The sequence below is a fragment of the Paracoccus hibiscisoli genome (assembly GCF_005048265.1).
GTDB lineage: Bacteria > Pseudomonadota > Alphaproteobacteria > Rhodobacterales > Rhodobacteraceae > Paracoccus > Paracoccus hibiscisoli.
This window is the reverse complement of record NZ_SUNH01000017.1, coordinates 54,809-109,973: the sequence shown is the minus strand read 5'-3', so window position 1 is coordinate 109,973 and position 55,165 is coordinate 54,809. Positions and strand designations below refer to the sequence as shown.

Annotated in this window: 53 protein-coding genes and 1 tRNA gene (2 of these 54 cut by a window edge); 36 read left to right on the top strand and 18 right to left on the bottom strand. The window is 69.8% G+C overall.

Translation table 11 applies throughout. The annotated features are described in order from the left end of the window. The 4 genes from FA740_RS13120 to FA740_RS13105 all read left to right on the top strand — a co-directional run. A protein-coding gene (locus tag FA740_RS13120) for a sensor histidine kinase (protein WP_169306301.1) crosses the window boundary here: on the top strand, positions 1-1,446 show its 3' portion. 420 nt of this gene lie to the left of the window's left edge; only the last 1,446 of its 1,866 coding nucleotides appear in the window; the start codon falls outside the window, past its left edge; it ends in the stop codon at positions 1,444-1,446. Next, complete coding sequence (locus FA740_RS13115; protein ID WP_136857225.1) at positions 1,443-2,798, top strand: sigma-54-dependent transcriptional regulator; 1,356 nt, start codon at positions 1,443-1,445, stop codon at positions 2,796-2,798. The genes FA740_RS13120 and FA740_RS13115 overlap by 4 nt, the downstream gene beginning before the upstream one ends. A gap of 193 nt (positions 2,799-2,991) precedes the next feature. After that, complete coding sequence (locus tag FA740_RS13110; RefSeq protein WP_136857224.1) at positions 2,992-3,966, top strand: TAXI family TRAP transporter solute-binding subunit; 975 nt, start codon at positions 2,992-2,994, stop codon at positions 3,964-3,966. Positions 3,967-4,077: 111 nt separating this feature from the next. Further along, a complete protein-coding gene (locus FA740_RS13105) occupies positions 4,078-6,261 on the top strand; it encodes a TRAP transporter permease (RefSeq protein WP_136857223.1) in 2,184 nt (727 codons plus the stop codon). Positions 6,262-6,291: 30 nt separating this feature from the next. Here the strand turns inward: FA740_RS13105 and nagA are convergent, their stop codons facing one another. From nagA to FA740_RS13090, 3 genes are all read right to left on the bottom strand, one after another. Then, on the bottom strand, positions 6,292-7,374 hold the full coding sequence (nagA, locus tag FA740_RS13100; protein ID WP_136857222.1) for an N-acetylglucosamine-6-phosphate deacetylase: 1,083 nt from the start codon (positions 7,372-7,374) through the stop codon (positions 6,292-6,294). Continuing rightward, positions 7,371-8,204, bottom strand: coding sequence for a glucosamine kinase nucleotide-binding domain-containing protein (locus tag FA740_RS13095; protein WP_136857221.1), 834 nt, complete (start codon positions 8,202-8,204; stop codon positions 7,371-7,373). The genes nagA and FA740_RS13095 overlap by 4 nt, the downstream gene beginning before the upstream one ends. 131 nt (positions 8,205-8,335) lie before the next feature. Further along, positions 8,336-8,420 (bottom strand) — tRNA-Leu (locus tag FA740_RS13090). Between the two features lie 198 nt (positions 8,421-8,618). On the opposite strand from FA740_RS13090, the gene FA740_RS13085 reads away from it, so the two are divergent. The 5 genes from FA740_RS13085 to gltB all read left to right on the top strand — a co-directional run bounded on the left by FA740_RS13085 (position 8,619) and on the right by gltB (position 17,391). Beyond that, a complete protein-coding gene (locus FA740_RS13085) occupies positions 8,619-9,602 on the top strand; it encodes a complex I NDUFA9 subunit family protein (protein ID WP_136857220.1) in 984 nt (327 codons plus the stop codon). Next, complete coding sequence (locus tag FA740_RS13080; protein WP_136857219.1) at positions 9,602-10,405, top strand: undecaprenyl-diphosphate phosphatase; 804 nt, start codon at positions 9,602-9,604, stop codon at positions 10,403-10,405. Before FA740_RS13085 ends, FA740_RS13080 begins: the two co-directional genes overlap by 1 nt. Before the next feature lie 149 nt (positions 10,406-10,554). Next, a complete protein-coding gene (locus FA740_RS13075; RefSeq protein WP_136857218.1) occupies positions 10,555-12,039 on the top strand; it encodes an NAD(P)-dependent oxidoreductase in 1,485 nt (494 codons plus the stop codon). 109 nt (positions 12,040-12,148) lie between these two features. Continuing rightward, a complete protein-coding gene (locus FA740_RS13070; RefSeq protein ID WP_136857217.1) occupies positions 12,149-12,856 on the top strand; it encodes a hypothetical protein in 708 nt (235 codons plus the stop codon). Further along, the gene (gene gltB, locus FA740_RS13065; RefSeq protein WP_136857216.1) at positions 12,853-17,391 is read left to right on the top strand and encodes a glutamate synthase large subunit; all 4,539 of its coding nucleotides are present in this window, start codon (positions 12,853-12,855) and stop codon (positions 17,389-17,391) included. The genes FA740_RS13070 and gltB overlap by 4 nt, the downstream gene beginning before the upstream one ends. 43 nt (positions 17,392-17,434) lie before the next feature. On the opposite strand, the gene FA740_RS13060 is transcribed toward gltB, so the two are convergent. Further along, a complete protein-coding gene (locus FA740_RS13060) occupies positions 17,435-17,770 on the bottom strand; it encodes an MliC family protein (RefSeq protein ID WP_169306300.1) in 336 nt (111 codons plus the stop codon). Between the two features lie 102 nt (positions 17,771-17,872). Here FA740_RS13060 and mtgA point away from each other — a divergent pair, with 102 nt between their 5' ends. The 3 genes from mtgA (at position 17,873) to queG (ending at position 20,445) form a co-directional block, all read left to right on the top strand. Then, entirely contained in the window at positions 17,873-18,607 is a 735-nt protein-coding gene (gene mtgA, locus FA740_RS13055) for a monofunctional biosynthetic peptidoglycan transglycosylase (RefSeq protein WP_136857214.1), read from the top strand. 64 nt (positions 18,608-18,671) lie between these two features. Next, positions 18,672-19,358 carry an FtsZ-binding protein FzlA gene (fzlA, locus tag FA740_RS13050; protein WP_136857213.1) on the top strand — a complete coding sequence of 229 codons (687 nt, stop codon included), beginning with the start codon at positions 18,672-18,674 and terminating at the stop codon, positions 19,356-19,358. 55 nt (positions 19,359-19,413) lie between these two features. Continuing rightward, positions 19,414-20,445, top strand: coding sequence for a tRNA epoxyqueuosine(34) reductase QueG (gene queG, locus FA740_RS13045; RefSeq protein ID WP_277355205.1), 1,032 nt, complete (start codon positions 19,414-19,416; stop codon positions 20,443-20,445). On the opposite strand, the gene FA740_RS13040 is transcribed toward queG, so the two are convergent. Together FA740_RS13040 and cobA are read right to left on the bottom strand one after the other, a co-directional pair. Next, on the bottom strand, positions 20,442-23,954 hold the full coding sequence (locus tag FA740_RS13040) for a calcium-binding protein (RefSeq protein ID WP_246053622.1): 3,513 nt from the start codon (positions 23,952-23,954) through the stop codon (positions 20,442-20,444). The genes queG and FA740_RS13040 overlap by 4 nt on opposite strands. A 162-nt stretch (positions 23,955-24,116) precedes the next feature. Next, positions 24,117-24,863, bottom strand: coding sequence for a uroporphyrinogen-III C-methyltransferase (gene cobA, locus FA740_RS13035; RefSeq protein ID WP_136857211.1), 747 nt, complete (start codon positions 24,861-24,863; stop codon positions 24,117-24,119). 148 nt (positions 24,864-25,011) lie between these two features. Here cobA and FA740_RS13030 point away from each other — a divergent pair, with 148 nt between their 5' ends. Beyond that, positions 25,012-26,388 (top strand): cryptochrome/photolyase family protein, encoded by a 1,377-nt coding sequence (locus FA740_RS13030; RefSeq protein ID WP_136857210.1) that lies wholly within the window; start codon positions 25,012-25,014, stop codon positions 26,386-26,388. Further along, positions 26,388-27,053 carry an SDR family NAD(P)-dependent oxidoreductase gene (locus FA740_RS13025; RefSeq protein ID WP_136857209.1) on the top strand — a complete coding sequence of 222 codons (666 nt, stop codon included), beginning with the start codon at positions 26,388-26,390 and terminating at the stop codon, positions 27,051-27,053. Before FA740_RS13030 ends, FA740_RS13025 begins: the two co-directional genes overlap by 1 nt. Here the strand turns inward: FA740_RS13025 and FA740_RS13020 are convergent, their stop codons facing one another. Both FA740_RS13020 and FA740_RS13015 read right to left on the bottom strand, forming a co-directional pair. Beyond that, positions 27,054-27,590 carry a glutathione peroxidase gene (locus FA740_RS13020; protein WP_136857208.1) on the bottom strand — a complete coding sequence of 179 codons (537 nt, stop codon included), beginning with the start codon at positions 27,588-27,590 and terminating at the stop codon, positions 27,054-27,056. It lies immediately after the preceding gene. A 24-nt stretch (positions 27,591-27,614) separates the two neighbouring features. Further along, positions 27,615-28,325, bottom strand: coding sequence for a tryptophan-rich sensory protein (locus FA740_RS13015; protein ID WP_136857207.1), 711 nt, complete (start codon positions 28,323-28,325; stop codon positions 27,615-27,617). Between the two features lie 163 nt (positions 28,326-28,488). Between FA740_RS13015 and FA740_RS13010 the strand changes: the two genes are divergently transcribed. Next, positions 28,489-29,508, top strand: coding sequence for a LacI family DNA-binding transcriptional regulator (locus FA740_RS13010; protein WP_136857240.1), 1,020 nt, complete (start codon positions 28,489-28,491; stop codon positions 29,506-29,508). Here the strand turns inward: FA740_RS13010 and FA740_RS13005 are convergent. Both FA740_RS13005 and mobA read right to left on the bottom strand, forming a co-directional pair. Continuing rightward, positions 29,505-30,344 (bottom strand): hypothetical protein, encoded by an 840-nt coding sequence (locus tag FA740_RS13005; RefSeq protein WP_136857206.1) that lies wholly within the window; start codon positions 30,342-30,344, stop codon positions 29,505-29,507. The two genes, FA740_RS13010 and FA740_RS13005, sit on opposite strands and share 4 nt — an antisense overlap. Further along, positions 30,331-30,942 carry a molybdenum cofactor guanylyltransferase MobA gene (gene mobA, locus FA740_RS13000; RefSeq protein ID WP_136857205.1) on the bottom strand — a complete coding sequence of 204 codons (612 nt, stop codon included), beginning with the start codon at positions 30,940-30,942 and terminating at the stop codon, positions 30,331-30,333. Before mobA ends, FA740_RS13005 begins: the two co-directional genes overlap by 14 nt. 161 nt (positions 30,943-31,103) lie before the next feature. Between mobA and FA740_RS12995 the strand changes: the two genes are divergently transcribed. Genes FA740_RS12995 through tolA form a run of 4 tightly spaced genes read left to right on the top strand, consistent with a single transcriptional unit; the run spans position 31,104 to position 33,500 of the window. Further along, on the top strand, positions 31,104-31,820 hold the full coding sequence (locus FA740_RS12995; protein WP_136857204.1) for a MotA/TolQ/ExbB proton channel family protein: 717 nt from the start codon (positions 31,104-31,106) through the stop codon (positions 31,818-31,820). Further along, a complete protein-coding gene (locus FA740_RS12990) occupies positions 31,817-32,215 on the top strand; it encodes an ExbD/TolR family protein (protein WP_136857203.1) in 399 nt (132 codons plus the stop codon). Before FA740_RS12995 ends, FA740_RS12990 begins: the two co-directional genes overlap by 4 nt. Next, a complete protein-coding gene (locus FA740_RS12985) occupies positions 32,215-32,595 on the top strand; it encodes a biopolymer transporter ExbD (protein WP_136857202.1) in 381 nt (126 codons plus the stop codon). The genes FA740_RS12990 and FA740_RS12985 overlap by 1 nt, the downstream gene beginning before the upstream one ends. Continuing rightward, entirely contained in the window at positions 32,592-33,500 is a 909-nt protein-coding gene (gene tolA, locus FA740_RS12980; RefSeq protein ID WP_136857201.1) for a cell envelope integrity protein TolA, read from the top strand. The genes FA740_RS12985 and tolA overlap by 4 nt, the downstream gene beginning before the upstream one ends. A 187-nt stretch (positions 33,501-33,687) precedes the next feature. Here the strand turns inward: tolA and FA740_RS12970 are convergent, their stop codons facing one another. From FA740_RS12970 to FA740_RS12955, 4 genes are read right to left on the bottom strand one after another with little or no spacing between them, the layout of a single operon-like run. Further along, the gene (locus FA740_RS12970) at positions 33,688-34,446 is read right to left on the bottom strand and encodes an iron ABC transporter ATP-binding protein (RefSeq protein WP_136857200.1); all 759 of its coding nucleotides are present in this window, start codon (positions 34,444-34,446) and stop codon (positions 33,688-33,690) included. Continuing rightward, on the bottom strand, positions 34,443-35,399 hold the full coding sequence (locus FA740_RS12965; protein WP_136857199.1) for an iron chelate uptake ABC transporter family permease subunit: 957 nt from the start codon (positions 35,397-35,399) through the stop codon (positions 34,443-34,445). Before FA740_RS12965 ends, FA740_RS12970 begins: the two co-directional genes overlap by 4 nt. Beyond that, positions 35,392-36,360, bottom strand: coding sequence for an ABC transporter permease (locus tag FA740_RS12960; RefSeq protein WP_136857198.1), 969 nt, complete (start codon positions 36,358-36,360; stop codon positions 35,392-35,394). Before FA740_RS12960 ends, FA740_RS12965 begins: the two co-directional genes overlap by 8 nt. Then, a complete protein-coding gene (locus tag FA740_RS12955) occupies positions 36,360-37,259 on the bottom strand; it encodes a siderophore ABC transporter substrate-binding protein (protein WP_136857197.1) in 900 nt (299 codons plus the stop codon). The genes FA740_RS12960 and FA740_RS12955 overlap by 1 nt, the downstream gene beginning before the upstream one ends. Positions 37,260-37,441: 182 nt before the next feature. On the opposite strand from FA740_RS12955, the gene FA740_RS12950 reads away from it, so the two are divergent. The 9 genes from FA740_RS12950 (at position 37,442) to FA740_RS12910 (ending at position 42,831) form a co-directional block, all read left to right on the top strand. After that, complete coding sequence (locus FA740_RS12950) at positions 37,442-37,729, top strand: DUF2218 domain-containing protein (protein ID WP_136857196.1); 288 nt, start codon at positions 37,442-37,444, stop codon at positions 37,727-37,729. A gap of 124 nt (positions 37,730-37,853) precedes the next feature. Then, complete coding sequence (locus FA740_RS12945; RefSeq protein WP_136857195.1) at positions 37,854-38,468, top strand: ribonuclease D; 615 nt, start codon at positions 37,854-37,856, stop codon at positions 38,466-38,468. Between the two features lie 30 nt (positions 38,469-38,498). Further along, positions 38,499-39,443 (top strand): KpsF/GutQ family sugar-phosphate isomerase, encoded by a 945-nt coding sequence (locus tag FA740_RS12940; protein ID WP_420873148.1) that lies wholly within the window; start codon positions 38,499-38,501, stop codon positions 39,441-39,443. Positions 39,444-39,446: 3 nt separating this feature from the next. Beyond that, positions 39,447-40,019 carry a hypothetical protein gene (locus FA740_RS12935; protein ID WP_136857193.1) on the top strand — a complete coding sequence of 191 codons (573 nt, stop codon included), beginning with the start codon at positions 39,447-39,449 and terminating at the stop codon, positions 40,017-40,019. 18 nt (positions 40,020-40,037) lie between these two features. Then, positions 40,038-40,514 (top strand): lipopolysaccharide transport periplasmic protein LptA, encoded by a 477-nt coding sequence (lptA, locus tag FA740_RS12930; protein ID WP_136857192.1) that lies wholly within the window; start codon positions 40,038-40,040, stop codon positions 40,512-40,514. Further along, positions 40,514-41,248 carry an LPS export ABC transporter ATP-binding protein gene (gene lptB, locus FA740_RS12925; protein ID WP_136857191.1) on the top strand — a complete coding sequence of 245 codons (735 nt, stop codon included), beginning with the start codon at positions 40,514-40,516 and terminating at the stop codon, positions 41,246-41,248. Before lptA ends, lptB begins: the two co-directional genes overlap by 1 nt. Positions 41,249-41,425: 177 nt before the next feature. Further along, entirely contained in the window at positions 41,426-42,004 is a 579-nt protein-coding gene (gene hpf, locus FA740_RS12920; protein ID WP_136857190.1) for a ribosome hibernation-promoting factor, HPF/YfiA family, read from the top strand. Positions 42,005-42,096: 92 nt separating this feature from the next. Beyond that, positions 42,097-42,561, top strand: a complete 465-nt coding sequence (locus FA740_RS12915) for a PTS sugar transporter subunit IIA (protein WP_136857189.1) — start codon at positions 42,097-42,099, stop codon at positions 42,559-42,561. A gap of 84 nt (positions 42,562-42,645) precedes the next feature. After that, positions 42,646-42,831: a hypothetical protein gene (locus tag FA740_RS12910; RefSeq protein WP_136857188.1), complete on the top strand. Its 186-nt coding sequence runs from the start codon at positions 42,646-42,648 to the stop codon at positions 42,829-42,831. 30 nt (positions 42,832-42,861) lie between these two features. Here the strand turns inward: FA740_RS12910 and FA740_RS12905 are convergent, their stop codons facing one another. Next, complete coding sequence (locus tag FA740_RS12905; RefSeq protein ID WP_420873149.1) at positions 42,862-43,728, bottom strand: branched-chain amino acid aminotransferase; 867 nt, start codon at positions 43,726-43,728, stop codon at positions 42,862-42,864. Between the two features lie 156 nt (positions 43,729-43,884). Between FA740_RS12905 and FA740_RS12900 the strand changes: the two genes are divergently transcribed. The 5 genes from FA740_RS12900 to FA740_RS12880 are packed head-to-tail and all read left to right on the top strand — an operon-like array spanning position 43,885 to position 50,663. Continuing rightward, on the top strand, positions 43,885-44,403 hold the full coding sequence (locus FA740_RS12900) for a MarR family winged helix-turn-helix transcriptional regulator (protein WP_169306298.1): 519 nt from the start codon (positions 43,885-43,887) through the stop codon (positions 44,401-44,403). Between the two features lie 7 nt (positions 44,404-44,410). Then, the gene (locus FA740_RS12895; RefSeq protein ID WP_136857186.1) at positions 44,411-45,109 is read left to right on the top strand and encodes a response regulator; all 699 of its coding nucleotides are present in this window, start codon (positions 44,411-44,413) and stop codon (positions 45,107-45,109) included. A 27-nt stretch (positions 45,110-45,136) separates the two neighbouring features. Beyond that, positions 45,137-45,943, top strand: a complete 807-nt coding sequence (locus FA740_RS12890; protein WP_136857185.1) for a uracil-DNA glycosylase — start codon at positions 45,137-45,139, stop codon at positions 45,941-45,943. A gap of 54 nt (positions 45,944-45,997) precedes the next feature. Beyond that, entirely contained in the window at positions 45,998-47,320 is a 1,323-nt protein-coding gene (locus FA740_RS12885; protein WP_136857184.1) for an efflux RND transporter periplasmic adaptor subunit, read from the top strand. Further along, positions 47,313-50,663 (top strand): efflux RND transporter permease subunit, encoded by a 3,351-nt coding sequence (locus FA740_RS12880; protein ID WP_136857183.1) that lies wholly within the window; start codon positions 47,313-47,315, stop codon positions 50,661-50,663. Before FA740_RS12885 ends, FA740_RS12880 begins: the two co-directional genes overlap by 8 nt. Here the strand turns inward: FA740_RS12880 and FA740_RS12875 are convergent. Then, on the bottom strand, positions 50,640-51,464 hold the full coding sequence (locus tag FA740_RS12875) for a protein-disulfide reductase DsbD domain-containing protein (protein WP_136857182.1): 825 nt from the start codon (positions 51,462-51,464) through the stop codon (positions 50,640-50,642). The two genes, FA740_RS12880 and FA740_RS12875, sit on opposite strands and share 24 nt — an antisense overlap. Positions 51,465-51,566: 102 nt before the next feature. On the opposite strand from FA740_RS12875, the gene FA740_RS12870 reads away from it, so the two are divergent. Next, positions 51,567-52,175, top strand: coding sequence for a YqgE/AlgH family protein (locus tag FA740_RS12870; protein WP_136857181.1), 609 nt, complete (start codon positions 51,567-51,569; stop codon positions 52,173-52,175). Between the two features lie 151 nt (positions 52,176-52,326). Here FA740_RS12870 and map read toward each other — a convergent pair whose 3' ends face one another. Continuing rightward, positions 52,327-53,124: a type I methionyl aminopeptidase gene (map, locus tag FA740_RS12865; RefSeq protein WP_136857180.1), complete on the bottom strand. Its 798-nt coding sequence runs from the start codon at positions 53,122-53,124 to the stop codon at positions 52,327-52,329. Between the two features lie 102 nt (positions 53,125-53,226). Here map and FA740_RS12860 point away from each other — a divergent pair, with 102 nt between their 5' ends. Continuing rightward, entirely contained in the window at positions 53,227-53,967 is a 741-nt protein-coding gene (locus FA740_RS12860; RefSeq protein WP_136857179.1) for a competence/damage-inducible protein A, read from the top strand. Next, a complete protein-coding gene (locus FA740_RS12855) occupies positions 53,964-54,683 on the top strand; it encodes a GNAT family N-acetyltransferase (protein WP_136857178.1) in 720 nt (239 codons plus the stop codon). Before FA740_RS12860 ends, FA740_RS12855 begins: the two co-directional genes overlap by 4 nt. A gap of 97 nt (positions 54,684-54,780) precedes the next feature. On the opposite strand, the gene FA740_RS12850 is transcribed toward FA740_RS12855, so the two are convergent. After that, on the bottom strand, positions 54,781-55,165 hold the 3' portion of the coding sequence (locus FA740_RS12850) for a tryptophan 2,3-dioxygenase (RefSeq protein WP_136857177.1). The gene runs 437 nt beyond the window's last position; only the last 385 of its 822 coding nucleotides appear in the window; the start codon falls outside the window, past its right edge; it ends in the stop codon at positions 54,781-54,783.

The following is a 55,165-nucleotide window of genomic DNA, read 5'->3' as shown; positions in this document are numbered from 1 at the left end:
TTCAGCTTTGTGGGCGAGCGGTTCGAATACCGGCCCTATTTCACCGACGCGCTGGCCGGGGGGCAGGGGCGGTTCTCGGCGCTTGGGACGACCTCGGGCAAGCGGGGGTATTATTTCGGGCGGGCGCTGCGGGACCGGGGGCAGATCGTCGGCGTGCTGGTGCTGAAGGTGGACATGGACGCCATCGAGGACAGCTGGCGCGCCGCCGAATACGAGATGATCGTGACCGACGGCGAGGGGATCGTGTTCCTGGCCAGCCGCCGCGACTGGCAGTTCCGGTCCATCGCGGCGCTGACGCCCGAGGCGCGGGCCCGCATCGCCGCCACCCGGCGCTATGACGATGAGCCGCTGATGATGCTGCCCCTGCGACCGGCGGGCGCGGCGGCGGGCCACGACATCCTGCGCCTGGAGTTGCCCGACGCGCGGCGCGAGTTCCTGACCGTCTCCGAGGCCATGCCCGAGGCCGATTGGACGGTGCATGTCCTGCTGGACACCGCGCCCGCGCGGCGTCAGGCGCTGATCGGGACGCTGGCGGCGCTAATGATCTTGGGCGTGGGGGTGGCGCTGCTGATGGCCTGGGCGCAGCGCCGCGCCCGCCTGCGCGAGCGCCTGTCGATCCAGGCCGAGGCGCAGGCCCAGCTGGAGGGGCGCGTCGCCGCCCGCACCGCCGAGCTGGCGCAGCTGAACGCCCGCCTTGGCGCCGAGGTTGACGAACGCCGCGCCACCGAGGCCGAGCTGCGCCGCACGCAGCGCCATCTGGTGCAATCGGCCAAGCTGGCCGCCCTGGGCCAGATGTCGGCGGCCCTGTCGCACGAACTGAACCAGCCCCTGGGCGCGGTGCGCAATTTTGCCGCCAATGCGGTGACCTATCTGGACCGCGACCGCGCGGGGGATGCGCGCCAGAACCTGACCCGCATCCTGTCGCTGACCGACCGCATGACCGAGATCGGCCGCACCCTGCGCAATTTCGCGCGCAAGCCCAATGCCCAGCTGTCGGATGTGGACCTGCATGACGTACTGCGCGACGCGCTGGAGGTGATCGCCTGGCGCATCGACCGCCAGCCCGTCGCGCTGGTCGTCGATCTGCCGCCGGGACCGCTGATGGTGCGGGCGGGGCCGGTGCGGTTCCAGCAGGTCGTGGTGAACCTGGTGGCCAATGCGCTGGACGCGCTGGACGGGCGGGCCGACGGCGCGATCCGCATCCAGGGGCGGCGCGCGGGCGGGCGCGTCCTGCTGACCGTCAGCGACAATGGTCCGGGCATCGCGCCGGGGCTGGAGGACCGCATCTTCGATCCGTTCTTCTCGACCAAGGGGGTGGGCAGCGGGCTGGGGCTGGGGCTGTCGATCTCGTTCAACATCATCAAGGATTTCGGAGGCGAATTGCGCATCCTTCCCTGCGACTGCGGTGCCGCCTTTCGCATCGACCTGCCCGAGATCGCGCCATGATCGCGGGCCGCATCCTGCTGGTCGATGACGAGCCCGACATGCGCCTGTCCACCGCCCAGGCCCTGGAGCTGGAGGGGTTCGAGGTCGAGGAGGCCCCCGATGCCCAATCCGCGCTGGACCGCGTTGGGTTCGGTTTCGGCGGCATCGTGGTGACCGACATCCGCATGCCGGGCATGGACGGCCTGACCCTGATGAGCCGCATCCGAGAGATCGACGTGGACATCCCCGTGATCCTGGTGACCGGGCATGGCGACATCCAGCTGGCCGTGCGCGCGATGCGTGAGGGGGCCTATGATTTCGTCGAAAAGCCATTCGACAGCGCGCAGCTGGCCGAGATCGCGTCCCGCGCGATGGATTACCGCCGGGTCGTGCTGGAGAACCGGGTGCTGCGCGCGGCGGCGGGGCAGGTGGACGACCTGGAGACCCGCCTGGTGGGGCGGTCGAACGTGATGATCGACCTGCGCCGCCGCTTGCGCACCATCGGCCCGACCGAGGCCGACGTGCTGATCGTGGGCCAGACCGGCACGGGAAAGGAGGTCGTGGCCCGCGCCCTGCACGATCTGTCGCCGCGCGCGGGGCGGCCCTTCATTGCCATCGACTGCGCGGCCCTGCCCGCGGCGCTGATCGAATCCGAGCTGTTCGGCCACGAGGCAGGCGCCTTTCCCGGCGCGCTGCGCCCGCGTTACGGCAAGTTCGAACATGCCCGCGGCGGCACCATCCTGCTGGACGAAATCGGCTCCATGCCCTTGGACGTGCAGGGCAAGCTGCTGCGCGTGGTTCAGGACCGGGTGATGTTCCCCCTGGGCGCGGATGAGGGGCGCGCGCTGGACGTGCGTTTCATCGCGACCTCGCGCCAGCCGCTGGAGGAGGAGGTCGCGGCGGGCCGGTTCCGGGCCGACCTGCTGTATCGGCTGAACGTGGTCACGCTGAGCATGCCGCCTCTGTCGGCGCGGCGCGAGGACATCCAGCTGCTGTTCATCAAGCTGGTGCAGGAGGCCGCCGCCCGCCATCGCCGCGCCGCCGTGGCCGTGCCCCCCGCCCTGCTGGCCGAGATCGCCGAGCGGTCCTGGCCCGGAAACGTCCGCGAATTGCGCAACGCCGCCGATCGCCACGCCCTGGGCATCGCCCTGCAACCGGCCGACGACCGCAGCCCCGAACAGCAGCGCCTGGCCCACCGCGTCGCGGCGTTCGAGCGGGACGTGATCGTGACGACCCTGGCCGCGCATGGCGGACGGCTGAAGCCGGTCTATGAATCACTTGGCCTGTCGCGCAAGTCGCTCTACGAAAAGATGCAGAAATACATGATCGACAAGACGCATTACGTCGATGCGGGCGACGACCCCGACCCGTGATGGGGGGATTTCCACCCATCCGATGACGCCGATGTTACCGAATCCACCCATCGCGATGGCCCGCGCGCCATTTTCCTGCCCGCGGCGTGCATGGCGGCATTGCGCGCAGGGCATGGCAGGTCCTATCTGGGGGCACTTTATCGGGCCGCGACGCGAAAGACGCGCGGCCCCGGAAAAATCTGGGAGGATTTTCATGCGTTTCCTGACCGTCGCCGCCACCGTCGCGGCCACCTTCAGCCTGTCGCCCGCCTTTGCCCAGGACGACCGCGCCGACTGGCCCAGCAGCCTGACCATCGGCACCGCCAGCCAGGGCGGCACCTATTTCATCTATGGCACCGGCCTGGCCGGGCTGATCAGCCAGAACCTGGGCCTGAACGCCTCGGGCGAGGTCACCGGCGGCCCGGTGCAGAACGCCACCCTGGTCGAGACCGGCGATCACCAGATCGGCCTGGTCACCATGGGCCCGGCCTACGAGGCCTGGACCGGTAACAGCGAACTGGCACCGGGCGTCGAGCACAAGGCCCTGCGCGCCCTGTTCCCGATGTACCAGACCCCGTTCGAGGCCGTGGCGCTGCAGTCGTCGGGCATCGCGGATGTCACCGACATGGCCGGCAAGCGCGTCTCGGTCGGTCCGGCGGGCGGCACCGCCGCCACCTACTGGCCGCGCTTCTTCGAGGTGCTGGGCGTCGAGGCGACGATCAGCTATGCCGGGGCCAATGATGCGACCAGCCAGGTCAAGGACGGCCTGATCGACGCCTTCGCCTTTGCGGCGGGCGTGCCGATCAGCGCCTTCGCGCAGATCGCGGCCGAGAACCCGGTCAACATCTTCGGCTTTACCGAGGAGCAGCGCGCCCAGATCCTTGAGGCGATGCCCGAGGTTGCGGCCTTCGAGGTGCCGGGCGGCATGTATCAGGGCTTTCCCGAGGGGCATGGCACGGTGGCCATGTGGAACTTTGCCATCACCCATGAGGACATGCCCGACAGCCTGGCTTATGAGATCACCAAGCTGGTGATGGAAGGCAACGAGGCGATGATGCAGATCCACGCCACCTCGGCCGAGACCCTGCCCGAGAACGCCGACAAGAACACCTTCCTGCCCTATCACCCGGGCGCGCTGCAGTATTTCGACGAGATCGGGATCGAGATCCCGGCCGAACTGCGCGGCTGAGCGCATTATCCGGGGGCTGCGGCCCCCGGACCCTTTTTTCCCCAGTTTCCCCCATGATCGGACCGACTGCCCGGACCCCGTCCGCGCGGTCCTTGCCGACGGAGAACCCTCATGTCAGTTGATGCTGCATCCGCGGCAGGGACCGGCCCCGTCATCGCGCAAGGCGTCGATGACGAGCCGATGGCCCCCAACCAGCGCGACGCGCGCGCCCGGACGGGCGTGCTGATCGCGGTCCTGTGCGCCGCCTATACCCTGTTCCACCTGTTCGTCATGGTCATCTATCCGCTGGAGACCTGGACCTATCGCATGATGCATGTCTGCGGTGGTCTGATCATCGGCTTTCTGACCTATTCCGCGCTGACGCAGCGCAGCAACGACGCCGATGCGGCCCCCGCGCGCCGCGGCATGGCTGAACTGGCGCTGCTGGGCGTGGCGGCGCTTGGCGTGGGCTATGGGCTGGCGGTCATCGCCTATGCCTGGGGCGCCTGGTGGCTGGCCGGGGTGGCCGCACCCCCCGCCTTCGGGTTCCGCACCTATGGCCTGCCGCTGGCCATCGGGACGGCTGCCGCGGTCATCGCGGGCTGGCTGTATTCGTCGCGCGACCGATCACGGATCTATCCGGGCGACCTGATCCTGTGCATGGCCTCGATCGCGGTGCTGGGATACATCCTGTTCGTCGTGGGCGCGCTGCGCATGCGGGCGGGCACGGGCATGGCCCAACCGGGCGACCTGTGGGCCGCCGTCACCGGCGTCATCCTGATCCTGGAGCTGACGCGCCGCCTGACCGGCCTTGCGCTGGTGATCATCGTCGGCGTCTTCATCGGCTACAGCTTTCTGGGGCCGTGGCTGCCGGGATTCCTGAACCATCGCGGCTATACGGCCACGCGCTTCTTCACCTACATCTTTACCGATCAGGGGGTGCTGGGCGACCCGATCGCGGTCAGTTCGACCTATATCATCCTGTTCATCGTCTTCGCCGCGTTCCTGCAAGCGTCCAAGGTCGGCGACTACTTCGTGAACTTCGCCTTTGCCTGTGCGGGACAGACGCGGGGCGGGCCTGCCAAGGTGGCGGTCTTTGCCAGCGGGTTGATGGGCATGATCAACGGCACATCGGCGGGCAACGTCGTGTCGACCGGGTCGCTGACCATCCCGCTGATGAAGAAGGTCGGCTATCCGGCCAAGACCTCGGCCGCGATCGAGGCCACGGCGTCGTCCGGCGGACAGATCCTGCCACCGATCATGGGCGCAGGCGCCTTCATCATGGCCGAGGTGACGGGCATCCCCTACACCGACATCGTCATCGCCGCGATCATCCCGGCGCTGCTGTATTTCGTGTCGGTCTATTTCATGGTCGACCTTCAGGCGCTCAAGCTGAACATGAAGGGCCTGCCGCGCTCCGAGCTGCCGCGCTTCAACGACCTGATCAAGCAGGTCTATCTGTTCCTGCCGATCATCATCCTGATCTACACGCTGTTCGCGGGCTATTCCGTGATCCGGGCGGGCGCGATGGGCATGGCTGCGGCGGCGATGGTCAGCTGGCTGACGCCCCACAAGATGGGTCCGCGCCAGATCTTCAAGGCGTTGGACATGGGCGCCAAGATGTCCATCCAGATGGTCGCGGTCTGTGCGGCAGCGGGCATCATCGTGGGCGTCATCGCGCTGACCGGGGTGGGGGCGCGGTTCTCGTCGCTGCTGCTGTCGATCGCGGATCAGAACCAGTATCTGGCGATGTTCTTCGCGATGTGCATCTCGATCATCCTGGGGATGGGCATGCCCACCACCGCAGCCTATGCGGTCGCCGCCGCCGTGGTGGCGCCGGGGCTGATCGCCCTGGGGGTGCCGGTGCTGGTCGCGCATTTCTTCGTCTTCTACTATGCGGTGATGTCGGCCATCACGCCGCCGGTGGCGCTGGCCGCCTATGCGGGCGCGGCCCTGTCGGGATCGGACCCGATGAAGACCAGCGTCGAGGCGTTCCGCCTTGGCCTTGCGGCCTTCATCGTGCCCTTCATGTTCTTCGGCTCGCATGAGCTGCTGATGCAGGGCGAATGGATCGACATCATCCATGCGACCGCGACCGCGCTGCTGGGCATGTTCCTGCTGTCGGCGGGGGTGATCGGATACTATTTCGGCCATGCCTCGATGCTGGTGCGCCTGATCTTGATCGGGGCCGCGCTGTCGATGATCGCTGTGGGGTGGTTGACCGACGTCGTCGGCCTGTCCGTGGCCGCCGCGCTGTTCGTGTGGCAGCGCCGGATCGTGACGCCAGCGACCCTGTCGCACGGCCGCGCCGACTGAAACCTGGACCGGCCCCCGCACGGGGGCCGGTCACGCCATCAGGGTCAGGCTGTCATCCAGCCAGATCAGATCGGCCGCCCGCCCCGGTGCGATCCGCCCCAAAGGCGCGCCGATCAGATCCGCCGGGACCGAGGTCGCCATGGCCAGCGCCCGCGCCAGATCGGCGCCCGCCGCGACCGCACCCCGCACCGCCCGGTCCAGCCGCAGATCCGCCCCCGCCAGCGTCCCGTCAGCCAGCGTCAGCCGCCCGTCCCGGCGCAGGATGGCCCGCCCCTGCAGGGTGAATTCCGTCATCTGGGTGCCCGCCACCGCCATGCAGTCGCTGACCAGGAACAGTCCGTGCGGCCGGGCGCGCAACGCCACGCGCAGCGCCGCCGGATCGACATGCACCCCGTCCGCGATCACCCCCGCATGGGCCTCCCCCGACAGCACCGCGCCGACCAGGCCGGGTTCGCGATGGCCCATCTGGCTCATGGCGTTGAACAGATGCGTGGCCGCCCGGGCGCCCGCGTCAAAGGCCGCCTGTGCCTGATCCAGCGTGCAGGCGCTGTGGCCCAGGCTGACGATCACCCCGGCCTGCGCCAGCGCCGCAATCTGATCGGCCGAGGCCGATTCGGGCGCCAGCGTCACCATCAGCGCGGGCAGATGCGCCGCAGCCGCGATCAGCCGCGTCAGATCGGCATCCTCCATCGGCCGGATCAGCGCCGGGTCATGCGCGCCCGCACGGCGGGGGTCCAGATGCGGCCCCTCCAGGTGCAGGCCCAGGAAACCGGGCGTGCCGGTGGCGCGGATGCCCGCCTCCAGCACGGCGGCGGTGACGGCGGGCGTATCGGTGATCAGCGTGGGCAGCACGCCCGCGCAGCCCAAGGCGCGATGCGCCGCGCAGATCCGCGCCAGCGCCTGCGCATCGGTGCCCGCGCCGACCATCAGCCCCGCGCCGCCATTCACCTGCAGATCGACGAATCCCGGCATCAGGATGCCGTCCCGCGGGCGCAGATCAGCGGGGCGCGGGATCACGTCCAGGATCACCCCGCCTTGGGTGACCACCGCCATGTCGTCCAGCAGTGCCTCACCGTCGAACAGCCGGGTCGCGGCCAGCAGGCAGCGGCTCATGGCGCCAAGGCCCGCGCCATGGCCAGCGCGCCGTCCACGCCGCTGCCCTGGGCGGGCCGCACGGTACAGCTGCCTGCCAGGCGTTCGGCATAGACCGGGCCCAGCCCGCCGGTGAAGACCACCGGCAGATCCTGCCCGCGCTGCAGCACCCGCACCGCATCCGCGATCTGGGCCGTGGCCTCGTCCAGAATCGCCCGCGCCGCCGGATCGTCCGATCCGACCAGCCGGGGGGCCAGCGCGGCAAAGTGGGCGGGCGTGGCGGTCGTGCCAAAGGCGATGATGCCCTCGAACCCGCCGAATTCCTCGCGCAGGGCGGCCAGCAGGGGGGTGTCGGCGATGACCCCGTCGCCCGCGCGCATGGCCTGCGCCAGCAGGGTCCGGCCCAGCACGGCGCCGCTGCCCTCATCGCCCATCAGGAATCCGCGCCCTCCGATCTGCTGCAGCTGTCCGCCGCGCTGTGCGGCCATGACCGATCCGGTGCCCACCGCGACCAGGATGCCGTCGCCGGGGCCAAGCGCGCCGCGTGCCGCCGTGACCGCGTCATTGACCACCAGACGGCGCGCGAAGGGCAGGCGGGCCTCCATCGCGCGGGCGGCGGCCGATTGCCCGCCGCCGGCCAGGCCCAAGACCGCGATCAGGTCGCGCCCCGCAGCCCCCGCCTGGACGATGGCTGCGGTGGTGGCGGCCAGGACGCTGGCCGTCGCGCCGAAAGGGTCGGAGTTGATATTGGCCGGCCCGCCCTCGCCCCGCCCCAGGATGCGCCCCTGCGCATCGGCGATGGCCGCCCGGCAGCCGGTGCCACCGCCGTCTATTCCCAGATACAGCACCATCGCGCGTCCCCTTTTTCGCCAAGGGAACGCGACCCGCGCGGAAATGAAAAGACCCGACCGTCGGCTGATGGGAAATGGGGTGGCGCAAAAGCAAACCCCCCGGAAACACGAGGTTTCCGAGGGGTTTATTGTGGTGCCCAGGAGAGGACTCGAACCTCCACACCTTGCGGCACACGGACCTGAACCGTGCGCGTCTACCAATTCCGCCACCTGGGCAGGTGGTATGAGCGGCTGATTAAAGCGAGTACAGGGGGGCGTCAATGGGGGTCGTGCAACTTTCTTGACAGTTTTTTCGCACCGGCCCGGTTGGGTGGGCGAAGCACGGCCTGCGGCCTTGCGCAGCCTTGCCGCAGGGCCGCCGCTTGGGGTAAGGATCACGCGACATTCGGCACATTAGATGGAGGCGAGACGCCCATGGCAAAACTGGTCACGATCTTTGGCGGATCGGGCTTTGTCGGCCGGCAGGTGGCCCGGCTGATGGCCAAGGAGGGCTGGCGCGTGCGCATCGCCGTCCGCCGCCCCGACGAGGCGCTGTTCACCCGCACCTATGGCGCGGTGGGGCAGGTTGTCCCCGTCCTGTGCAACATCCGCGACGAGATGTCGGTCCGCGCCGCCCTGTCGGGGGCCGATGCCGCCGTCAATTGCGTGAACATCCTGACCCCCCAGGGCAAGAGCAGCTTCAAGGCGGTGTTCGAGGACGGGGCCCAGAACATCGCCCGCCTGTCGGCGGAGATGGGCGTGAGGCGGCTGGTCCATATCTCGGGGCTGGGCATCGACGTCGACTCGGACAGCAAATACATCGCGTCGAAATCGCGGGGCGAGGCGGCGGTCCTGGCCGCGCGCCCCGATGCGGTCGTGCTGCGGCCTTCGGTGATCTTCGGGGCCGATGACAATTTCTACAACCGCTTTGCCGGGATGACCCGCATGGGTCCGATGATGCCCATCGTCGGCGCGCGCACCCGCATGCAGCCGGTCCATGTCGAGGACGTGGCCCAGGCCGCCGTCCTGGGCGCGACCGGCGCCGCCGCCCCCGGCATCTACGAGTTGGGCGGCCCCGAGGTGCTGACCATGCGCCAGATCGTCGACCAGGTGCTGACCTCGGTCAGCCGGCGCAAGCTGGTGGTGGGCCTGCCCTTTCCCGTCGCGCGGCTGGCGGCGACGGCCCTGGGCGTGGTGCAGTTCGTTACCGGCGGGCTGTTCACCAGCCCGCTGAGCCGCGACCAGCTGGCCCTGCTGCGCACCGACAATGTGGTGTCGCCCGATGCGCGCGGCTTTGCCGAGCTGGGCATCCAGCCCACCGCCGCGGGGGCCGTCCTCGATTCCTATCTTTGGCGCTTCCGCCCCTCGGGGCAGTACGAGGCGATCAAGGATTCGGCCAAGAACCTGCGCGAGCATTGATGGAACACAATACGATCGTCGCCGCGATCCTCGGGGTTCTCGAGGGTCTGACGGAGTTCATCCCGGTCTCGTCGACCGGGCACATCCTGCTGGCGGGGCATTTCCTGGGCTTTGATTCGCCGGGACGCTCGTTCGAGGTGCTGATCCAGCTGGGCGCGCTGCTGGCGATTCTGGGCGTCTATGCCGGGCGGATCATCCAGATCCTGACCGATGCCCCGCGCGACCCGGCCGCGCGCCGTTTCGTGGCGGCCGTGCTGGTGGCGTTTCTGCCCGCAGTCGTCATCGGCGTGATGGCGCATGGCTTCATCAAGACCGTGCTGTTCGAGACGCCGATGCTGATCGCGGTCATGCTTATCCTGGGCGGGCTGGTGCTGCTGTGGGTCGATCGGCGCACCACCCTGCCGCTGTATCACCGGGCCGAGGATTTCCCTCTGCCCATGGCACTCAAGATCGGGTTCATCCAGTGCCTGGCGATGATTCCCGGTGTCTCGCGCTCGGGGGCGACGATCGTGGGCGCGCTGCTGCTGGGCGCGGACAAGCGGTCGGCGGCAGAGTTCTCGTTCTTTCTGGCGATGCCGACGATGCTGGGCGCGTTTGTCTATGACCTGTGGCAGAATCGCGATATTCTGGATGCGGCGGCCGTGGGCAACATCGCGGTGGGCTTTGTGGCCGCGCTGATCAGTGGCGTGATCGTCGTCCGCTGGCTGTTGGGCTATGTCTCGCGGCGCGGATACGCGCTGTTCGCTTGGTGGCGGATTACGGTTGGAATCCTTGCCATGGTTGGGCTTACGGTATTTGGGTAAGTTATGCTGACCCATTAACAGCCCGCCATGCGCGGTTTTTTCGCGCCTTGTGGTAAAAACCGGGTAATAGGTCAGCACTGCTGACTTTTCATCTGAAACGCCTTGGTTTATGGCGGTTGCGGAAGTCCTTTCAGGGAGGTAGCGCAGCCATGGCCACGCAAAAAATGCTGACATTCGTCTCGACCCCGCGCGAGATGCCCGAGAAACGCTCGGCCCAGGACCGCAGCGAGGATTTCCACGAGATCTATCGCGACTTTGCCGCCCAGAAGGCTGCCGAACAGTCCAGCCGCTGCAGCCAGTGCGGCGTGCCCTATTGCCAGTCGCATTGCCCGCTGCACAACAACATCCCCGACTGGCTGCGCCTGACCGCCGAAGGGCGGCTCGAGGAGGCCTATCGCGTCAGCCAGGCCACCAACACCTTCCCCGAGATCTGCGGCCGCATCTGCCCCCAGGACCGCCTGTGCGAGGGCAATTGCGTGATCGAGCAGTCGGGCCACGGCACCGTCACCATCGGCGCGATCGAGAAATACATCACCGACACCGCCTGGGACAACGGCTGGGTTCAGGCCGCCAAGCCCGCGCAGGAGCGGGCGGAATCGGTGGGCATCATCGGGGCCGGGCCGGGGGGCCTGGCGGCGGCGGACATGCTGCGCCGGCAGGGGTTCCAGGTCACGATCTATGACCGTTACGACCGCGCGGGCGGGCTGATGACCTATGGCATTCCCGGCTTCAAGCTGGAGAAGGACGTGGTCATGCGTCGCAACCAGCTGCTGGCCGATGGCGGGGTCGAGTTCGTGCTGAACTGCAACGTGGGCGAGGATATCAGCTTTGACGCGATCCGCGGCAAGCATGACGCGGTGCTGATCGCCACGGGCGTCTACAAGACCCGCGACCTGGACATCGACAATGCCGATCATGGCGGCGTGGTCCGCGCGATCGATTATCTGACCGCCAGCAACAAGGTCGAGTTCGGCGATGACGTCCCCGATTTCGAGGACGGAGAGCTGAACGCCAAGGGCAAGCGCGTCGTCGTCATCGGCGGCGGTGACACGGCGATGGATTGCGTGCGCACGGCCATCCGGCAGGGCGCGCAATCGGTCAAGTGCCTGTATCGCCGCGACCGCGCCAACATGCCGGGTAGTCAGCGCGAGGTTCAGAATGCCGAGGAGGAAGGCGTTGAATTCGTGTGGCTTTCGGCGCCGGGTGCCTTCACGGGCCATGTGACCGGCGTCGCCGCCGAGGCGCAGGAGCGGGACGTGGATGGTCTGCCGCAGATCGCCTCGGTTCGCATCCAGAAAATGCGCCTGGGTCAGCCCGACGTCACCGGCCGCCAGAGCCCCGAACTGATCGACGGGGCTGATTACGACGAGCCCGCCGACCTGGTCATCAAGGCCCTGGGCTTCGAACCCGAGGATCTGCCCAAGCTGTGGGGCGTCGACGGGCTGGAGGTCACCCGCTGGGGCACGATCAAGGCCAGTTTCCAGACGCACATGACCTCGATCCCGGGTGTCTATGCAGTGGGCGACATCGTGCGTGGTGCCAGCCTGGTCGTCTGGGCGATCCGCGACGGGCGCGAGGCGGCGGACTCGATCGCGGCCTATCTGACGGGCGATGCCCGTGTCGCGGCGGAATAAGGCCGCACCGATGGCGCACAACCCAGTCACAGGGCGTGCACAGGGCGTACACCGACAACGCACGGTGCCTGCGCAGGCCGTTAACCCTTCGCGCAACGGCGCGCGGATCATGGCAGCGATGCTGACCCTTTTGGTCCTGGTCGGCGGGATGCTGACGGCGGGGCAGGCGGGGGCGGCCAGTTTCACGCCGCCCGCGGGCTGCACGCTGAATGTCACGGTGCAGAACCGCGGCTGTTCGGTCGGGCAGTATTACACCTGCGAGGCCGACCCCGAGGGTCATCAGCGCAGCGCGCATTTCGGGCGCGACGGGCTGTATCACCTGTCCACCATCGACGCCGAGACCCGCTGGATCGAGAGCCAGAGCATGGCCTCGGGGCTGATCGACCGGCTGGTCGAGCAGGCCGAGAGCCATGCCAGTTTCTCGCGCTTGCTGGAGACCGGGCGCGACGATTTCGATTTCTGGACCGAGACGAATGACGGCCAGCGCCTGCATCATCAGGGCCACGACGTCCTGACCGGAGAGACGGTCGAGATCGACGGCCAGCCGCTGGAGCGCACCACGTTCCAGCTGACCACCCGCAGCGCGGATGGCGAGGTTCTGATCACCCGCGAGGGCAGCCAGTATATCAGCCGCCGGTTCAACCGCTTTTACGGCGGCACCGAAACCGGCAGCGACTGGACCGGCGCGCAGACGCAGACCGACGACAGCCCCGTGCAGTTCCTCTTTCCCGGCCAGCCCGGGTTCGGAGCCACAACCCCACAATTCGACTGCGATCAATTGCTGACGCAGATCCCGCAGGAAAGGGCCGCATCATGACCATGGATTGGCAAGCCACCGAGGAAGCCCGCCGCGAGTGGATGGACAAGAACAGCCTGTACCGCCAGGAGGACGAGCATTCGTCCTGCGGCGTGGGGTTTGTCGTCGATCTGGGCGGCAAGGCCAGCCGCAAGGTCGTGCAGAACGGCATCGACGCGCTGAAGGCGATCTGGCATCGCGGCGCGGTGGATGCGGATGGCAAGACCGGCGACGGCGCGGGCATCCATGTGCAGATCCCGGTGCCGTTCTTCTATGACCAGATCCGCCGCACGGGTCACGAGCCCGATCAGGGCAAGCTGATCGCGGTCGGCCAGGTGTTCCTGCCGCGCACCAACTTTGCCGCCCAGGAGGCCTGCCGGACCATCGTGGAATCCGAGGTTCTGCGGATGGGCCATTATATCTATGGCTGGCGGCACGTGCCGGTGAACACCGGTGTCCTGGGCGAAAAGGCCAACGCCACCCGCCCCGAGATCGAGCAGATCCTGATCCGCTGCGAGAAGGACATCGATCAGGTCCGGTTCGAGCGCGAGCTGTACGTGATTCGCCGCCGGATCGAAAAGGCCGCCATCGCCGCCCAGATCGCGGGGCTGTATTTCTGTTCGCTGTCCTGCCGATCGATCATCTACAAGGGTATGATGCTGGCCGAGCAGGTGGCCGAGTTCTATCCCGACCTGAAGGATGAGCGGTTCGAGAGCGCATTCGCGATCTATCACCAGCGGTACAGCACCAACACCTTCCCGCAGTGGTGGCTGGCCCAGCCCTTCCGCATGCTGGCCCATAACGGCGAGATCAACACGCTGAAGGGCAACCTGAACTGGCTGCGCAGCCATGAGATCCGCATGGCATCCTCCGCGTTCGGCGACGCGGCCGAGGATATCAAGCCGATCGTGCCCGCCGGGTCGTCGGACAGTGCGGCGCTGGATGCGGTGTTCGAGGTTCTGGTCCGGTCGGGGCGGTCCGCGCCGATGACCAAGACGATGCTGGTCCCGGAAAGCTGGTCCAAAGCCACGACCGACATGCCCAAGGCCTGGGCCGACATGTACGCCTATTGCAACGCGGTGATGGAGCCGTGGGACGGCCCCGCGGCGCTGGCCATGACCGACGGGCGCTGGGTCTGTGGCGGTCTGGACCGCAACGGGCTGCGGCCCATGCGCTATGTCGTGACGGGGGACAATCTGCTGATCGCGGGGTCCGAGGTCGGCATGGTCCCGGTGGACGAGACCGGCGTGCGCGAAAAGGGCGCGTTGGGGCCGGGGCAGATGATCGCGGTCGATATGTGGGACGGCAAGCTGTATCACGACACCGAGATCAAGGACCGCCTGGCCGGCAGCCAGCCCTTTGGCGAGTGGATCGAGAAGGTCACCGAGCTGAACGACATCATGCGCGACCTGCCCGAGGTGGTGCGGTACCAGGGCGACGCCCTGCGCCGTCGCCAGACCGCCGCCGGGTTCACGCATGAGGATCTGGAGCATGTCCTGGCCCCCATGGCCGAGGATGCCAAGGAGGCCATCGCGTCCATGGGCGACGACACGCCGCCCGCGGTCCTGTCGAACCAGTACCGCCCGATGAGCCATTTCTTCCGCCAGAACTTCAGCCAGGTGACGAACCCGCCGATCGACAGCTTGCGCGAGACGCGGGTGATGTCGCTGAAGACGCGGTTCGGGAACCTGAAGAACGTGCTGGATGAATCCAGCGCGCAGACCGAGATCGTGGTGCTGGAAAGCCCCTTCATCGCGAATGGCGAATTCGACAAGATGGTGACCATGTTCGGCGACACGGTGACGGTCATCGACTGCACCTTTGCCGATGATGCCGGGCCGGACGCCCTGGGCGAGGGGCTGGCGCGCATCCGCGCCGAGGCCGAGGATGCCGTGCGGTCGGGCGCGGGCCATCTGGTCCTGTCGGATGACGCGCAGGGCCCAAGCCGCGTGGCAATGCCGATGATCCTGGCGACCAGCGCGGTGCACAGCTGGCTGACACGCAAGGGTCTGCGGACGTTCTGCAGCGTCAACGTGCGGTCGGCGGAATGCATCGACCCGCATTATTTCGCGGTGCTGATCGGCTGTGGCGCGACCACGGTGAACCCCTATCTGGCGCAGGATTCGATCAATGACCGGATCGAGCGCGGGTTGCTGACCGGCACGCTGGTCGAAAACATGCGCCGCTATCGCACCGCCATCGATGCGGGCCTGCTGAAGATCATGGCCAAGATGGGGATCTCGGTCCTGTCCTCCTATCGCGGCGGTCTGAACTTTGAGGCGGTGGGTCTGAGCCGTGCGATGGTCGCGGAGTATTTCCCCGGCATGCAGTCGCGGATCAGCGGCATCGGCCTGCACGGCTTGCAGGCCAAGCTGGAATGGCTGCACCAGGTGGCGTTCCACACCGAGAACGTGGACATGCTGCCGGTCGGCGGCTTCTACAAGCTGCGGCGGACGGGCGAAAAGCACGCCTGGGAAGCCAACACCATGAAGCTGTTGCAGGTGGCCTGTGAAAAGGCGTCCTATGACATCTGGAAGCAGTTCAGCGCCACGATGCGGGCGAACCCGCCGATCCACATTCGCGACCTGCTGGACATCAAGCCCTTTGGCAAGCCGGTGCCCATCGAGGAGGTCGAATCGATCACCTCGATCAGGAAGCGGTTCGTGACGCCGGGGATGTCGCTTGGGGCGCTGTCGCCCGAGGCGCATATGACGCTGAACATCGCGATGAACCGGATCGGCGCGAAGTCCGATTCGGGCGAGGGCGGAGAGGACCCGGCCCACAGCCATCCGCTGCCCAATGGCGACAACCCCTGTGCCAAGATCAAGCAGGTGGCATCGGGCCGATTCGGCGTCACCGCCGAATACCTGAACGCCTGCGAGGAGCTGGAGATCAAGGTGGCCCAGGGCGCCAAGCCCGGCGAGGGCGGCCAGCTGCCCGGCATGAAGGTCACCAAGCTGATCGCTCGGCTGCGTCATTCGACGCCGGGCGTGACGCTGATCAGCCCGCCGCCGCATCACGATATCTACTCGATCGAGGATCTGGCGCAGCTGATCTATGACCTGAAGCAGATCAACCCGCGCGCCAAGATCACCGTGAAACTGGTGGCCTCCAGCGGGGTGGGAACGATCGCGGCGGGCGTGGCCAAGGCCAAGGCCGACGTGATCCTGATTTCGGGCCACAATGGCGGCACGGGCGCGTCGCCCGCCACGTCCATCAAGTTCGCGGGCCTGCCGTGGGAGATGGGCCTGACCGAGGCGCATCAGGTTCTGGCCATGAACCGCCTGCGGGAACGCGTGACGCTGCGCACCGATGGCGGTCTGCGCACCGGCCGTGACATCGTCATGGCGGCGATGATGGGGGCCGAGGAATACGGCATCGGCACCGCCGCCCTGATCGCGATGGGCTGCATCATGGTCCGCCAGTGCCAGTCGAACACCTGCCCGGTGGGCGTCTGCACCCAGGACGAAAAGCTGCGCGCCATGTTCACCGGATCGGCGGACAAGGTGGTGAACCTGATCACCTTCTATGCCCAGGAGGTGCGCGAGATCCTGGCCAGCATCGGCGCGCGGTCGATCGATGAGATCATCGGACGTGCGGACCTGCTGACCCAGGTCAGCCGGGGTGCGGCGAACCTGGACGATCTGGACCTGAACCCGCTGCTGATCACCGTCGATGGCGCGGACAAGATCGTCTATGACCGCACCAAGCCGCGCAACGCGGTGCTGGACACGCTGGACGCCGAGATCGTCAAGGACGCCGCGCGCTTCTTTGAGGATGGCGAGAAGATGCAGCTGTCCTATGCGGTCCGGAACACGCATCGGACCATCGGCACGCGCACGTCGTCGCTGATCGTGCAGAAGTTCGGGATGCGCAACAGCTTGCAGCCCGACCACCTGACGGTGCGTCTGACGGGCAGCGCCGGGCAGTCGTTGGGCGCCTTTGCCGCGCCGGGGCTGAAGATCGAGGTGTCGGGCGATGCCAACGATTACGTGGGCAAGGGCCTGTCGGGCGGCACCATCGTGGTGCGTCCGCCGATGGCCAGCCCGCTGGTCGCGGCCGACAACACGATCATCGGCAACACGGTCCTGTATGGCGCCACGAACGGCTATCTGTTCGCGGCGGGCCGTGCCGGAGAGCGGTTCGCGGTCAGGAACAGCGGCGCATCGGTGGTGATCGAGGGCTGCGGGTCGAACGGCTGCGAATACATGACCGGCGGCGTGGCCGTGATCCTGGGTCGGATTGGCGCGAACTTTGGCGCGGGCATGACCGGGGGGATGGCCTATCTGTACGACCCCGAGGGGCTGGCGCGCGACTACATCAACCCGGAAACGCTGGTGATGTGCCCGGTCACCCAGGATCACTGGGAGGATCAGCTGAAGGGCCTGATCGAACGGCACCTCAAGGAGACAGGGTCGCGTCGCGCCGACGAGATCCTGTCGAACTGGGAGCGGGAGAAGGGCAACTTCCTGCAGGTCTGCCCCAAGGAGATGCTGCAGCACCTGACCCACCCGATCGAGGCCGTCGAGGTCCCGAGCGCGGTTCCCGCCGAGTGATCGCGGCGCGGCCCCCTTGCGGGGCCGCGTCCCGTTTTGGGGGTCAGTTCTGAATGGTGCAGGTGATCGGATCGCCCTCTGCCATGCTGTCCGTGAGGGTCGCGCTGTCGCCCTTGACCCACCATTCTCGGGCGCCCGCCGCATAGCGCGCGCCCGATGCCGCGATGACGCCGGCGAAGATGGTGGGGCCGTCGGAGAGGTCCAGCAAAGCCAGCGAATCGCGGGTGCCGTTCAGATAGGTGACCGACAGCGTGCTGCCATTGTCGCAGGCCATGGTGGCGGTGATCGCCTGCATGTCGGGGCCGAGGGGCCAGGAGAGCAGGGGCTGGGCCGTGGCGGGCATGGCGGTCAGCAGGATCAGGGCGAGGGCTGGGCGCATGGTCAGGTCCGGTGATGGGGGATGCGGCCAGAGTGGCGCGGGACGCGCGCCGGGGCAAGCGCGACGCTTGACCGCTGCGGCCTGGGCATGAGACATGCGGCCATGTTCACGCGCCGTTCGCCCCGTCCCGCCGCCGATGATGCGCCCGTGCCGCTGGCGCGGCGACGCTGGCGCGGTATGGCGCTGTTCTGGCTGCGCTATGCGGTGCTGCGGGCGGTGCTGGTGATGGTGGGATCGGTCGCGATCTATGGCTTTGTGAACCCGCCGATGACCTGGACGATGGTGGGGGTCGCGCGTCAGCAGGCGCTGGCGCCGCGCGAATGGGTGCCGCTGGCGGAGATCGCCCCGGTCATGCGCCGCGCGGTGGTCGCCGCCGAGGACGCGAATTTCTGCAGCCACTGGGGTTTCGACATGGTCGAGATCCGCAAGGTGGTCGCGTCGGGGTCGTCGCGCGGCGCGTCCACGATCACCCAGCAGACCGCCAAGAACGCCTTTCTGTGGCAGAGGCGCAGCTGGCCGCGCAAGGCCGCCGAGACGCTGCTGACGCCGCAGATCGAGGCGCTGTGGTCCAAGGCGCGCATCCTGGAGGTCTATCTGAACGTGGCCGAGTTCGGGCCCGGCATCTTTGGCGTGCATGCGGCGGCGGCGGCGCATTTCGGCACCACCCCCGACCGGCTGACCCCGGTGCAGGCCGCGCGGCTGGCCGCCGTCCTGCCCAGCCCGCGCACGCGCACGACGGCCGCGCCGTCGGCCCGGTCGCGTGCGATCCTGGACGGGGCCGAGACGATTGCCCGCGACGGGCGGGCGGCCTGCTTTGATCGGCCGCCGCGCGGTTGAAAGCCGGGGGGGCGGGGCGTATCAAGGCGGGGTTGCGAAAAACAAGAAGGTCTCGAGCAGTCCCATGAACACCAACACGCAGACCACGCGACTGTATCACACCGCCCTGTCGCCCTTTTGCCGCAAGGTGCGGCTGGTTCTGGCCGAGAAGAAGATCGAGGTCGAGCTGGTCGAGGAGCGGTACTGGGAGGGTCCGCCCGATCTGAAGCGCCGCAATCCGGCCGGCAAGCTGCCGGTGCTGCGCTGGCGCGGCAATCTGCTGGCGGAAAGCCAGGCGATCGTCGAGTATCTGGACGAGGCGGTGCCCGCGCCCGCGCTGATGCCGCAGACGCCGCTGGAGCGCCACGAGGTGCGCCGGCTGTGCACCTGGTTCGACGACAAGTTCCACAGCGAGGTGACCCAGCCGATCCTGAACGAGCGCGTCTGGAAGAAGATCACCCGCACCGGCTATCCCGACAGCCGGGTGGTCAAGGACGGGCTGCGCGCGATCAAGGAGCATATCGACTATCTGGCCCAGCTGCTGGAGACGCGGCGCTGGCTGGCGGGCAACACGCTGAGCCTGGCGGATTTCACGGCGGCCGCGCATTTTTCCTGTCTGGATTATATTTCCGACGTGGATTGGGACCGGTCCGAGGCCCTGCGCGACTGGTATGCGACGATCAAGTCCCGCCCCGCCTTCCGGTCGGTTCTGGCCGATCAGGTGCCGGGCATCCACCCTGCGGCCCATTATGCCGAGCTTGATTTCGGCTGAGGGCGGGGGGGCCAGCCCCCCATCGCCTGACGGCGATTCCCCCCGGGATATTTGGGTGAAGAAGAAGGCCGAGACCGAGGCCGAGGCCCGCGCGGTGGGCTTCGCCGCGATGGGGGTGATGCGGCCGGGCGGGGTGCCGGAGCTGGCCGGGCGGTTGGCGGATTTTGTGGGCCGGGGGCGGCACGGGCAGATGGGCTGGATGGCCGAGCGGATGGGTTGGCGCGGCGATCCCTCCGCGCTGTGGCCCGAGGCGCGGTCGGTGGTGATGCTGGCCGAGCTGTACACGCCCGAGGGCGATCCGCTGGCGGTGCTGGAGCGGCGCGACCGCGCGGCCGTCAGCGTCTATGCCCAGGGGCGCGATTATCATGATCTGGTCAAGAAGCGGCTGAAACGCCTGGGCCGCTGGCTGCTGGAGACAGCGCCCGAGCCGGGGCACCAGATCAAGGTCTTCGTCGATACCGCGCCGGTGATGGAAAAGCCGCTGGCGCAGGCCGCCGGGCTGGGCTGGCAGGGCAAGCACACCAATCTGCTGTCGCGCGATCTGGGCAGCTGGTTCTTTCTGGGCGCCATCTTCACCACCATGCCGCTGCCGCCGGATGCGCCCCAGGTCAGCCATTGCGGGTCGTGCCGGGCCTGTCTGGACGTTTGTCCGACGGGGGCCTTTCCGGCGCCCTATCAGTTGGATGCGCGGCGGTGCATCTCGTACCTGACCATCGAGCACAAGGGGCCGGTGGAGCCGGAGCTGCGGGCGCTGATGGGCAACCGGATCTATGGCTGCGACGACTGCCTGGCGGTCTGTCCGTGGAACAAGTTCGCGCAGGCCGGGTCCGAGATGCGCTATCGCGGGATCATCGACGCGCCGCCTTTGGCGGAGCTGGCGGGCCTGGACGATGCGGGGTTCCGGGCGCGGTTTTCGGGGTCGCCGATCAAGCGGATCGGGCGGGACCGTTTTGTGCGCAACGTGCTGTATGCCATCGGCAATTCGGGGGATGCGGAGCTGGCGCCGGTGGCGCGGGGCCTGGAGGGCGACGCCGATCCGGTCGTGGCCGAGGCGGCATCCTGGGCCGTGGCGCGGCTGGCGCGCTAGAGCAGGAAGTCGTCGCCGTCCAGCGACAGCCGCCCCTGCAGGCGGATCAGCATGTCGGCCTGGCGGTCGCCGTTGATATCGACCAGCACATTGGTCTGGCCGTCCACATGCTCCCACCGGACCGAGCGGGGGCCGGAATGCCCGCCCGTGCCCACATAGGACAGGTTCAGCGCGCGCAGGTCCAGCCGGTCTTCGTCGGGGGTGAAATCGGTGATCAGGTCGGATTGCCGGGGCAGGCTGTCCTGAAACGACAGAAAGCGGAACACGTCGCGGCCCGGCCCCCCGGTCATCACATCGGCCCCCGGCCCGCCCACCAGCGTGTCGGCCCCCATGCCCCCGAACAGCCGGTCGGGTCCCATGCCCCCGCGCAGCAGGTCGTTGCCCGCCCCCCCGTCCAGCGTGTCGGCGCCCTGGTTGCCGTCCAGCGTGTCATTGCCCGGCCCCCCGATCATGCGGTCATTGCCCGGCCCGCCGATCAGCAGGTCGTTGCCCAGGCCCCCGTCCAGCGTGTCGTTGCCCATGCCGCCGTTCAGCGTATCGTCGCCCTGGTTGCCGAACAGGCGGTCGTCGCCCGGCCCCCCGCGCAGGACATCGCGGCCCATGCCCCCGCGCAGGATGTCATTGCCCGGCCCGCCATCCAGGGTGTCATTGCCGCCCCCGCCGTTCAGCGTGTCATTGCCCAGGCCGCCCTGCATCAGGTTGTTGCCCCAGGCACTGCTGAGGAAATCGTTGCCCGCGCCGCCGAACATCCGGTCATGGCCCGCGCCCCCGAACAGGCGGTCATTGCCGTTGCCGCCCTCCAGCGTGTCGTTGCCGCCGCCGCCGTTCAGCACGTCGTTTCCGTCTCCGCCGAACAGCCGGTCATTGCCCCCGCCCGCCGTCAGCGTGTCATTGCCCGCCCCCCCGTCCATCACGTTCCAGCCGGCCATGGACATGATGAAATCGTCGCCATCCTCGCCGAACATGCGGTCGTTGCCGGTGCCGCCGTAGATGCGGTCATTGCCGGTGCCGCCGTAGATCTCGTCATCGCCGCCATCGCCGTGCAGCACGTCGTTGCCGTCATCGCCATACAGCGTGTCATTGTCCCCGCCGCCCCACAGCATGTCATTGCCCGCGCCCCCCGACAGCAGGTCGGCATCCTGATTGCCGAACAACTGGTCATTGCCCGCCCCGCCATAAAGACGGTCCGCCCCCAGCCCGCCCTGCAGCGTGTCGTCGCCATCATTGCCTAACAGCACGTCATTGCCCTCGTTGCCCTCCAGCAGGTCGTTGCCGTCGCCGCCCAGCAGCGTGTCGCGGCCCGGTCCCCCGATCAGGCGGTCGTTGCCGGTGCCGCCGTCCAGGTGGTCGTCGCCCGCCCCGCCCTCCAGCAGGTCGTCGCCATCCTCTCCGAACAGGCGGTCATTGCCGTCGCCGCCGATCAGCGTGTCGCGGCCCGCGCCGCCCATCAGGCTGTCATCGCCGGTGCCGCCATCCAGCAGGTCCGCGCCGGTCCCCGCGATCAGCGTGTCGTTGCCGGCCCCGCCCAGCAGGCGGTTGTTGTCCAGCATCGCCTCCAGCCAGTCGTTGCCGTCCTCACCCGACAGGGTGTCGTTGCCCGCATCGCCGAAGATGCGGTCATTGCCCGGCCCGCCATAGATCAGGTCGTCTCCGGTGCCGCCATAGAGCGTGTCGTCGCCGGTGCCGCCATAGATCAGGTCGTTGCCGTCATCGCCAAAGATCAGGTCGTTGCCCGCATCGCCGAACAGCGTGTCGCGGCCCGGGCCGCCGAACAGCTGGTCATGCCCGTCGCCGCCGCGCAGCACGTCGTCGCCCGCCTCTCCGCGCAGGGTGTCGTTGCCCCCCGCCCCCGACACGGTGTCGTTGCCCGCCCCGGCCATGATCTGTTCGGGCCGCGCGCCCCCGGTCAGGCGGTCCGCCCCGGCGGTGCCGAAGATCCATCGCGCCTCGGTCGAGGGGATGTCGTCGGGGCGCACCAGCACCGGGTCCAGTTCGGGCGGCAGGTAATGGCCGATGGGGAACATCGCGTTCGAGAAATCGGCCGCGGTCAGGCCGCGCCCGTCGCGGGTGGTGATGTCGATGATCAGGTCGCCGTTGATGATCAGGATGCCGCTGGCGGTGGGCACGAATTGCAGCTGCCAGATGCTGCGCACATTGCCCAACAGCGACAGGTCCAGCCGGTCGATGCCCGGTTCATAGTCCAGGATGCTGATGCGCCCCTTGATCCGGGTCGGCATGAAGATGTCGGCCCCCGCGCCGCCCACCAGCGTCACGGGGGCGGTGCCCGCGACCAGGATGTCGTTGCCGCCGCCGCCCTCCAGCCGGGTGGTGGTGGCGGTGGCGACCAGCATGTCGCCCCCCGTGCCGCCGCGCACCACGCCCGCCCCGGCAAAGCCCGTCGCCCCGATCGGGCCGGGGTCGAAGACCAGCTGGGTGATGCCCGTCTCGGTCGATGAGCCGACGAACAGCAGGATGCGGCCGCCGACGACGCGGGCCTCGATCTCGCTGACATCGGCCAGGGTCATGGAGGCGGTGTCGGCGATGGTGGTCAGGTGGACCAGCCGCCCATCGGGCAGCAGGGTGAAGACGCTGATGCCGTCATCGGCCCCGCCCGCAAAGGCGAAGGCGCGGCCGTTCACCACCACCGTCTCCAGCGCGGTGCCGGATTGAAAGCGGGTCGTGGCCTCGTCCAGGACGTGATCGACGGTGGTCAGGCGGCCGTCCGGGGTCAGGCGGAACACGGTCAGCGAATTGGAGCCCGCCGAGGCCATGACCACGAAGGTCCGCCCCGCGAACTGCACCACATCCACGTCCGAGGGCAGGTCATAGCCCGTGCCCCGCGCCGCGACATGGACCATGCCCGGCCCCAGTCCGCCCCCCGCATCCATCCGGTGGGTCGAGATGAAGTTGCCGTTCCCCGAGATCGCGACCAGCAGGCGCTGGCCGTCCACGGTCACGGCCAGGACCTTGTCCAGCGACGCGTCGGTCGTGCCTTCGGGCGTGGGCAGGGTCACCTGGCCCGCGCGGGTCAGCGACCCGTCCGCCCCCAGGCGATGCGTGGTCAGCGTCAGCCCGCCGCCCTGCGCGGAAAAGACCACCTGGGCCGCACCCGTGTCGATCTGGCCCAGGGCCGTCACCTGCGATCCCAGGCTGGTCCCGAACAGCGTGGCGAAGGGGGCCAGCGCGCCATTGTCCAGCCGCAGAGAGGTGGCCAGGTTCGCCGCCCCGCCCATCTGCCCCGCATGGATCAGCGTCTGGCCGCCGATGGTGATCGCGGTGATCTGGGGCGGGCCCTGATAGGCGAAACTGTCCAGCCAGGCGCGTGTGCGCAGCTGGGTGATGGGGGCAAGGGGATCGCTGATCGCATAGCTGCTGATGCCGCCGCCGACATGGTTCGCCGCGACCAGCACCAGTTGCCCGCCCGTCTCGATGATCTCGAGGTCGGTCAGTCGGGCAAGCCAGCGCTGTTGCGTGACACCAAAGGTGGTCACGTGGCGATACTCGATCATGGCGTTTCTGGGGTTGCGGCCGGGGAGGGGGCGGCGCGTCGGGGGCAACTGTTAAGATGGTCTTAAGATGCCGCGCCCGAGCACCGGGTGCCAGTTTTGCTTGATGTGCATTTTAGGCGAATATCCCCGGCCGCGGGGAACCCGGCGCCGATCCGGGCGGGGTCAGGCGGGGGGCAGCGCCAGCGGCCCGTAAAGGATCAGCCCCGGCTGGCTGGCCGGTCCCTGCTGCGCCAGCAGGCGCGCCAGACTGTCGACGGTGCCGGGCAGCAGGCGCTGGCCCGGATGGCCCACGGCCTCGGCCAGCAGGGCCGGGGTATCGGCGGGCAGGCCGTGGTCGATCAGCAGTTTCGCCATGCCCGGAAAGCTGCGCTGGCCCATGAACACCACGGTCGTGGTCAGCGGATCGGCCAGCGCCGCCCAGTTGATGTCGCCGGGCAGCTGGCCGGTGATGTCGGCGCCGGTCACGAACTGCACCCGCCGCGCCGTCAGCCGCCGGGTCAGCGGCATGCCCATCGCCGCCGCCGCCGCGCTGGCCGAGGTGACGCCGGGCACGATCTCCCAGGGGATGCCGGCGGCGGTCAGGGCGGTCAGCTCCTCCTCCAGGCGGCCAAAGATGCCGCTGTCGCCGGATTTCAGGCGCACCACGCGGCGGCCGGCCTGCGCATGGCTGACGATCAGCGCGTTCACCGCATCCTGTTTGGCCGAGGGGCGGCCCGCGCGCTTGCCCACCGCGATCAGGTCGGCCTGCGGGCCCGCATGGTCCAGCACCGGCCCGGAGGCCAGGTCGTCGAACAGCACCACATCGGCATGGCGCAGCCGCCGCGCGGCCTTGAGGGTCAACAGCTCGGGGTCGCCCGGACCGGCCGAGACCAGCGAGACGAAGCCGGGGGGAAAGTCGGTGTCGGACACGGGAGGGGGCCTTCTGGGGCGGGCGGGGTTTCAGCTATACCACCGGGGCGGGGTGTGACAATGCCGCGCGTTTCCTTTGGACGGGCAGGGCGCAATGAAACCATTTCGGCCCCCGCGCGTGATCATCGGGACAGAGAGGGAGAATGCGATGACGGTCATCTGCTGGTTCAGGCGGGTTCTGCGGCTGGACGACCACCCGGCGCTGGTCGCCGCGGCTGCGGCCGGGGCGGTCGTGCCGCTGGTGATCCTGGACCCTGCCGAGGCCCGCGACCACCCGGCCAGCGCGCAGCGTCAGGCGATGGCACTGGCGCCGCTGGACCGCGCGCTGCGCGCCCAGGGCAGCCGCCTGATCGTAAGGCGGGGCGCGCCTGACGCCGTGCTGGAGGCCGTCGCACGCGCCACGGGCGCGACCCAGGTGCATGCGACCGAGGGGTTTCCCTTTGCCTCGGATGACGGGCTGGCCGATGCGGCCCGGCGGGGGGGTGCGGTGCTGCACCTGCATCCGCTGGCCGATCTGGTGCCGCGCGGGTCGGTCAGGACCGGGTCGGGGGGCGTCTACAAGGTGTTCACCCCCTTCTGGAAGGCCGTGCGGCAGGTCGATATCGCACCGCCCCTGGCCGCGCCGCGCCTGTCCGCACCGGAGCGCTGGCCCGAAAGCGACGCCCCCGACTGGCCCGAGGCGCGGGCCGCGATGGACCGCGGCTGGGACGTCATGGCCGCGCATATCCGGGCCGGAGAGGAGGCCGCCCATGACCGGCTGGAGGAATTCCTGACCGGCGATGTCGCGGGCTACAAGGCCGATCGCGACCATCCGTGGCGCCCGGAGGCGACATCGGGGCTGTCGGACGCCTTGGCGGTCGGAGAGATCAGCGCCCGGCGCATCTGGGCGCGCTGTCGCGGCGATTTCGAACAGGGCATTCCCGGCATCGAGCCGTTCCTCTCGGAGCTGTGCTGGCGCGAATTCGCGCGCGAGCTGATGGCCGAATCGCCCGATCTGGGCCGCGCCCCCTGGCGCAAGGAATGGACCGATTTCCCCTGGCGCGCCGACAATGACGACGCCGAGGCCTGGCGGCGCGGCCGCACCGGCGTGCCCATCGTCGATGCCGGCATGCGAGAGCTGTATGCCACGGGGCGGATGCACAACCGGGTGCGGATGATCACCGGCAGCTATCTGACGAAACATCTGCTGACCGACTGGCGGGTCGGACTGGACTGGTTCGCGCGCTGTCTGACGGATTGGGACGCGGCGTCCAACGCGATGAACTGGCAATGGGTGGGGGGCTGCGGGCCGGATGCCTCGCCCTTTTTCCGCATCTTCAACCCCGAGACCCAGGCCGAGAAATTCGACGCCAAATCGCGCTATCGCGACCATTGGATGCGCCCCGACGCGCCGGGCGCACAGGATTTCGGCGCCGCCATTCCGCGGTCTTGGGATCTGGATCTGACCCGGCGCGCGATGCCGCGGATCTCGCTGCCCGAGGGGCGGGCGCGGGCGCTGACCGCCTATGAGGAGATGAAATCGTGATGCAGGCGCTGATTCTGGGGGCTTCGGGCGGGATCGGGGCGGCGATGGCCGCCCGGCTGGAGGGGCAGGGCGTGGCCGTCACCGGCCTGTCGCGGTCGCGCGACGGGCTGGATTTGACGCAGGCGGACACGGTCGCGGACCACGCCGCACGGCTGGCGGGGCACAGCTTTGATCTGATCGTGAACACCACCGGCGCGCTGGTCATCGACGGGCGCCAGCCGGAAAAATCGATGGACGCCGTCGATGCGGACGCCATGGCCGCGCAATTCGCGCTGAACGCCACGGGCGTGGCTCTGGCCATCCGCCATTTCGGGCCGCTGCTGGCGCGGGACCGGCGGGCGGTGCTGGCATCGCTGTCGGCGCGGGTGGGGTCGATCGGGGATAACGACCTGGGCGGCTGGGTCGCCTATCGCGCGGCCAAGGCGGCGCAGAACCAGATCATCCGCACGGCCTCGATCGAATATCGCCGCCGGAACCGCCAGTCGATCCTGGTGGCGCTGCATCCCGGCACGGTGGCCACGTCGCTGAGCGCGAAATACGCCAGCCGCCATCCGACCATCACCCCCGATCACAGCGCCGAGGCGCTGCTGGCGGTCATCGACCGCCTGACGCCCGAGGATAGCGGCAGCTTTTGGGACTGGAAGGGCGCGCGGGTGCCCTGGTGATCAGGTGAGCCAGGGCGTCGCCGCGCCGATGATCTGACGCCCGCCGGGTTTCACGAAGGACCCCCAGGTGCCCGCGATGCGCCCCTGCGGGTCCAGCAGGACCTTGTTGAAATTCCATTGCGGCACGAATCCGGTTTCCTGCCGCGCCCAGGCATAGAAGGGATGCACATCCCCCTTGGCCACGGGCAGGATGTCGGTCATGGGCAGGGTCATGCCGTATTGCAGCTCGCAATAGGCCTTGGCCTCGGCCCCGCTGGCCAGCTCCTGGTTGAAATCGTTGGACGGCACGGCCAGCACCACCAGCCCGCGCGGGGCATAGGCGTCGTGCAGCGCCTGCATGTCGGCCAGCTGGCCCGCGAAGCCGCACATCGAGGCGGTGTTCACCACCAGCACCGGGCGGCCCCGCCACCCTGCGGTGTCGTAATCGCCCCCGTCCACCGACGGAAAGGTAAAGCTGGGCACTGCCTGCGCGCGGGCGCGGGTCAGGCCCAGGGCGGGCAGGGCGGTGGCCAGGGACAGGAAAAGGCGGCGTTTCATAGGCTTTCTCCTTTTTGCGGGGGGTCAGGACGGTCGGCGGGTTTGGACAATGCGGGCGGCCAGGGCGGCGACAGAGAGGGCGGCGATGCCGATCACCGGCCAGTTGCCCGCGCCCCAATTGGCGGCGACGATCGCCACCAGCGCCCAGATGACCGCCGCCGGATAGGCCCATTCGCGCGGGCGCAGCGACTGGACGCCCAGGGCCAGGGCTGCCACCGCGATCAGGCACAGGATGGCGGCCATCTGCGCCGACAGCCAGCCATGCCCGCCCAGCCAGATCCCGACCGAGGCGCCCGACGCCGCCGTCAGCCAGCCCGCATAGAGGGCGATGGGCCGCCCCTCCAGCCAGCGGTCGCGGCGCCCGGCCCAGATCATCGCGACGATGGCGCTGACCAGCATCGCCAGGATCATCAGCGTGGCCAGCCCCGGCAGGCGCTGCGCCACCGGCAGCCAGGCGAAACCGATGACCAGGCTGACCAGCAGCGGCGCGCGCAGCGGCAGCCAGTCCTCATCCTCGGCGCGGCGCCAGAGGCCGAAGGCGGCGCCCGCGATCAGCCACAGATAGATCACCCCCCAGATGGAAAAGGCCCAGCCCGCCGGCTGGATCGGCGGGTTCTGCTGGGGGATCGGAAAGCGGTCGGGGTCATAGCCCGCAAAGCCCGGAAACAGCAGCGGAGAGGCCGCAAAGGCCAGCGCCGCGACAAGGACCAGGATTGCCAGGGTTCGGTTCGTCATCATGCGCCTTTGCGGGGTGTTCGGGGGACAAGGGTGCCCTGTGGCGGGCGTTTGTCAACGCCCAAGGCCGCGCGGCAGTTGCCATGCGCCCCGGATCGCGGCATGGATAGGGCCCCCGCAGACCGGCGCGACCACGCGCCGCAGCCCCAGGCCCGTGCAGACGATGAAACTGAAGGATTTCGCCAAGCTGGTCGGCATGTCCGCCACCACGGTCAGCCGCGCGCTGAACGGCCATCCCGAGGTGAACGCCCAGACCCGCGCCCGCCTGATCGCCGCCGCCCGCCAGCACGGATACCAGCCCAACGCCCATGCCCGGTTCCTGGCGATGGGCCACGCCAGCACCATCGGCTGCGTCATCCCCATCGGCGGGCGGAATGAGATCGTGAACCCGATCTATGCCGATTTCCTGGCCGGCGTGGGAGAGGAATGCGCCCGCCGCCGGTTCGAGATCAACCTGACCGTGGTCCCCGAGGAGGAACAGCCCGACGCCTATCGGGCGCTGTCCTCCAAGGGGCTGATCGGGGGCGTGATCGTGCAGTTCCCGCGCCATGACGACCCGCGCCCGGCGTTGCTGGACCGGATCGGGCTGCCCTATGTCGTGCACGGGCGGGTGACGGGGCATGACGGCCCCTATTCCTGGGTCGACGTGAACAACCAGCGCGCGTTCCAGCGCGGGACCGAGTTCCTGCTGCAGCTGGGGCACCGCCGCATCGCGCTGATCAACGGGGATGAGCGGCTGGATTTCGCGCGCCGCCGCCGCGACGGCTATCTGCGGGCGCTTGCCGATGCGGGGGTGGGCGCCGACCCCGCGCTGATGGCCAGCGGAGAGATGACCGCCGCCTACGGCTATGCCCAGGCCCGGCGGCTGCTGGGCGGGGCGCGGCCCACCGCGATCCTGTGCGCGGCCACGATGATCGCCACCGGCGTGCGCCAGGCCGTCGAGGAGGCGGGGCTGGTCCTGGGGCGCGACCTGTCGGTGCTGACCTTTGACGACGACCTGTCCTATTACGCCAACCGCGAGGCCGTGCCGGTGTTCAGCGCGATGCGGTCGCCGGTGCGGGTGGCGGGCGCGCGCTGCGCGGCGCTGCTGATCGACCGCATCACCGGCGGCCCCGGCGACCCCGTCCAGGAGCTGCTGGAGGCAGAGCTGGTGATCGGCCGGTCCACCGCGCCGCCTGCCTAGGGCATCGCCGCGCGTAGGCTGGCCTCATGGCCAAATCCCAGGATCTGGCCTTCGGAGGCCAGGTCGGTGATGCGCGGGTCGGGGGCCAGCATCGGCACCAGCGCATCCGCATCATCCAGCCGCCGCAGCGTGCGGGCCAGGGTCACCACCTGCGCCGCGTCCAGGCAGGGCCAGTCTGCCGCGTCCAGGCGGCCCAGCATCGAGGGATAGACCTCGGCCAGCACCACGGGGGCGTCCTGCCAGGGCTGGAACGGCCAGACCGCCGCGCCGGGGCGGCTGCGCAGGCGGTTCAGCCAGGGGATGCCGGTCAGGCTCTGCGCGCCGACCGCGCCCGCCCCGGCCAGCTGAAAGGGCGATTTGGGCCGCGGCCCGCCCGGCACCGGGGTTTCGGTGACGCGATGAGGGGGCAGGACGGGCAGCGGCCGCAGCCGCGGCAGGTCGGGCGTGGCCACGCGCCGCCCGTCCCCCCAGAAGACCGGCGCGCCCAAGGCCCGGTTCATCCCCGCCGCGACGTCGCGATAGTTGCTGGCATTGCGGTCGTCGTCCCGGTGCAGCGCCGACAGATGATCCCACAGCGCCAGCGCGCAGGGCCGACCCGTCAGCCGCGCGGCCAGCCCGGCGGGGTGGCCAAAGGCGAAATCGGCCCCGATCAGCACCCGCTGTCCGGCGCGCCGGGCCCGCGACAGGGCGCAGCGCAGCTGTTTCCAGGCGCGCTGGCGGGTGTCGGGGTTCGACAGGCTGCCCGCGTCGCAGCCCAGCCAGATGGAATTGGCACCCCGCACCGGCCTGCCCGCCGCCGACCAGTCCAGGATCAGGATGCGGTCAAAGCGCGGCAAGGCGCGCCTCGGCCAGGGCCAGATCGGCGGGGGTGTTGATGTTGGCAAAGGGGTCCGGCCCCTGCCAGACGGCAATGCCGGGATGGTGCCGGGCGGTGAAGTCGCGCATCCGCCGCTGTCCGGCGGTCAGGGTCGCGGCCAGATCGCCGCGCAGCGCCACTGGCCACAGCCCGAAGGTCGGATGATCGCGCGGGGTGCCGTGGCGATCGTGGCTGGCGGCCAGCGCCAGGCCCGATGCGCCCCGCGCCGCCCACAGCCGGGCGGCCAGATCGGCGGGCGGAAAGGGCGAATCGCCCGCCACGGTCAGCACATGGGCCGCGCCCTGGGCCGCCGCCCAATCCATCGCCGCCAGCACCCCCGCCAGCGGTCCGGGATGGTCGGGCAGGCTGTCGCCCACCACCGGCAGGCCCCAGCCCGCCCATCGCCCCGGATCGCCATTCGCGTTCAGCGCAAGCCGCCCCACCTGGGGCCGCAGCCGGTCCAGCAGATGCGCCAGGATCGGGCGACCGGCCAGCAGGACCAGCGGCTTGTCCCCGCCGCCCATGCGGGTGGCGCGGCCTCCGGCCAGGATCATCGCGGGAAGGGGGGCGTGGGTCATGGCGGCACAGTGCCCTGCCGCAGGGGGTCGGGCAAGGGGTGCGGCTATTCTTGACATCTTTCGTCGGATTCCTTACCCGACTGTTAATGTCATCTATCGGCACCGATCCCGGATGCCCCCGTTTTGCGGTCCGCGACCGCCACGCCCAAGGAACCGAACCCATGACCGATCTTGGCACCACTCTGGCGGCGCTGCCGCTGTTCGGACTGATCCGCGATGGCGGCTGGACCATGTGGCTGATCGCCGCCCTGTCGGTCGTGACCCTGGCCGTCGTGTTGTGGAAGCTGTTGTCGCTGTGGCGGCTGGGCGTCTGGGGCGGGCGTCATTCGGCCCGCGCCATCGCGCTGTGGGGTCAGGGACGGCGGCGCGAGGCGCTGGACGCGGTGCGGGGGCGGCCCTCGGCCCGGGCGCGGGTGGCGCAGGCGGCCATCGGCACCGCGCTGGACCCGCGTTTCGACGACCGCGCCGCCCGAGAGGAGACCGCCCGCGTGGCACGCCAAGCGCTGTACCGCTCGCGCGAGGCGCTGCGCGCGCTGGAGCTGATTGCCACCATCGCGCCGCTGCTGGGTCTGTTGGGCACGGTTCTGGGCATGATCGACGCGTTTCGCGTGCTGCAAAGTGCGGGCAACCAGGCCGACCCCTCGGATCTGGCGGGCGGCATCTGGGTCGCGCTGCTGACCACGGCGGCGGGGATGGCGGTGGCCATCCCGGCGGGCGTCGCCCTGTCCTGGTTCGAGAGCATCGCCGACCGCCTGCAATCCGACCTGGAGGATCTGGCCACCCGCGTCTTCGTGGCCCCTGCGCAGCCGGTCGCCGCCCCGCGTGACGCCGTCCTGCGCCGCCCCGGACCGACCCACCTTGCCGGCGCCCCCGCATGAGCGCGGTGCTGGATCTGGGCCCGCGCCGGCATCCGCGCCGGATGTCGCTGACGCCGATGATCGATGTGGTGTTCCTCCTGCTGATCTTTTTCATGCTGGCGTCGCGGTTCGGGATGGATGCGGTGCTGCCCATCGCGGGCGGGGCCGAGGGTGCGGCCAGCGATTGGCAGGGCGCGCCGCGTCTGGTCGATGTGGCCCCCGATGCGCTGCGCCTGAACGGCGAGGCCCTGGCGCCCGAGGCCCTGGCGCCCGCGCTGTCCGCGCTGTTGCCCGATCCGGGCGCGGGGGTGATCCTGCGCCCGCAGGAGGGCGCGGACCTGCAGCGGCTGGTCGATGTGATGGACCTGCTGACATCGGCGGGCATCGGCAACCTGATCCTGATCGAGGGCCCGTGATGCGCATCGACATGCCCCCCCGCCGGCCGCGCGGCGAATCGATCATTCCGATGATCAATGTGGTGTTCCTGCTGCTGATCTTTTTCCTGCTGACCGCGCAGATCGCGCGGCCCACGCCCTTTGCGCTGACCCCGCCCGACAGCCGGTCCGACCAACCCGCCCCGGTGCAGGACGTGCTGTTCCTGTCGGCTGAGGGCGAGTTGGCCTGGAACGAGGCGCGCGGCGATGCGGTCTGGCCGCTGATCCGGGCCGCGGCGGGCGACGCCCCGGTCCAGATCCGCGCCGATGCGGCGACGCCCGCGACGGTGGTGGCCACGCATCTGGCGCATCTGCGCCGGATCGCGCCGGGCGGGGCACAGCTGGTCGTGAACGGAGGATGAGCATGGTTTCTCGGCGGGTGCTGGAGACGGCCGGGGTGTTCACCATCGCGGCGGCGCTGCATGTCTCGGCGGCGGTGATGATGCTGCCGCAGGAGGCGCAGCGCGGCGCCGGCGCGGATAGCGCCCCCGCCCAGGTGGCCGCAGGGGGAGAGGCGGTGCAGGCGATGGTCGCGGATTGGGAGAGCCCGCCCGAGATCGCCATGCCCCAGCCGATGACCCCCCAGGCCGAACCACCCGACATGCCGATGGCTGCGGCGCGCGTGGCCCCGGCCGCGCCGACTGCTCCTGCGATGCCGACGCCGCCCATGCCCGTGCCGCCCATGCCCGTGCCGGATGCGCCTGTGGCGATGCCGAACCTGCCGCCGCCGCCAGAGGCGGTGCCCGATGTCGAGCCGGCCTCGCAGCTGGCACTGGATGCCTCCAGCCGTCCCCAAGCGCGTCCCGAACGGCGCGCGCCCCCCGCGCCTGCGCCGCAGCGCCAGGCCCGCCCCCGCGATCCGGCGCCCGCAGAGGCCGTGCGCGGCGACCGTGACCAGCAGGCGCAGCGCGGCGGTCAGGGCGGCAGCGCCGCGCAGACCCGCGAGGCCGGGGGCGGCGGCGGTGCGTCGGCCAGCCCCGCGCAGCGCGACAATGCGATGGCGCAATGGAGCGGGCGCATCCAGAGCTGCATCGGGCGCCGCGCCTCGGCGCCGCGCAACGCGCGCGGGCAGGGGACCGTGCTGCTGGCGCTGACGGTGGGGCGCGACGGGACGATCCGGGGGGTGGGCGTCGCGGGCTCATCCGGGGATGCGGCGATGGATCAGGCCGCGGTCACCGCCGCGCAGCGCGCGCGCCGCTGCCCCGCGGCGCCGGCCGCGCTGACCGAGGCTGCCTATCCGTTCCACCTGCCCATCACCCTGCGCTGACCGGGACCGGCTGCGCAAGCCGCCCCCATCGAAGGGGCGTCTTGCGCCGGGGGCTGCGCCCCCGCTGTCCTGCCCCGCAACCGTCCGCTTGTGGCGGGACAGGCCAAGGCGCGCGGATGCGGGGGGTCCGGGGGGTGCAGCCCCCCGGGGCTCCGCCGGACCGCAGGTCCGGCAGGTGCGCGGACCGTCAGGCGTGGTGCAGCACCAGCGGGCGGCCCTGATGCGTGCCGACGCGGATCGGCGTCTCGTAGAGTTCGGACAGCCGCGCCTCGGTCAGCACCTCGGCCGCGGTGCCCTGGGCCACCACGCGCCCGCCCTTCAGCGCGATCACGTGATCGGCCCAGGCCGCGGCATAGTTGATCTCGTGCACCACGATCGCCACGCTGCGGCCGCCCTGATCGACCAGCCCGCGCAGGCGCGCCATCAGGCTGCGGGCATGGCTCATGTCCAGGTTGTTCAGCGGCTCGTCCAGCAGCATCCAGTCGGTGTCCTGCGCCCAGGCCATCGCGATATGCGCGCGCTGCGCCTGCCCGCCCGACACCTCGTCCAGGAACCGGTCCGCCAGATCGGTCAGCGCAAAGGCCTTGAGCGCCAGCCACACCTGCGCCTGATCCTGCGGACCCGGGCGGCCCTTGTGATGCGGCCAGCGGCCAAAGGCCACCAGCTCGGCCAGGCGCAACCGGCTGGCGATGGCGGTCTGCTGGCCCAGGATCGCCATGACGCGGGCCAGCCGGTCGGTGGGCGTGGTCGCCACGTCGTGACCGGCCACGGTGATGCGGCCCTGCTGCAGCGGCTCCAGCCGCCCAACCAGGCGCAGCAGCGTCGACTTGCCCGCCCCGTTCGGCCCGATCAGCGCCGTCAGCCGCCCCTTGGGCAGGGTCGTGGTGATGTCATGCAGGATCGGCGTGCCGCCGATCGCGTGGCTGACCCCTTGGATCTGGATCATCGGATGCGCCCCTTCAGCAGCAGATACAGGAAGAACAGGCCGCCCGCGAATTCCACGACGACCGAAAGGGTGGCGGCCTGGCCCAGCTGGCGTTCGAACAGCCACTGCCCCCCCACCAGCAGGATCGCCGCCGACAGCGCCGCCGCAGGCAGCAGCGCCGCGTGGCGCGCGCTCCGCATCAGCCCATGCGCCAGCCCTGCCACGATCAGCCCGAAAAACGGCACCGGCCCGACCAGCGCGGTCGAGACCGACACCAGCACCGCCACCAGCCCCAGCACGCCCAGCACCATGCCGCGATGCGCCAGCCCCAAGGACACCGCCGGATCACGCCCAAGTGCCAGCACGTCCAGCCGCGCCGACAGCCGCCAGGCAGCCAGCACCGCCGCCGCCGTGATCGCCGCCGCCCAAGGCAGCAGCGTGGCATCGACGCGGTTGAAGCTGGCAAAGCTGACCGATTGCACCACGGCGAATTCGTTGGGGTCCAGGATACGGCCAAGAAACCCCGACAGCGACCGGAACAGAACCCCCAGGATCACCCCGGTCAGGATCATCCGCGGCACGTCGCGCGCGCCGCGCAGCAGCAGCGTGCCGAACAGCAGGCTGGCCAGGACGGTCATCACCGCGATCTCGGACAGGAATTTCGGGCCCGGTGGCAGGCCCGCCAGACCCGCACCGCCCAGGACCACGACCAGCCCCGTCTGCAGCAGGACATACAGCGCGTCGAACCCCATGATCGACGGTGTCAGCACGCGGTTGGACGCGACGGTCTGGAACAGGATCGTGGCGACGCCGATGGCGGTGGCCACGGTGACCAGCGCCGCCAGCTTGGTCCCGCGCAGGCCCAGGATAAAGCCGCGATTGCCGCCGCCGATGCCCTGCAGCATCCAGACCGCCGACAGCCCCGCCAGCAGCAGCGCCATCGCGCCCAGCATCAGCCCCGACCGCCTATCCATGGGCGGGCTTCGATCGCGGTGGCCTGCGATGCAGCAGCCACAGGAACAGCACCGCGCCCAGCACGCCCAGGATGGTGCCCGCGGGCACCTCATAGGGGTGGATGACCAGGCGTCCGGCCAGATCGCAGGCCAGGACCAGCACCGCCCCCGCCAGCGCCACCACCGGCAGCGAGGCGCGCAGGTTGTCGCCCATGATCCGCGCGACCAGATTGGGCACCACCAGCCCCACGAAAGGGATCATCCCCACCGTCGTCACCACCATCGCGGTCACCACAGACACCACCGCCAGCCCAAGCCGCATCACCGCCGCCGTGGACAGGCCCAGCCCCGTCGCCACCTGATCGCCCAGGCCCAGGATCGCGAAGCGGTCGGCCGAGAACCAGGCCAGCCCCGCCGCCACGCCTGCAATCCACAGCAGCTCATAGCGCCCCGAGATCACGCCCGAGAATTCGCCGCTCATCAGCCAGGTGCCGACATATTGCATCAGGTCGGTCTGCCAGCCGACAAAGGTCACGACCGAACCCAGCACGCCCGACAGGACCAGCCCCGCGATGGGGACCAGCATCACCTCGCGCACGGGCAGGCGGCGGATCACGGCCAGAAACAGCGCGGTGGTGACCATGGCCGACAGGCTGGCCGCGATCATGCGCAGCCACAGGGGGCTGGCGGGCCACAGGATGGTGATGGCCAACAGGCCAAGCGCCGCACCCTCGGCCGTGCCCGACGTGTCGGGGCCGACGAAGCGGTTCCTGACCAGCGCCTGGATCAGCACCCCCGCCACCGACAGCGCGGCCCCGGTCAGCACCACCGACAGCGTGCGCGGCAGCCGCGATTCCAGCAGGACCAGCAGGGCCTGCGGGTCGCGGAACGCATCCGTCACGCGGATGTCGGCGGCGCCGACCGTCAGGCTGGCCAGCATCAGCGCGATCAGCGCCGATGTCAGGGCGGGCAGGGGGCGCATCAATCCGCGAAGGCCTGCGTCAGCTGGTCCAGCACCGCCATGGTCGAGGCGTAGCCCCCGGCCGAGATATAGGCCGCCGCCGGGTCCAGCTGGATCACCTGATCCTGCTGCCAGGCGGTCGTGCCCGCCACCAGGTCGGACCGCAGCGTCTCCATCGCGCCCTGTCCGTCCTCGCCGATGGCGGCGCCGCGATCGACGACCAGCAGCCAGTCGGGATTGGCCTGGGCGATGAATTCATGGCTGATCGCCTGACCGTGGGTGGCGCTGTCCAGGCCGGGCACGGCCTCCTCCAGCCCGGTCGCGGCAAAGATCCAGCCAAAGCGCGAATCGCGGCCATAGGCGGACATCTTGGGGCCGTTCGTCATCACGATCAGGGCGGTGCCCTGGCCGTCGGCGGCGGCGCGCAGCTCCTCCAGCCCGGCGTCCAGGGCGGCGGTCAGGGCCGCGGCCTCGTCGGTCTTGTCGAACAGCGTGCCATAGGTCTCGATGCGCGCGCGGGCGTCGGCCAGCAGGTCGGTGCCCAGGGTCATGTCGATGGCCGGTGCCACCTGCGACACCGCCGCCAGCTGGGTCGAGGAGCGTCCGCCCACGACCACCAGATCGGGGCCGAGGCCCGCCAGCGCCTCCAGGTCCGGCTCGAACAGGGTGCCGACGGGGGCGGCGTCAGTGGCCACGTCGCGCAGCGCCGGGACCAGAATATTGTCGATGGTGCCCGCGGGCGTCACGCCCAGGGCGGTGATCGTGTCCAGGGCTGCCATGTCATAGACGGCGACGCGCTGGGGCATTCCCTCCAGCGTGACGGGGCCTTGGGCGGTGTCGACGGTCACCTGCGCCAGGGCGGCCCAGGGGGCGGAACACAGGGTGGCGGCCAGCAGGCCGGACAGCGCGATGCTGCGCATGGCAGATCCTTTCACGGTTTGGTCCGCGTGGTGGCTGGGCTGTTGGCTGCACGCGGGGCGGGCTTAGCGCGGCCCCAAGGGCTGTGCAAGAATGGCAGGGTGTTTTTGTCGGAAAACGGCGCCGATTTGTTGACAGAAACACTTTGCCGTCCTAGCTGGGGGCCAGCACGAAAGGATACCTGATGCGCCTGACCGCCGATTTCCCCACCGTCCGCGCCGCGTCCCTGATGGGCACCATGGCCAAGCATTTCGGCCACAAGATCCCCGTGACCCAAGAAGGCGATCAGGCCGTGCTGCGATTCGAGATGGGCGAGGCGCATCTGCAGGCCACGCCCGAGCGTCTGCACCTGGCGCTGGAGGTCGCCGATGACGAGGCCGCCGAACGCCTGCGCGGTGTGGTGGAAAGCCACCTGCTGCGCTTTGCCCAACGCGACGATCCGGCGCCGCTGGACTGGGCGAGCGCGGCCTGACCCTGCTGTCTGACGCGGCGGCCCTGCACGCGATTTTCACTGGATCGGACCGGCCGTTTCTGGTCGAAGGGGGCCAAAGCGGCCGGATGCCACGCGTCCGGCCCCCGAACAGTCAGGACCGGTCATGAGCATCCATCTGTATCCCAACGATCTTCCCGACGATCTGGTGCTGGGCCCGGTCGTGGCCATCGACACCGAGACGATGGGCCTGGACCCGCGCCGCGACCGGCTGTGCCTGGTGCAGCTGTCGGATGGCGACGGCGAGGCGCATCTGGTCCAGATCGACCGCGGCCAGACCGAGGCGCCGAACCTGACGAAACTGCTGACCGACCCCAAGGTGCTGAAGCTGTTCCATTTCGGTCGCTTCGACATCGCCGCGTTGGAGAACGCCTTTGGCGTGGTCACCTCGCCCGTGTGGTGCACCAAGATCGCCTCGCGGCTGGTGCGGACGTTTACCGACCGGCACGGGCTGAAGGTTCTGCTGAACGAGCTGGTCGGCGTCGATGTCAGCAAGCAGCAGCAGACCAGCGACTGGGGCGCGGCCGATCTGTCGGATGCGCAGCTGGAATATGCGGCATCCGACGTGCTGCATCTGCACAAGCTGAAGGAGGCGCTGGAGGAACGGCTCAAGCGCGAGAACCGGCTGGGACTGGCGCAGGCGTGCTTTGACTTTCTGCCGGCGCGGGCCCATCTGGACCTGCTGGGCTGGAGCGACGAGGGCGACATCTTTCGCCACTGACGCAGGGGCATGACGGAAAAGGGGTTGGGCGTGGCGGATTACATCGAAACGGCGCGGCGGGTGATCGGCGTCGAGATCGCGGGCCTTGAGGCGCTGTCGGCGGGCCTGGGCGATGAGTTCTCGCGCGCGGTCGAGATGATCCTGGCCGTGCGCGGGCGGGTGATCGTGTCGGGCATGGGCAAGTCGGGCCATGTGGGGCGCAAGATCGCGGCGACCTTTGCCTCGACGGGGACGCCCGCGCAGTTCGTGCACCCGGCCGAGGCCAGCCACGGCGATCTGGGCATGGTGACCGAGGCCGATCTGGCGCTGGTCCTGTCCAACAGCGGCGAGACGCCCGAGCTGGCCGATCTGATCGCGCATACGCGGCGGTTCTCGATCCCGCTGATCGGGGTGGCGGCGCGGCCGCAATCGACGCTGATGCGGCAGGCCGACCTGGCGCTGGTGCTGCCCGCCGCGCCCGAGGCCTGCGGCAACGGCATCGTGCCTACGACCTCGACCACCATGACGCTGGCTTTGGGCGACGCGCTGGCCATCGCGCTGATGGAGCATCGCCAGTTTACGCCCGAACATTTCCGCACCTTTCATCCCGGCGGCAAGCTGGGCGCGCTGTTGGCCAAGGTGGGCGACCTGATGCATACCGACCTGCCGCTGGTGGCGCAGGATGCGCCCATGTCCGAGGCGCTGTTGGTCATCAGCCAGAAGGGTTACGGCGTGACCGGCGTCGTCGATGACGCGGGGGCGCTGATCGGCATCATCACCGATGGCGATTTGCGCCGCCACATGCAGGGCCTGCTGGATCTGAATGCGAGCGCCGTGATGACGCCCGCGCCCCGCACCATCGCGCCGGGCGCCCTGGCCGAGGCCGCCCTGGCGCAGATGCAGGACCGCAAGATCACCTGCCTCTTCGCGGTCGAGGACGGCATGCCGCGCGGCATCCTGCATATCCACGACTGCCTGCGCGCGGGGCTGGTCTAGGCCATGTCGCGCACCCGCATCGTCCGCTGGCTGAGGGTGCTGCTGCCGCTGCTGGCGCTGGCGCTGCTGTCGACGATGTTCCTGTTCAGCCGCGAATCGGATGTCGAATCGCGCATCCCCTATGCCGAGGTCGATGCCCAGGCCGCCGCGCGCGAAAACCGCATCGTGGCCCCCGAATACAGCGGCGTGACCGGCGACGGCGCGCAGCTGACCCTGCGGGCGGCGCAGGCGGCGCCGGGGGCCGCGGGCGGTGTCGCGGGCGATCTGGCGCTGGACTGGCAGCGGCCCGACGGGCTGCGCGCCGATCTGACCGCGCCGCAGGGCGGGCTGACCGATGGCGCGGTCCGGCTGGAGGGCGGCGTGCGCATGACCACCAGCAGCGGCTGGCAGCTGGACGCGCCGCGCATCGACGCCCAGACCGGCAGCGCGATCATCGAGGCGCAGGAGGGGGTCGCGGCGGATGCGCCCTTTGGGCGGATCACCGCCGGGCGGATGCGGCTGGCGCCCGGCCCGGACGGCGATGGCGCGGCGATCTTGAATTTCTCGGACGGCGTGCGTCTGATATACCAACCCTGACCCCCCGAGGAGCCGATGATGATGCGCCCCCTGCTGATCGCCCTTGCGCTGTGTGCGCCCCTGCCCGCGCTGGCGCAGACCACCTTTGGGGGGATGCAGGCGGATACCTCGGCCCCGGTCGAGGTGGCGGCCGACAATCTGGACGTCAACCAGGCCGATGGCAGCGCGCTGTTCACCGGCAATGTGGTGATCGGGCAGGGCGACATGCGCCTGTCCGCCGACCGCGTGGCGGTGCAATACGCGCCGGGCGATCAGCAGCGCATCGACAGCCTGACCGCGACCGGCAACGTCACGCTGGTATCCGGCCCCGACGCCGCCGAGGCGGCCGAGGCGGTCTATGACGTGGCGGCGGGCACCGTTCTGCTGACCGGCGACGTGCTGCTGAGCCAGGGCGGCAACGTGCTGTCGGGCGACCGCATGACCGTCGATCTGGCCACCGGCGCCGCGCAGGTGCAGGGCCGCGTGCGGTCCGTCCTGCAGCCGGGGGGCAACTGATGACGGACGGGACCGGGCTGGACGTGCGCGGCCTGCGCAAGTCCTATCGCAACCGGCCCGTGATCCGCGACGTCTCCGTCAACTTGCAGCGCGGAGAGGTCGTGGCCCTGCTGGGGCCGAACGGGTCGGGCAAGACGACATGTTTCTATTGCATCGCGGGGCTGGTCACGGCGGATGCGGGGCAGGTCCTGATCGACGGGCGCGACGTCACGCGCCTGCCGATGTTCCGCCGCGCGCGTCTGGGCATCGGCTATCTGCCGCAGGAGATGTCGATCTTTCGCGGCCTGACGGTGGAACAGAACATCATGGCCGTGCTGGAGGTCGCGCTGGACGATCCGCGCCACAGGCGGGACCGGCTGGAGGAGCTGCTGGCCGATTTCTCGATCACGCATCTGCGCGGCGCCCCGGCGCTGGCGCTGTCGGGGGGCGAGCGCAGGCGGGCCGAGATCGCGCGCTGCTTGGCCTCGGACCCCGCCTTCCTGCTGCTGGACGAGCCCTTCGCGGGCGTCGATCCCATCGCCGTGGGCGAGATCCGCACCCTGGTCCACGCGCTGAAGTCGCGCGGCATCGGCGTGCTGATCACCGACCACAACGTCCGCGAAACATTGGGAATCGTCGATCGCGCCTATATCCTGCATGACGGCCATGTGCTGATGGCGGGCACGACCGAGCAGATCGTGGCCGATCCGCGCGTGCGCGAGGTCTATCTGGGCGACAGCTTCAGCCTGTCCTGAGCGCGCCGCCTGCATGATTCCCGGTCACGGCCCCGTGTGGGCCGTTGACAGTTGCCCCGCGCTGTCACCAAATCGAGATATGCGGGTGCGGAGATGCCGTCCCGCACATACCCGCCTTCGCCCTTGCCGGCCCCCCGGGCGGGCGTCGCGGCGGCGGGCAACCGGAGAGGAGTGACGATGCGCTACACCATCAGCGGAAAACACATCGATGTCGGGGATGCACTGACCACGCATGTCAAGACAGAGCTGGGCGAGACCCTGGAGAAGTATTCTCAGCGTCCGACCGATGCGTCCGTGACCTTTTCCAAGGATGCCCATCAGTTTCTGTGCGACACGGTGGTGCATCTGTCCACCGGCCTGACCGTGCAGGCGCGCGGCAGTGCGAATGACAACATCTATGCCGCCTTCGAGGCCTGCCGCGAAAAGATGGACAAGCAGCTGCGCCGCTACAAGCGCCGCCTGAAGGATCACCACAAGGACCATGCCGAGCCTGTTGTCTTCGGTCAGGCCGACAGCTATGTGCTGGCCGCCGAGGATGATGACGCGGAATCGCAGGGCGGCAGCCTGGAGCCGATCATCATCGCCGAGATGGAGAGCCGCGTGCCCACCCTGTCGGTGGGTGACGCGGTGATGCATATGGAACTGTCCGGCAGCCCGCTGCTGGTGTTCCGCAACGAGAAACATGGCGGCGTGAACGTCGTTCACCGCCGCGACGACGGCAATGTGGGCTGGATCGACCCGCGCGGCAACGGCTGAGGCCCGCCGCAGGTCCGGTCCCCCGACGGGTCGTGATGCCGCCCCCGGACAGTCCTGTCCGGGGGCGGACAGCTTGGGAAAGACGAAACGCGATGCAGCTTGCTGAAATCCTCAAACCCGGCGCGGTGCGGTCCCTGGGGCAGGTGACCTCGAAAAAGCGCCTGTTCCAGGAGCTGGCCGATCTGGCGCATGCGGTCTATGGGCTGAACGCCTCGGAGGTGCTGGACGCGCTGCAGGAACGCGAAAGCCTGGGGCCGACCGGCGTGGGTCAGGGCGTGGCCCTGCCGCATGCGCGGCTGCACGGGTTGGACAAGGTCGCCGGGCTGTTCCTGCGGCTGGAGAAACCGCTGGATTTCGACGCGGTCGACCGCCAGCCGGTCGATCTGGTCTTTGCGCTGCTGGCCCCTGAAAGCAGCGGCGTCGATCACCTCAAGGCGCTGGCGCTGGTGTCGCGCACGCTGCGCGATCAGGACCTGCGCGCGAAACTGCGCGCCAATGACGACCCCGTGGCGCTGCATGCGGTGCTGTCGGCGGCGCAGGGCATCAAGGCCGCCTGACGGCGCCCCCTGACCGCCCGGTGAACGCGGGGGTTCAAATCGGTCCGGATCGGTCCTATACTGTCCTTCCGAAAGGAGGGTCCCATGAGCCGTCATATCGCCGATCAGCCCCGAACCCGCGGCAATGCCCGCCTGACCGCATTCCTGCGCCAGGCCCGCGCCGCATTGCCCCATCCCGCCACGTTGCAGCTGCAATCGCGCCCCAAGACGCGCGATGCGGCTGTGAAACCGGCGCATTACCTGCGCATCGAACGCGGCCAGCAGGCCTGAGCGGGGGGCGCGGACGCCCCCCGGCCACGGTCAGGCGCGGACCAGCGCCTCATAGCTTTCAGCCACGTCGCGGGTGATCTGGCCGACCTGGAAATGCCAGTCACCGATCTGGCCCACCGGGGTCACCTCGGCGGCGGTGCCGGTCAGCCAGCATTCCTGGAACGATTCCAGCTCATCGGGCAGGATGCGGCGTTCGTGGACGGTCAGGCCCTTGTCGCGCAGCATCTGGATGATGGTCTGGCGGGTGATGCCGTTCAGGAACCGGTCGGCCATCGGCGTGTGGATTTCGCCATCCTTCACGAAGAAGATGTTGGCGCCGGTGGCCTCGGCCACATAGCCCTCCCAGTCCATGAACAGCGCGTCGGAACAGCCCTTGGCCTCGGCCGCGTGCTTGGACATGGTGCAGATCATGTAGAGGCCCGCGGCCTTGGCGGCGGTGGGGATGGTTTCCGGGCTGGGGCGTTTCCACTTGGCCACGTCCAGCTTTGCGCCCTGCCATTTGGCATCGCCGTAATAGCTGCCCCATTCCCAGGCCGCGACCGCCATGCAGACCGGGTTGCGCGCAGCAGACACGCCCATGTCCAGCCCCGACCCGCGCCATGCCACGACGCGGACATAGGCGTTCTCGAAGCCGTTGGCCTTCAGCACGGCCTCCTTGGCGGCGTCGATCTCTTCGGCGGTGTAGGGGATCGGCATGTCCAGCAGGCGGCCCGATTCCAGCAGCCGCAGCGAGTGTTCGTGACCCTTGAAGATCTTGCCGTCATAGCACCGCTCGCCCTCGAAGACCGAGCTGGCGTAATGCAGCGCGTGGCTCAGGACGTGCACCTTGGCGTCGCGCCAGTCGACCAGGTCGCCATTCATCCAGATCTTGCCGTCGCGGTCGTCGTAAGGCAGCATCATCACTCTCCATCCGTCGCCCGGTTTTTGCGATTCTTGCGTCTGTCAGGGCGGATTTGGCATGTTTGTTACGCAAGATGCTTGACGGCTAGCAATCACCGATTAGAAAGTCAACAACGCTGCCATATCCGGGGCAGCCAGCGGACGGGGACGACGATGCAGGAAAAAGCGCGCCTACAGGCCATGGTGGGCGAGGATCTGCTGTTCCTGACCGACGATCAGCTGCGCCGCGGGATCGAGGCGATGTTCTTTGCCTATCGCGCCTTCACCGCCGACCCGGACATGATCCTGGCCGACATGGATTACGGGCGCGCCCATCACCGGGCGCTGCATTTCATCCATCGTGATCCGGGGCTGACGGTGACCTCGCTGCTGGCGGTGCTGGGGGTGACGAAACAGTCGCTGAACCGGGTGCTGCGCACGCTGATCGACGACGGGCTGGTGGACAGCCGCATCGGCCGGCGCGATCGTCGCGAACGCCAGCTGCACCTGACGCCCAAGGGCACCGCCCTGGAACGCCGCCTGTCCGAGGCGCAGCGGGCGCGGATGCGCGCCGCCTATCGCAATGCGGGCCCGCAGGCGGTCAGCGGCTTTCGGCAGGTGCTGGAGGCGATGATGGACCCGGACACGCGGGCGCAGTATCAGGCGCTGAAGGATCTTCCCGACGACCGCTGAGGCCCCCATGACCGCGACCGACTGCCACCTGCTGATCGTTGACGACGACGAACGCATCCGCGCGCTGCTGGGGCGGTTCCTGCGCAAGAACGGATACATGATAACCATGGCCCGCGATGCCGCGCAGGCGCGCCGTTTGCTGGCGGGGCTGGATTTCGACCTGATCGTGATGGACGTGATGATGCCCGGAGAGGACGGGCTGTCGCTGACCCGCGATCTGCGCACGCGCATCGACACGCCGATCCTGCTCTTGACCGCCAAGGGCGAGACAGAGGACCGCATCAGCGGGCTGGAGAGCGGCGCCGATGATTACCTGCCCAAGCCCTTCGAGCCGCGCGAGCTGCTGCTGCGCATCAACGCCATCTTGCGCCGCGTGCCGGTGGTCGAGGTGGCGCAGCCGAAATACCTGACGCTTGGCGCGCTGCGCTATGACACCGACAAGGGCGAATTGTGGAACGGCGACGCGCCGCTGCGCCTGACGGGCACCGAGACCGCGCTGCTGCGCCGTCTGGCCGCCAGCCGGGGCCAGCCGGTCAGCCGCGCCGATCTGATCGACGATCTGGGCCGTGGCGGCGAGGATGAGAACGGCGAACGCGCCATCGACGTCCAGATCACCCGCCTGCGCCGCAAGATCGAGCCCGACCCCCGCGAGCCGCGGTTCCTGCAGACGGTGCGGGGCACGGGCTATATGCTGGTGGTGGACTAGGGCGGTCCGCGGCCCTAGCGTGCGGCGATGACCGATCAGGCGACATATCAGGGATTCGCGCTGGACGCGGACACGGCGCTGGCGCTGCTGGATTGGCAGCTGGAGATGGGCTGCGACGTGCCCATGCTGGACGCGCCGGTGGACCGGTTCGATCTGCCCGCGCGCGTGGCACCCGCCGCACCCGTGCCCGTCACCGCGCCGCCGGTTCCCGATGACGACCTGTCGGCGCGACTGGCCCAGGCCCGCATGCTGGCCCAGGGCGCCGCGACGCTGGAGGCGCTGGCCGCAGCCCAGGAGGGGTTCGACGGGATCGAGCTGAAGAAGGGCGCGCGCAATTTCTGCTTTGCCGACGGCAATCCCAAGGCCCGCGTCCTGATCCTGGGCGAGGCGCCGGGCGACGAGGAGGACCGGCAGGGCCGCCCCTTTGTCGGTCGCGCGGGGCAGATGCTGGACCGCATGTTCGGGGCCATCGGGCTGGCCCGCGACGGGGTCGATGCCGAGCGCGCCTTCTATGTTACCAACGTGCTGACCTGGCGCCCGCCCGGCAATCGCGACCCCGAGCCCGATGAAATTGCCGTGAGCTTGCCGTTCCTGCAGCGCCATATCGACCTGGTCTCGCCGGATCTGATCGTGCTGATGGGCAATATCGCCTGTCAGGCCGCGATCGAGAAACGCGGCATCCTGCGCCTGCGCGGCCAGTGGGTGCAGGCGTTCGGGCGCCCCGCCCTGCCCATGACGCACCCCGCCTATCTGCTGCGCAACCCGGTCGCGAAACGCGATGCCTGGGGCGACCTGTTGTCGCTGCAGGCGCGGCTGGAATCGCTGGCCGTTTAGGTTTCGTTTGCCCATCATGCGCTATCCCGGCCATCCCATAGATGGACCATCCGCATGCGTTTCCTGACCCGCAGCCTGCTGGGGCTGTTCCTGACCTTTCTGACGCTGGCCCTGCTGATGCTGGCCGGGGCGACGCTGTGGCGCGCGATGAGCCCCGGCGACGGCGCGGGCGGTCCTGTGCGCGGCGGGGGCGAACAGGTCTATGCCGCGCGGCTGGTGACGGTCGAACCGGGCCGTGTCCAGCCGCAGATGCAGGTGTTCGGCCAGGTCCGCGCGCGGCGCGAATTGCAGCTGCGCGCAGGCGCGGGGGGGCGCATCGTGCAGATGGACCCCGCCCTGCAGGAGGGCGGCACCGTCGTCGCGGGCCAGCTGCTGGCGCGCATCGACCCCGCTGCGGCGCAGGCGGCGCTGGACCGCAGCCTGGCGGAACGCGCCGACGCGCAGGGCGTGCTGGAGGATGCGCGCCGCCGCGTGGATATCGCGGGCCAGGACGTCGCGGCATCCGAACGTCAGGCCGAACTGCGCGAGGCCGCCGTGACCCGGCAGGCCCAGCTGGCGGAACGCGGCCTGGGCACCAGCCTGGAGCGTGAGACGGCCGAGCTGGCGGCCTCCAGCGCGGCGCAGGCCGCGATCGCCAGCCGCGCCGCCCTGGCCGATGCGCAAAGCGCCGTGACCGCCGCCGAAAACGCCCTGCGCCGCGCCGAGATCGCCGTGACCGAGGCCCGCCGCGCCCTGACGGACACGGAACTGCGCGCCGGTTTCGACGGGCGCGTGACCGCCGTCACCGCAGTCGAGGGCGCGTTGGTCAGCGTGAACGAACAGCTGGCCACGATCATCGACCCCGACGCGCTGGAGGTGCAGATCCCGCTGTCTCTGGCGCAGTTCGGGCGGCTGATTGGCCCCGACGGCCGGCTGCTGCCGCAGGCGGTGGCGGTGACGCCGGACGGGCAGGGTGACGCGGTGGCGGTGCTGGACCGGGCCGCGGCCTCGGTCGCGGAAGGGTCGGCGGGGCGTGTGGTCTTTGCGCGGCTGACCCAAGGGGCGCAGGCGCTGCGTCCCGGCGATTTCGTGACCGCCGGCATTTCCGAACCGCCGCTGGAGGGCGCCGCGACCATCCCCGCCGCGGCGGTCGGATCGGACGGGGCGGTGCTGGTTGCGGGTGACGACGGGCGGCTGCGCACGGTGGCGGTGACGGTGCTGCGCCGTCAGGGCGACGCGGTGGTGATCGCAGTGCCTGCCGATCTGGCGGGTGCGCGGATCGTGGCCGAACGCGCGCCGCAGCTGGGCACCGGCATCCGCGTGCGCGACGCGGGCGACCCCGCGCCCCAGGGCGGCCCGGACCAGCGCGTGCAGGGACGGGGGCCGACCCGTGGATAGGCGCCCCGGCCTGATCGGCCTGTTCGTCCGCCACGCCACGCTGGCCAACCTGCTGCTGGCGGTGATGGTGGTGGCGGGCCTCTATGCCGCGCCGCGCCTCAGGGCGCAGTTCTTTCCAGACACGGTCGTCCAGCAGATTCAGGTCGGCGTGCGATGGGACGGCGCCGGGGCCGACGATGTCGACCGGTCGGTCGTGGCGGTGCTGGAGCCCGCGCTGATGGCGGTCGAGGGGGTGTCCCTGACCACCAGCCAGTCCAGCCAGGGGTCCGCCCGCATCACTCTGGAATTCGAGCCGGGCTGGGACATGTCCCGCGCCACAGGCGAGGTCGACGCCGCCATCGCCGGGGCGGGCAACCTGCCCGACGGCGCCGAGACCCCCGAGGTCACCCGCCGCGCCTGGCGCGATTCGGTGACCGATGTGGTGATCTCGGGGCCGGTCGGCCTGGACCAGCTGGGCCGTATCGCGGATGACCTGACGAACCGCCTCTATGCGCGCGGCGTCACCCGGCTGAGCGTCACCGGCCTGTCGGCCCCCGAAACCCTGGTCGAGCTGCGCATGGCCGATCTGGTGCGCCATGACATCACGCTGGACCAGATCGCCGCGACCATCGCCGCCGCCGCGGCGCCCACGCCTGCCGGCGATGTGGCATCGGGCCTGTCCCGCGTGCGCACGGGGGCCGAGACGCGCACCCCCGCGCAGGTCGCGGATCTGGTCCTGACCGCGCTGCCCGACGGCACCCAGCTGACCATCGGCGACGTGGCGCAGGTCCGCGACACGGGCATCGACCGGGGCGTGGCCTATTTCGTCGACGGCAATCCGGCGGTCACGATCTCGGTCCAGCGCAGCGCCTCGGGCGATGCGATCGGCATGCAGCAGGATGTGCAGGCGGCGGTCGATGCGCTGGCCCCGACCCTGCCGCAGGGCGTCACGGCCGAGCTGGTGCGGGCGCGGGCGGAACAGATCTCGGCCCGGCTGGCGCTGCTGTTGGACAATGCGCTGCTGGGGTTGGCGCTGGTGGTGGGGCTGCTGTTCCTGTTCCTGAACGCGCGCACGGCGATCTGGGTCGCGGCGGGGATTCCCGCGGCGCTGCTGGCGGCGGTGGCGCTGATGTATGCGGTGGGCATGACGATCAACATGATCTCGCTGTTTGCGCTGATCCTGACGCTGGGCATCATCGTGGACGACGCCATCGTGGTGGGCGAGCATGCCGATTACCGCGCCCGCAAGCTGGGCGAGGCGCCCAAGCTGGCCGCCGAACGCGCGGCCGGGGCGATGGCCGCGCCGGTCATCGCATCGACCCTGACCACGATCATCGCCTTCGCCGGGCTGGTGCTGATCGGCGGACAGTTCGGATCGCTGGTGTCGGACATTCCGCTGACGGTGATCCTGGTGCTGGTGGCATCCCTGGTCGAATGTTTCCTGGTCCTGCCCAACCACATGGCGCACGCGCTGGCGCATCAGGCCAAAGACCGCTGGTATGACCGGCCCTCGATCTGGGTGAACCGCTGGCTGGACCGCTTTGTGGCGGGGGTGGTGCGGCCCGTGGCGCGGCTGGTGCTGGTCGCGCGCTATCCGGTGCTGGCGCTGGTCATGGTGGGCTTTGCCTGGTCGGCCTCGGCGCTGATCAGCGGGTCGGTGCCGTGGCGGTTCTTCGATTCGCCCGAACAGGGCAGCGTGTCGGGCAATTTCGCCATGCTGGAGGGTGCGTCCCGCGATGATACCCTGCGCGTCATGGGCCTGGTGCAGGAGGCCGTGGACCGGGTCGCGGCCGAGTATGAGGCCGAATACGGCATCAGCCCGCTGACCCATGTGATGACCCAGATCGGCGGCAATGCCGGCCGTCCCCTGCCGGGGGCCGAGACCAAGGATGCCGACCTGCTGGGCGCCGTCCAGATGGAGCTGATCGACCCCGATTTCCGCCCCTATTCCAGTTTCGAGCTGGTCGCCGCCCTGCAGGAGGCGATGCCCACCGACCCGCAGCTGGAGACGATCAGCTTTCGCGGCGGCCGGTCGGGGCCGGGGGGCGATGCGATCTCGGTGCTGATGACGGGGGCGGATTCCGCGACGCTGAAGGCCGCCGCCGAGGCGCTGAAGGCGCGGCTGGCCGAGGCGCCAGAGGTGTCCGCGCTGGAGGACACGCTGGATTACGACAAGGATGAGCTGGCGCTGCGCCTGACGCCCCAGGGCGAGGCCTTGGGGTTCACCACCGACGCCCTGGCGCGCGAATTGCGCCAGCGCCTTGGCGGCATCGAGGCCGCCACCTGGCCCGAAGGCACGCGCACCGGCGCCATCACCGTCGAGCTGGCCGAAGATGACCGCCGCGCCGATTTTCTGGACCGCATGCAGATGCGCACCGCGTCGGGGGCCTGGGTGCCCCTGGCCGATATCGTCACCGTGGGGACCGAGGCCGGGTTCTCGGTCGTGCGCCGCGAGAACGGAGAGCGGATGATCACCGTCACCGGCGACATCTCGGGCGACGACCCGGCGCGGGCGGCGGCGATCACCGCCGATCTGCAGACCCGCCTGCTGCCCGACATCGCCGCCGAATTCGGCGTCACCTATGACGTCACCGGCCTGGCCCAGCAGGAGCGCGAGTTCCTGTCCGAGGCGCTGATCGGCTTTGCGCTGGCGCTGACCGGGATCTATATGGTGCTGGCCTGGATCTTTGCCAGCTGGACGCGGCCGCTGGTAGTGATGTCGGTCATTCCCTTCGGGCTGATCGGCGCGGTCTGGGGCCATGCGGCCTGGTCGCTGCCGATGAGCCTCTTTTCCGTCGTGGGGCTGATCGGCATGTCGGGGATCATCATCAACGATTCCATCGTGCTGATCTCGACCGTGGACGCCTATGCGCGCGACCGCGGCCTGCGCCCCGCGATCCTGGACGCGGTGGCCGACCGGTTCCGGCCGGTGCTGCTGACCACCGCCACCACGGTTCTGGGGCTGGCGCCGCTGCTGTACGAACGCTCGTCTCAGGCGCTGTTCCTCAAGCCCACGGTGGTGACGCTGGCCTTTGGGCTGGGGTTCGGGATGGTGCTGGTGCTGCTGGTGGTGCCTGCGGTGCTGGCCGTGGGGGCCGATCTGGCCCGCGCGCGGCAGGGGTTCCGCCGCAGCCTGCGCGACGGTCCGCTGCGCGGGGTGATGCGTGGCGCGGCGGCCGCGGCGGCCGTTGCGCTGGTCGTGGTGCTGGGGCCCGCGACGGTGCTGCCCGCGATGGGGCTGGCGGTGCCCGACTGGTGGCCGCTGGCGGCGACGGGGGGCGGGGCGCTGCTGAGCTATCTGGCGGTGCTGGCGGTGATTCTGGTGGCGGCGGGGGCGGGCTCAGCCCGGCGCGCAGCCCGTTGATTCGGTCGCGGGGCCGTCATCGGCCGGAATGACCGTCAGGCGCAGCGCCTGCCGGTCCAGATCAAAGGGCGCGCCGGTCGGGCCGACCATCTCGACCACCGCCTGCGGGCCCGTGGGCCCGTCGGTGATATCGGCGCCCGAAACCCAGACGTCCGGGCTGTCGGTCAGCTCGATCGCGGCCAGGGTCGCGCCCTGCGGGGGCAGGTCCATGGCGACGCGCATGCCGTCCGCCAGTGGCGTGACATGGCAGGCCGGGCTGTCGTCGCGCGGTTCGGGCGCCAGGGCCAGGGCGTCCGTGATGCGCGGATCAGGGGCGTCACCGGCGGGCGGCGCCGTCAGGTCCAGGCCTGCGGGCACGCAGATGTCCTTGCACAGGCCCAGATCAATCCGGGCGCGGATATCGACCCGCTGGCCGGGGTCGACCGGATGCGCCGTCAGCGGCAGGACCAGGTGGTCGTGATACCCCATCTCCAGCACCTCGCCCGAGCGGATGGCCTGCGGGGCGGGCCAGTGCAGCGTCACATGGTCCAGATTGCCCGACCCGGTCCAGTCCAGATGCGGCGGCAGGCCGGTATCGCCGGGGCTGCGCCAATAGGTCTTCCACCCCGGTTCCAGCACCAGCTCCAGCGCCAGGATGCGCGCGCCGGTCGGATCGGTCCAGCCGGGCAGCAGCCGCGCCGCCTGCAGGCCCGGCGGCAGGTCGTCCAGCGGGGCGGGCACGGTCTGGGCCAGGCTGGCTATGGGCAGCATCAGTGCCCAGATCAGCGTTGGGGCAAGGGGCAGGCGGGGGGCATGGGTCATGCCCTGTCCTAGCCGCCGCCCGGCCTGTCCGGAAAGTCACAATCGCGCGCAGGGGTTGCAACATCCGGGCGCGGCACCGATCTGTCATGAAAAGGAGACATGATGACCAGTACCCCCCGCGACCCTGCCTATGATCACGCTCAACCGGTCCAGAACCTGACCGGCAAGATCCTGATCGCGATGCCCGGCATGAGCGATCCGCGATTCGAGCGGTCGGTGGTGCTGGTCTGCGCGCATTCGGACGAGGGGGCGATGGGGCTGGTGCTGAACCGTCCCCTGCCCGAGATCGGCTTTTCCGACCTGCTGGAGCAGCTGGGCATCGAGGCGGACGAGGATGCCCGCCCGATCGAGATCCGCTTTGGCGGCCCGGTCGAGCCGGGGCGCGGTTTCGTGCTGCACAAGGTCGCCGAACACGGGCAGGACCCCGAGGGGCGGCTGCGGATCGGCCAGGCCCTGGCCATGACCACGACGCGCGACATCCTGATGGATCTGGCCCAGGGACAGGGCCCCGAGCCTGCAGTGCTGGCCCTGGGCTATGCGGGCTGGGGGCCGGGACAGCTGGAAACCGAGATGTTGGCCAATGGCTGGCTGACCGGAGAGGGAGCGGACGATCTGATCTTTGATCTGTCGCATGCGGACAAGTGGCAGAGGGCGCTGCGGGCGCAGGGGATCGATCCGTCGCTGCTGTCGGCGGCCGCCGGGCGCGCCTGACCAATTGCGTCCCGCGATGACCGGGGGGTTCCACCCCCCGGGCCCCCTGGGGCGGAGGACGCCTTGCCGGTGTTGCGTGCCTGTCGTGCTGGCGCGACGGCCGGGGGGTCCGGGGGGCGGAGCGCCCCCGGCCACCGCGGGACGCAACTGGTCAGGACAGGTCGGGGAAGAACCTGTCCGACGGGGTGAAGATCTCGCAGCCATCCGCCGTGACGCCGATCGAATGTTCGAACTGCGCCGACAGCGACTTGTCCCGCGTCACCGCCGTCCAGTCATCGGCCAGCACCTTGGTTTCCGGGCGGCCGAGGTTGATCATCGGCTCGATCGTGAAGAACATCCCCTCCTCCAGCACCGGCCCTTTGCCCGCGCGCCCGAAATGCAGCACGTTGGGCGGCGAATGGAACACCCGCCCGATCCCGTGGCCGCAGAAATCGCGCACGACGGACATGCGGCGTTCCTCGGCATAGGTCTGGATCGCCGCGCCGATATCGCCGAAGGTCGCGCCGGGGCGCACGGCCTCGATTCCCTTCATCAGCGCGTCATGGGTCACCTGCAGCAGCCGCTGCGCCTTGAGTGACGGCTTGCCCGCCACATACATCCGGCTGGTATCGCCGAACCATCCGTCCAGGATCACCGTCACGTCGATGTTCAGGATGTCGCCGTCCTTGAGGTTCTTGTCGCCCGGGATGCCGTGGCACACCACATGGTTCACGCTGATGCAGCTGGCATGCTGGTATCCGCGATAGCCGATCGTCGCCGATGTCGCGCCCAGCTCGGTCACCCGGTTGCGGATGAAATCGTCCAGCGCGCCGGTGGTGACGCCCGGTGCGACCATCGGCCCCACCTCGTCCAGGATCCGCGCGGCCAGGGCGCCCGCCGCCCGCATGCCTGCGAAATCCCCGGGCATGTGCAGGCGGATGCCTTCCCTCGTGATACGGCCTTCATCCATCGCTGATCCTTTCTGTCTGCCGCCCTAGATAGAGACGCGCGCCCACTTGTTCCAGCCCCGCCCGCAGGCATAGATGAAGCGCCACACCCAAGGGAGAGCCTCATGCAGTCCGACAACCCCACAGCCGCCATCCTGGTCATCGGCGACGAGATCCTGTCGGGCCGCACCCGCGAAGGGAACGCCCATCACCTGGCCCAGGTGCTGACCGCCACCGGCATCGACCTCCAGGAGATCCGCGTCGTGGCTGACCATCCCGACCGCATCGTCGACGCGATCCGCGCGCTGGACCGGACCCTGGGGGGTGCCTACGATCTGTTGTTCACATCGGGCGGCATCGGCCCCACGCATGACGACATCACCGCCGATGCCGTGGCCGTTGCCCATGGCACCACGGTCGAGATCAACGACCGCGCCCGCGCCCTGCTGGCCGACCGCTGCGCGCGCATGGGGGTCGAGCTGAACGAGAACCGCCTGCGCATGGCCCGCATCCCGGTCGGCGCCACGCTGATCGACAATGCCGTCTCGGCCGCGCCCGGCTTTTCCATCGGCGCGACCCATGTGATGGCCGGGGTGCCGGAGGTGTTCCGCGCCATGGTCGCCTGGCTGATCCCGCAGCTGCCCGTGGGCCGCCCGGTGCAATCCCTGACCGTCGAGGTCCGCCGCGGCGAAAGCGAGGTGGCCGAGGACCTGAAGGCCGTCGCCGCCGATTACGCCGACCTGTCGCTGGGGTCATATCCCTTCCGCGACGACACGGGCTGGGGCACGAACCTGGTCGTGCGGGGGCTGGATGCCACCCGCGTCGATCAGGCGATGGCCGCGCTGCGCGCCCGCATCGGGCTGTGAGGCCGGACCCCGCCCTGGCCGCCGCCTTCGAGGCGACCTGGTCCGCCGCCGAAACCCTCCGCTGCGGCGGGTTCCTGGTCGGGCGGGGTGCGGGGGCGGGCGGGCGTGTCAGCTCGGCCATCGCGGTCGGTCGCTGGACGCAGGCGGATATCGACGCCGCCTGCGCGCAGCATGCCGCCTGGGGCCAACCGCCGCTGTTCCGTGCCTGGGACGATGAGGTCGACCTGATCGCCGCCCTGACTGCGCGCGGCCTGACCGCCCATATCCCGACGCTGGTCATGGCCGCGCCCGTCGCCGCGCTGACCGACCGGCCGATCCCCCCGGTCACCGCCTTTGCCATCTGGCCCCCCCTGGCGATCCAGCGCCAGATCTGGGCCGCCGGCAACATCACCCCCGCCCGCCAAGCCGTGATGGACCGCGTGCCCCAGCCCAAGGCCGCCCTGCTGGGCCGCATTCGCGACCGCGCCGCGGGCGCGGGCTTTGTCGCGCTGCACGACCGGACCGCGATGGTCCACGCGGTCGAAGTCCTGCCCGCCTTCCGCCGTCAGGGCCTCGCCGGATGGATGATGCGCCAAGCTGCGCTCTGGGCGCAGGACCTGGGCGCCACGCGCATCGGCCTGGCCGTCAGCTGCGCCAACACGACCGCCCAGTCCACCTATGCCAACCTCGGCTTCACCATCGCCGGCAGCTACGCCTGTTACGGCCCCGCCGCCTGACCCAGGAACCGACCGCGCCCGGACCGCAGGTCCGGGCGCCACCGACGGCCGCGACCCCGGCCCGTCAGGGCCGGTCAGGCGCGGCCGTCCGCCCCCCTTACAGCTCGGTCCGCAGCTCCCACAGGTCGGGAAACAAGACCACGTCCAGCATCCGCCGCAGATAGTTCACCCCTGACGTGCCCCCCGATCCGCGCTTGAAGCCGATGATCCGCTCCACCGTCGTCACATGGTTGAACCGCCAGCGGCGAAAGTAATCCTCGAAATCGACCAGCTTCTCAGCCAGCTCATACAGCTCCCAATACCGCGCCGGATCGCGATAGACCTCGGCCCAGGCCGCCCGCGCCGCCGCGTCCGGCGCATGGGGCGCGTCCAGCGCCGTGCGCGCCGCCACATCGAACCCCGCCGCCCGCAGCCGTCCCAGCACCTCATCATACAGCGACGGCCGCGCCGCCTCCTCCCGCAGGGCATCCGCCAGGTCGGGG

What these genes read in the sequence shown, in the direction of transcription:
- lptA (WP_136857192.1), top strand. Translation starts at nt 40,038, where the DNA reads ATGATGCGCCCCCTGCTGATCGCCCTTGCGCTGTGTGCGCCCCTGCCC.
- FA740_RS13075 (WP_136857218.1), top strand. Translation starts at nt 10,555, where the DNA reads ATGGCCACGCAAAAAATGCTGACATTCGTCTCGACCCCGCGCGAGATG.
- FA740_RS12970 (WP_136857200.1), bottom strand. Translation starts at nt 34,446, where the DNA reads ATGATCCAGATCCAAGGGGTCAGCCACGCGATCGGCGGCACGCCGATC.
- FA740_RS12990 (WP_136857203.1), top strand. Translation starts at nt 31,817, where the DNA reads ATGAGCGCGGTGCTGGATCTGGGCCCGCGCCGGCATCCGCGCCGGATG.
- FA740_RS13025 (WP_136857209.1), top strand. Translation starts at nt 26,388, where the DNA reads ATGCAGGCGCTGATTCTGGGGGCTTCGGGCGGGATCGGGGCGGCGATG.
- FA740_RS13085 (WP_136857220.1), top strand. Translation starts at nt 8,619, where the DNA reads ATGGCAAAACTGGTCACGATCTTTGGCGGATCGGGCTTTGTCGGCCGG.
- FA740_RS12960 (WP_136857198.1), bottom strand. Translation starts at nt 36,360, where the DNA reads ATGCGCCCCCTGCCCGCCCTGACATCGGCGCTGATCGCGCTGATGCTG.
- FA740_RS12870 (WP_136857181.1), top strand. Translation starts at nt 51,567, where the DNA reads ATGACCAGTACCCCCCGCGACCCTGCCTATGATCACGCTCAACCGGTC.
- FA740_RS12995 (WP_136857204.1), top strand. Translation starts at nt 31,104, where the DNA reads ATGACCGATCTTGGCACCACTCTGGCGGCGCTGCCGCTGTTCGGACTG.
- FA740_RS12885 (WP_136857184.1), top strand. Translation starts at nt 45,998, where the DNA reads ATGCGTTTCCTGACCCGCAGCCTGCTGGGGCTGTTCCTGACCTTTCTG.
- FA740_RS12905 (WP_420873149.1), bottom strand. Translation starts at nt 43,728, where the DNA reads ATGCTGCCTTACGACGACCGCGACGGCAAGATCTGGATGAATGGCGAC.
- FA740_RS13115 (WP_136857225.1), top strand. Translation starts at nt 1,443, where the DNA reads ATGATCGCGGGCCGCATCCTGCTGGTCGATGACGAGCCCGACATGCGC.
- tolA (WP_136857201.1), top strand. Translation starts at nt 32,592, where the DNA reads ATGAGCATGGTTTCTCGGCGGGTGCTGGAGACGGCCGGGGTGTTCACC.
- FA740_RS12890 (WP_136857185.1), top strand. Translation starts at nt 45,137, where the DNA reads ATGACCGATCAGGCGACATATCAGGGATTCGCGCTGGACGCGGACACG.
- FA740_RS12950 (WP_136857196.1), top strand. Translation starts at nt 37,442, where the DNA reads ATGCGCCTGACCGCCGATTTCCCCACCGTCCGCGCCGCGTCCCTGATG.
- FA740_RS12935 (WP_136857193.1), top strand. Translation starts at nt 39,447, where the DNA reads ATGTCGCGCACCCGCATCGTCCGCTGGCTGAGGGTGCTGCTGCCGCTG.
- FA740_RS13040 (WP_246053622.1), bottom strand. Translation starts at nt 23,954, where the DNA reads ATGATCGAGTATCGCCACGTGACCACCTTTGGTGTCACGCAACAGCGC.
- mobA (WP_136857205.1), bottom strand. Translation starts at nt 30,942, where the DNA reads ATGACCCACGCCCCCCTTCCCGCGATGATCCTGGCCGGAGGCCGCGCC.
- FA740_RS12910 (WP_136857188.1), top strand. Translation starts at nt 42,646, where the DNA reads ATGAGCCGTCATATCGCCGATCAGCCCCGAACCCGCGGCAATGCCCGC.
- mtgA (WP_136857214.1), top strand. Translation starts at nt 17,873, where the DNA reads ATGTTCACGCGCCGTTCGCCCCGTCCCGCCGCCGATGATGCGCCCGTG.
- FA740_RS13110 (WP_136857224.1), top strand. Translation starts at nt 2,992, where the DNA reads ATGCGTTTCCTGACCGTCGCCGCCACCGTCGCGGCCACCTTCAGCCTG.
- FA740_RS13030 (WP_136857210.1), top strand. Translation starts at nt 25,012, where the DNA reads ATGACGGTCATCTGCTGGTTCAGGCGGGTTCTGCGGCTGGACGACCAC.
- FA740_RS12860 (WP_136857179.1), top strand. Translation starts at nt 53,227, where the DNA reads ATGCAGTCCGACAACCCCACAGCCGCCATCCTGGTCATCGGCGACGAG.
- map (WP_136857180.1), bottom strand. Translation starts at nt 53,124, where the DNA reads ATGGATGAAGGCCGTATCACGAGGGAAGGCATCCGCCTGCACATGCCC.
- FA740_RS12915 (WP_136857189.1), top strand. Translation starts at nt 42,097, where the DNA reads ATGCAGCTTGCTGAAATCCTCAAACCCGGCGCGGTGCGGTCCCTGGGG.
- nagA (WP_136857222.1), bottom strand. Translation starts at nt 7,374, where the DNA reads ATGAGCCGCTGCCTGCTGGCCGCGACCCGGCTGTTCGACGGTGAGGCA.
- hpf (WP_136857190.1), top strand. Translation starts at nt 41,426, where the DNA reads ATGCGCTACACCATCAGCGGAAAACACATCGATGTCGGGGATGCACTG.
- FA740_RS12875 (WP_136857182.1), bottom strand. Translation starts at nt 51,464, where the DNA reads ATGACCCATGCCCCCCGCCTGCCCCTTGCCCCAACGCTGATCTGGGCA.
- FA740_RS12955 (WP_136857197.1), bottom strand. Translation starts at nt 37,259, where the DNA reads ATGCGCAGCATCGCGCTGTCCGGCCTGCTGGCCGCCACCCTGTGTTCC.
- FA740_RS13105 (WP_136857223.1), top strand. Translation starts at nt 4,078, where the DNA reads ATGTCAGTTGATGCTGCATCCGCGGCAGGGACCGGCCCCGTCATCGCG.
- FA740_RS12965 (WP_136857199.1), bottom strand. Translation starts at nt 35,399, where the DNA reads ATGGATAGGCGGTCGGGGCTGATGCTGGGCGCGATGGCGCTGCTGCTG.
- FA740_RS13070 (WP_136857217.1), top strand. Translation starts at nt 12,149, where the DNA reads ATGGCAGCGATGCTGACCCTTTTGGTCCTGGTCGGCGGGATGCTGACG.
- FA740_RS12985 (WP_136857202.1), top strand. Translation starts at nt 32,215, where the DNA reads ATGCGCATCGACATGCCCCCCCGCCGGCCGCGCGGCGAATCGATCATT.
- gltB (WP_136857216.1), top strand. Translation starts at nt 12,853, where the DNA reads ATGACCATGGATTGGCAAGCCACCGAGGAAGCCCGCCGCGAGTGGATG.
- FA740_RS13010 (WP_136857240.1), top strand. Translation starts at nt 28,489, where the DNA reads ATGAAACTGAAGGATTTCGCCAAGCTGGTCGGCATGTCCGCCACCACG.
- fzlA (WP_136857213.1), top strand. Translation starts at nt 18,672, where the DNA reads ATGAACACCAACACGCAGACCACGCGACTGTATCACACCGCCCTGTCG.
- FA740_RS13015 (WP_136857207.1), bottom strand. Translation starts at nt 28,325, where the DNA reads ATGACGAACCGAACCCTGGCAATCCTGGTCCTTGTCGCGGCGCTGGCC.
- FA740_RS12945 (WP_136857195.1), top strand. Translation starts at nt 37,854, where the DNA reads ATGAGCATCCATCTGTATCCCAACGATCTTCCCGACGATCTGGTGCTG.
- FA740_RS12900 (WP_169306298.1), top strand. Translation starts at nt 43,885, where the DNA reads ATGCAGGAAAAAGCGCGCCTACAGGCCATGGTGGGCGAGGATCTGCTG.
- lptB (WP_136857191.1), top strand. Translation starts at nt 40,514, where the DNA reads ATGACGGACGGGACCGGGCTGGACGTGCGCGGCCTGCGCAAGTCCTAT.
- FA740_RS13060 (WP_169306300.1), bottom strand. Translation starts at nt 17,770, where the DNA reads ATGCGCCCAGCCCTCGCCCTGATCCTGCTGACCGCCATGCCCGCCACG.
- FA740_RS12895 (WP_136857186.1), top strand. Translation starts at nt 44,411, where the DNA reads ATGACCGCGACCGACTGCCACCTGCTGATCGTTGACGACGACGAACGC.
- FA740_RS13080 (WP_136857219.1), top strand. Translation starts at nt 9,602, where the DNA reads ATGGAACACAATACGATCGTCGCCGCGATCCTCGGGGTTCTCGAGGGT.
- FA740_RS13020 (WP_136857208.1), bottom strand. Translation starts at nt 27,590, where the DNA reads ATGAAACGCCGCCTTTTCCTGTCCCTGGCCACCGCCCTGCCCGCCCTG.
- FA740_RS13095 (WP_136857221.1), bottom strand. Translation starts at nt 8,204, where the DNA reads ATGGTGCTGTATCTGGGAATAGACGGCGGTGGCACCGGCTGCCGGGCG.